This window comes from Dictyobacter sp. Z7_2 (genome assembly GCF_057551105.1).
In genome coordinates, this window is sequence record NZ_BAAJPE010000002.1 from 1,845,487 (window position 1) to 1,903,157 (window position 57,671).

The 57,671-nt window shown below is 50.2% G+C and carries 43 protein-coding genes (2 of these 43 only partly in view); 13 read left to right on the plus strand and 30 right to left on the minus strand.

Features of this window, described 5'->3' with window-relative positions:
- The 5 genes from rpoB to AC27N8_RS21305 form a co-directional block, all read right to left on the minus strand.
- Positions 1-2,108, minus strand: partial view of a DNA-directed RNA polymerase subunit beta gene (gene rpoB / locus AC27N8_RS21285; protein ID WP_487069413.1) — the 5' portion only. 1,390 nt of this gene lie to the left of the window's left edge; only the first 2,108 of its 3,498 coding nucleotides appear in the window; its start codon is at positions 2,106-2,108; the stop codon falls past the left edge of the window.
- A 665-nt stretch (positions 2,109-2,773) separates the two neighbouring features.
- Positions 2,774-3,607 carry a hypothetical protein gene (locus AC27N8_RS21290; protein ID WP_487069414.1) on the minus strand — a complete coding sequence of 278 codons (834 nt, stop codon included), beginning with the start codon at positions 3,605-3,607 and terminating at the stop codon, positions 2,774-2,776.
- Positions 3,608-3,783: 176 nt separating this feature from the next.
- On the minus strand, positions 3,784-4,758 hold the full coding sequence (gene cysK, locus AC27N8_RS21295) for a cysteine synthase A (protein ID WP_487069415.1): 975 nt from the start codon (positions 4,756-4,758) through the stop codon (positions 3,784-3,786).
- Between the two features lie 30 nt (positions 4,759-4,788).
- The gene (locus AC27N8_RS21300; protein WP_487069416.1) at positions 4,789-5,175 is read right to left on the minus strand and encodes a response regulator transcription factor; all 387 of its coding nucleotides are present in this window, start codon (positions 5,173-5,175) and stop codon (positions 4,789-4,791) included.
- Positions 5,176-5,343: 168 nt separating this feature from the next.
- On the minus strand, positions 5,344-5,784 hold the full coding sequence (locus AC27N8_RS21305) for an RrF2 family transcriptional regulator (RefSeq protein ID WP_487069417.1): 441 nt from the start codon (positions 5,782-5,784) through the stop codon (positions 5,344-5,346).
- A gap of 410 nt (positions 5,785-6,194) precedes the next feature.
- Here AC27N8_RS21305 and AC27N8_RS21310 point away from each other — a divergent pair, with 410 nt between their 5' ends.
- The 4 genes from AC27N8_RS21310 to AC27N8_RS21325 all read left to right on the plus strand — a co-directional run bounded on the left by AC27N8_RS21310 (position 6,195) and on the right by AC27N8_RS21325 (position 12,615).
- The gene (locus AC27N8_RS21310) at positions 6,195-6,956 is read left to right on the plus strand and encodes a response regulator transcription factor (RefSeq protein ID WP_487069418.1); all 762 of its coding nucleotides are present in this window, start codon (positions 6,195-6,197) and stop codon (positions 6,954-6,956) included.
- A 64-nt stretch (positions 6,957-7,020) separates the two neighbouring features.
- Complete coding sequence (locus AC27N8_RS21315) at positions 7,021-8,277, plus strand: sensor histidine kinase (RefSeq protein WP_487069419.1); 1,257 nt, start codon at positions 7,021-7,023, stop codon at positions 8,275-8,277.
- A gap of 160 nt (positions 8,278-8,437) precedes the next feature.
- Positions 8,438-10,825: a zinc-dependent alcohol dehydrogenase gene (locus tag AC27N8_RS21320; protein ID WP_487069420.1), complete on the plus strand. Its 2,388-nt coding sequence runs from the start codon at positions 8,438-8,440 to the stop codon at positions 10,823-10,825.
- A 173-nt stretch (positions 10,826-10,998) separates the two neighbouring features.
- The gene (locus tag AC27N8_RS21325) at positions 10,999-12,615 is read left to right on the plus strand and encodes a glycoside hydrolase family 3 protein (RefSeq protein ID WP_487069421.1); all 1,617 of its coding nucleotides are present in this window, start codon (positions 10,999-11,001) and stop codon (positions 12,613-12,615) included.
- 51 nt (positions 12,616-12,666) lie between these two features.
- Here the strand turns inward: AC27N8_RS21325 and AC27N8_RS21330 are convergent, their stop codons facing one another.
- The 7 genes from AC27N8_RS21330 to AC27N8_RS21360 form a co-directional block, all read right to left on the minus strand.
- Positions 12,667-13,038, minus strand: a complete 372-nt coding sequence (locus AC27N8_RS21330) for a MerR family transcriptional regulator (protein WP_487069422.1) — start codon at positions 13,036-13,038, stop codon at positions 12,667-12,669.
- A gap of 30 nt (positions 13,039-13,068) precedes the next feature.
- Positions 13,069-14,142 (minus strand): DnaJ C-terminal domain-containing protein, encoded by a 1,074-nt coding sequence (locus AC27N8_RS21335; RefSeq protein WP_487069423.1) that lies wholly within the window; start codon positions 14,140-14,142, stop codon positions 13,069-13,071.
- A 59-nt stretch (positions 14,143-14,201) separates the two neighbouring features.
- The gene (locus tag AC27N8_RS21340; protein WP_487069424.1) at positions 14,202-14,771 is read right to left on the minus strand and encodes a nucleotide exchange factor GrpE; all 570 of its coding nucleotides are present in this window, start codon (positions 14,769-14,771) and stop codon (positions 14,202-14,204) included.
- A 113-nt stretch (positions 14,772-14,884) separates the two neighbouring features.
- On the minus strand, positions 14,885-15,721 hold the full coding sequence (locus tag AC27N8_RS21345) for a segregation and condensation protein A (RefSeq protein WP_487069425.1): 837 nt from the start codon (positions 15,719-15,721) through the stop codon (positions 14,885-14,887).
- A gap of 2 nt (positions 15,722-15,723) precedes the next feature.
- Positions 15,724-16,263 carry a hypothetical protein gene (locus tag AC27N8_RS21350; protein ID WP_487069426.1) on the minus strand — a complete coding sequence of 180 codons (540 nt, stop codon included), beginning with the start codon at positions 16,261-16,263 and terminating at the stop codon, positions 15,724-15,726.
- Positions 16,264-16,272: 9 nt separating this feature from the next.
- Positions 16,273-17,001 (minus strand): site-2 protease family protein, encoded by a 729-nt coding sequence (locus AC27N8_RS21355; RefSeq protein WP_487069427.1) that lies wholly within the window; start codon positions 16,999-17,001, stop codon positions 16,273-16,275.
- A 5-nt stretch (positions 17,002-17,006) separates the two neighbouring features.
- Entirely contained in the window at positions 17,007-17,942 is a 936-nt protein-coding gene (locus AC27N8_RS21360) for an MBL fold metallo-hydrolase (protein WP_487069428.1), read from the minus strand.
- A 203-nt stretch (positions 17,943-18,145) separates the two neighbouring features.
- Between AC27N8_RS21360 and AC27N8_RS21365 the strand changes: the two genes are divergently transcribed.
- The 5 genes from AC27N8_RS21365 to AC27N8_RS21385 all read left to right on the plus strand — a co-directional run bounded on the left by AC27N8_RS21365 (position 18,146) and on the right by AC27N8_RS21385 (position 26,140).
- Complete coding sequence (locus AC27N8_RS21365) at positions 18,146-19,405, plus strand: DUF4097 family beta strand repeat-containing protein (protein ID WP_487069429.1); 1,260 nt, start codon at positions 18,146-18,148, stop codon at positions 19,403-19,405.
- Between the two features lie 320 nt (positions 19,406-19,725).
- Positions 19,726-22,920, plus strand: a complete 3,195-nt coding sequence (locus AC27N8_RS21370; protein WP_487069430.1) for an FHA domain-containing protein — start codon at positions 19,726-19,728, stop codon at positions 22,918-22,920.
- 147 nt (positions 22,921-23,067) lie between these two features.
- Positions 23,068-24,363 carry a bifunctional phosphopantothenoylcysteine decarboxylase/phosphopantothenate--cysteine ligase CoaBC gene (gene coaBC / locus AC27N8_RS21375; protein ID WP_487069431.1) on the plus strand — a complete coding sequence of 432 codons (1,296 nt, stop codon included), beginning with the start codon at positions 23,068-23,070 and terminating at the stop codon, positions 24,361-24,363.
- Between the two features lie 76 nt (positions 24,364-24,439).
- Positions 24,440-24,835, plus strand: a complete 396-nt coding sequence (locus tag AC27N8_RS21380; RefSeq protein ID WP_487069432.1) for a hypothetical protein — start codon at positions 24,440-24,442, stop codon at positions 24,833-24,835.
- A 246-nt stretch (positions 24,836-25,081) separates the two neighbouring features.
- Positions 25,082-26,140, plus strand: a complete 1,059-nt coding sequence (locus AC27N8_RS21385; protein ID WP_487069433.1) for an AIM24 family protein — start codon at positions 25,082-25,084, stop codon at positions 26,138-26,140.
- 50 nt (positions 26,141-26,190) lie between these two features.
- Here the strand turns inward: AC27N8_RS21385 and AC27N8_RS21390 are convergent, their stop codons facing one another.
- The 6 genes from AC27N8_RS21390 to AC27N8_RS21415 all read right to left on the minus strand — a co-directional run bounded on the left by AC27N8_RS21390 (position 26,191) and on the right by AC27N8_RS21415 (position 31,412).
- Positions 26,191-26,847, minus strand: a complete 657-nt coding sequence (locus AC27N8_RS21390; protein WP_487069434.1) for an MEDS domain-containing protein — start codon at positions 26,845-26,847, stop codon at positions 26,191-26,193.
- The gene (locus tag AC27N8_RS21395; protein WP_487069435.1) at positions 26,837-27,193 is read right to left on the minus strand and encodes a hypothetical protein; all 357 of its coding nucleotides are present in this window, start codon (positions 27,191-27,193) and stop codon (positions 26,837-26,839) included. The genes AC27N8_RS21390 and AC27N8_RS21395 overlap by 11 nt, the downstream gene beginning before the upstream one ends.
- Before the next feature lie 4 nt (positions 27,194-27,197).
- Positions 27,198-27,848 (minus strand): NUDIX hydrolase, encoded by a 651-nt coding sequence (locus tag AC27N8_RS21400; protein WP_487069436.1) that lies wholly within the window; start codon positions 27,846-27,848, stop codon positions 27,198-27,200.
- Between the two features lie 220 nt (positions 27,849-28,068).
- Entirely contained in the window at positions 28,069-29,079 is a 1,011-nt protein-coding gene (locus tag AC27N8_RS21405; RefSeq protein WP_487069437.1) for a uroporphyrinogen decarboxylase family protein, read from the minus strand.
- Between the two features lie 15 nt (positions 29,080-29,094).
- Positions 29,095-29,823 (minus strand): response regulator transcription factor, encoded by a 729-nt coding sequence (locus tag AC27N8_RS21410; RefSeq protein WP_487074723.1) that lies wholly within the window; start codon positions 29,821-29,823, stop codon positions 29,095-29,097.
- Positions 29,824-29,825: 2 nt separating this feature from the next.
- Positions 29,826-31,412 carry a sensor histidine kinase gene (locus AC27N8_RS21415; RefSeq protein WP_487069438.1) on the minus strand — a complete coding sequence of 529 codons (1,587 nt, stop codon included), beginning with the start codon at positions 31,410-31,412 and terminating at the stop codon, positions 29,826-29,828.
- A gap of 200 nt (positions 31,413-31,612) precedes the next feature.
- Between AC27N8_RS21415 and trmD the strand changes: the two genes are divergently transcribed.
- Both trmD and AC27N8_RS21425 read left to right on the plus strand, forming a co-directional pair.
- Positions 31,613-32,356, plus strand: coding sequence for a tRNA (guanosine(37)-N1)-methyltransferase TrmD (gene trmD / locus AC27N8_RS21420; RefSeq protein WP_487069439.1), 744 nt, complete (start codon positions 31,613-31,615; stop codon positions 32,354-32,356).
- Between the two features lie 28 nt (positions 32,357-32,384).
- On the plus strand, positions 32,385-33,242 hold the full coding sequence (locus AC27N8_RS21425) for a GNAT family N-acetyltransferase (protein WP_487069440.1): 858 nt from the start codon (positions 32,385-32,387) through the stop codon (positions 33,240-33,242).
- Between the two features lie 217 nt (positions 33,243-33,459).
- Here the strand turns inward: AC27N8_RS21425 and AC27N8_RS21430 are convergent, their stop codons facing one another.
- The 8 genes from AC27N8_RS21430 to AC27N8_RS21465 form a co-directional block, all read right to left on the minus strand.
- Positions 33,460-34,209 (minus strand): SDR family NAD(P)-dependent oxidoreductase, encoded by a 750-nt coding sequence (locus tag AC27N8_RS21430; RefSeq protein ID WP_487069441.1) that lies wholly within the window; start codon positions 34,207-34,209, stop codon positions 33,460-33,462.
- A 190-nt stretch (positions 34,210-34,399) separates the two neighbouring features.
- Entirely contained in the window at positions 34,400-34,879 is a 480-nt protein-coding gene (locus AC27N8_RS21435; RefSeq protein ID WP_487069442.1) for an Rrf2 family transcriptional regulator, read from the minus strand.
- Between the two features lie 166 nt (positions 34,880-35,045).
- The gene (locus AC27N8_RS21440) at positions 35,046-38,360 is read right to left on the minus strand and encodes a DNA translocase FtsK (RefSeq protein ID WP_487069443.1); all 3,315 of its coding nucleotides are present in this window, start codon (positions 38,358-38,360) and stop codon (positions 35,046-35,048) included.
- Positions 38,361-38,899: 539 nt separating this feature from the next.
- The gene (locus AC27N8_RS21445; protein WP_487069444.1) at positions 38,900-40,570 is read right to left on the minus strand and encodes a ribonuclease J; all 1,671 of its coding nucleotides are present in this window, start codon (positions 40,568-40,570) and stop codon (positions 38,900-38,902) included.
- A gap of 360 nt (positions 40,571-40,930) precedes the next feature.
- On the minus strand, positions 40,931-41,464 hold the full coding sequence (locus tag AC27N8_RS21450) for a hypothetical protein (RefSeq protein WP_487069445.1): 534 nt from the start codon (positions 41,462-41,464) through the stop codon (positions 40,931-40,933).
- Positions 41,465-41,517: 53 nt separating this feature from the next.
- Positions 41,518-42,891 (minus strand): CCA tRNA nucleotidyltransferase, encoded by a 1,374-nt coding sequence (locus tag AC27N8_RS21455; RefSeq protein ID WP_487069446.1) that lies wholly within the window; start codon positions 42,889-42,891, stop codon positions 41,518-41,520.
- A gap of 233 nt (positions 42,892-43,124) precedes the next feature.
- The gene (gene ppk1 / locus AC27N8_RS21460) at positions 43,125-45,293 is read right to left on the minus strand and encodes a polyphosphate kinase 1 (protein ID WP_487069447.1); all 2,169 of its coding nucleotides are present in this window, start codon (positions 45,291-45,293) and stop codon (positions 43,125-43,127) included.
- A 218-nt stretch (positions 45,294-45,511) separates the two neighbouring features.
- Positions 45,512-46,768, minus strand: coding sequence for a lactate racemase domain-containing protein (locus tag AC27N8_RS21465; RefSeq protein ID WP_487069448.1), 1,257 nt, complete (start codon positions 46,766-46,768; stop codon positions 45,512-45,514).
- 410 nt (positions 46,769-47,178) lie between these two features.
- Between AC27N8_RS21465 and AC27N8_RS21470 the strand changes: the two genes are divergently transcribed.
- Positions 47,179-48,345: a S1C family serine protease gene (locus AC27N8_RS21470; RefSeq protein ID WP_487069449.1), complete on the plus strand. Its 1,167-nt coding sequence runs from the start codon at positions 47,179-47,181 to the stop codon at positions 48,343-48,345.
- Positions 48,346-48,461: 116 nt separating this feature from the next.
- Here AC27N8_RS21470 and AC27N8_RS21475 read toward each other — a convergent pair whose 3' ends face one another.
- Both AC27N8_RS21475 and AC27N8_RS21480 read right to left on the minus strand, forming a co-directional pair.
- Complete coding sequence (locus AC27N8_RS21475; RefSeq protein ID WP_487069450.1) at positions 48,462-49,652, minus strand: FIST signal transduction protein; 1,191 nt, start codon at positions 49,650-49,652, stop codon at positions 48,462-48,464.
- A gap of 289 nt (positions 49,653-49,941) precedes the next feature.
- Positions 49,942-51,750, minus strand: a complete 1,809-nt coding sequence (locus AC27N8_RS21480; protein WP_487069451.1) for a M3 family oligoendopeptidase — start codon at positions 51,748-51,750, stop codon at positions 49,942-49,944.
- A 183-nt stretch (positions 51,751-51,933) separates the two neighbouring features.
- Here AC27N8_RS21480 and AC27N8_RS21485 point away from each other — a divergent pair, with 183 nt between their 5' ends.
- Positions 51,934-52,452: an NUDIX hydrolase gene (locus AC27N8_RS21485; protein ID WP_487069452.1), complete on the plus strand. Its 519-nt coding sequence runs from the start codon at positions 51,934-51,936 to the stop codon at positions 52,450-52,452.
- Between the two features lie 13 nt (positions 52,453-52,465).
- On the opposite strand, the gene AC27N8_RS21490 is transcribed toward AC27N8_RS21485, so the two are convergent.
- Entirely contained in the window at positions 52,466-55,498 is a 3,033-nt protein-coding gene (locus tag AC27N8_RS21490; RefSeq protein WP_487069453.1) for an FtsX-like permease family protein, read from the minus strand.
- A 39-nt stretch (positions 55,499-55,537) separates the two neighbouring features.
- Positions 55,538-57,671, minus strand: partial view of an ABC transporter permease gene (locus tag AC27N8_RS21495; protein WP_487069454.1) — the 3' portion only. Its footprint extends 926 nt past the window's final position; 2,134 of the gene's 3,060 nt are visible here — the last part of the coding sequence; its start codon lies beyond the right edge, outside the window; its stop codon occupies positions 55,538-55,540.

The following is a 57,671-nucleotide window of genomic DNA, read 5'->3' on the forward strand; positions in this document are numbered from 1 at the left end:
AATTTACGCAGTCGATGGCTATAGACTTCACCCTGCTCATCGACGACTTCAATGCGACGAGCGGTGGATGACATCACTTCACCAGATACCCGGCTGATGACGACCTGACCTGAGTCGATCGCTATCTGACGCTCAATACCTGTACCGCAAATGGGCGACTGCGGACGCAGCAGAGGCACTGCCTGTCGCTGCATATTTGCACCCATCAGAGCACGGTTCACGTCGTCATGTTCGAGGAACGGGATCAGTGCGGTCGCAACCGAAACGGTCTGTCGTGGAGAAACGTCCATATAGTCGATACTATCGGAGTTCTCCATAAAGAACACGCCTTGATAACGGGCCATCACACGATCATCCGCAAACTCGCTGTTCTCGGTTAACTTCGTATTCGCCTGCGCGATCCAGAAGTTCTCCTCATCGTCAGCGGTCTGATAATCAACCACCTCAGTGACAAAGGGCTTCACGCGTACTTCGGTCTCGCCCAGAGCCTCCGATAATTTTGCGAAGAGGGCGGCATCGATACGGACACGCTCACGAGCTGGAATCAAGACTTTTCCATTTGCATCCAGGACCTCATCGCGCTCGCGACCATAGACACCACGGAACTCACGTCCGATCAGTCCTGAATCGTTCGCTTTCAAGCGCTTGTACACTTTACGATAGGGGGTCTCAATGAAGCCATACGGATTAATCTGCGCATACGTCGCCAGGTTACCAATCAAACCAATGTTTGGACCTTCAGGCGTTTCAATTGGACAGATACGGCCATAGTGGGATTCGTGAACGTCACGGACATCAAATCCGGCGCGTTCGCGTGAGAGACCACCAGGACCCAGTGCGGAGAGACGACGCTTGTGGCCGATCTCTGCCAGCGCATTTGTCTGGTCCATAAACTGTGATAGCTGACTACCGCCAAAAAACTCTTTCATCGCCGCAACGACTGGACGAATATTGATCAAAGCATTCGGTGTCGCCTGTCCAGGCTCCTGAATACTCATACGCTCTTTGACAACGCGCTCCATACGGAGCAGACCAACGCGGAATTGTGTCTGGATCAACTCACCAACACAACGCACACGACGATTTCCCAGATGGTCAATATCATCTTTGCGTCCACGCCCATTATTCAGGGAGACCAGACGGCGCACGATATTTACCAGATCATCCTGTGTCAGGATACGTGTGCTCTGTGGGATTGATTCATCCAATTTACGATTCAGTTTGTAACGTCCCACGCTGCCCAGATCGTAACGACGTGGATTGAAGAAGAGGTTCTTCACCAATGAACGTGCATTATCCAGTGTGGCAGGATCACCAGGGCGCAACTTTTTGTAGAGTTCGAGGAGGGCCTCGTCCTCGCGTTTGACCGGATCACGATCCAGTGTGGCCTGGATGTAGCGAATGGTCTGATCGTTATCGACGCCGGCAAAAGCATCCAGGATACCCTGATCGGTCGAAAGGTCGAGCTCCTCGGTATGGAACTGATCTTTCGCCAGTGCAGAGATCGCACGCAGCAGGGTCGTCACAGGAATCTTACGTTTCCGGTCGATTTTCACCGTCAACAGATTTTTATTGCTGGTCTCAAATTCTAACCAGGCACCGCGCCCGGGAATCAGCTTCGCAGCAAACATCTTTTTACCAGTGGTCGCATCTTCATCTACTGTATAATAGACTCCAGGGGAACGCACTAGCTGACTGACGACGACGCGCTCGGCACCATTGATGATGAAAGTACCATCAGTTGTCATCAAAGGAAAATCGCCCATGAAGACATCTTTTTCAATGATTTCGCCAGTCTCTTTATTGATCAAGCGAGCTTTCACATTAAGAGGAGCAGCAAACGTGGCATCGCGGTCACGGCACTCATCCTCGGTATATTTTGGCTTGCCAAATGGTTCAGGTGGTACAATAAATTCTAGACTCAGGTTTTTGCCAGTGAAATCTTCAATCGGAGAAATCTCTTGAAAAAGCTCGCGCAAACCTTCTTGCTTAAACCACTCAAAGGAGTCAAGTTGAATCTGAATCAGGCCAGGCATAGGCCGTATGTCTGGAATTCGAGCAAAGGATACACGCTCAGGGAGCGCTACGGCCCTCGTGCTTACTGCCATACTTGGTATTCTCCTCTCACCTAATCGTCCATAGAGGAATTTGAGAGACACGAAAATTCGCACCTCTCAGTGCAACAGAAAACGGAAAAATGACTGATAAATACGTATGAAAATGTGATAATGACTGTTTTGTGAAACGGTTTATGACAAGAAAAGTAACCGCTTGCCTTTGCAATGAGCGGTTACTCCTATACCCCTATCCATATAGATTGTCTGCCAATCGCCCACACAACCGATCCCCTCCAATTTTGGAGATAACAATCCATTTACCAAGACAAAAAGCATCATTTAATTTCCGAAACAGCAAAAAACACCACATTGGAACCTCAACCCATACATTTGCTTGCTTTCTCAACTGTGCTCATGACAAAGGGCTAAAGGTTCAACCTCATGTGGTTTATGATAGTATCCTCACGTTGTTAGGGGAGTGATGTGTCGTTTCGTAATGTGTCTCGTCTCTTGGTCTCTCTCGTTACCTGTGTCATGATCAAGCCAACAACACTCCTGTTATTAGCATACACACACCGGCAAGTGATAATTATACTTTACTCACCTACATCTGTCAATACTTTTTACCAGGGAATAAAGAGACCATCAAAAAGTCATTCAATGTCTCTCCACCTGACTATTTTTGTTCTGCTTCAAGCTGCTACAACTCACGTGTGTTATGCCACACTAACCAGATATTCAGCCGCTTTCAGTGCTTGTGCAATCTCGTCACCCAGGGTTGGACTCCATGCCTGAGAAGCATCCATCCAACGCTTATGGAGTAAGGCCAACAGTTGGCGCTGATCTTCTGCCGAGAGCAGATTCAAATCCACCAACGATTCAGGGCTGCCTGGATAACTAATCGTCAACACAAAATTATCGATGCGCAGCGTTGCCTGTCCATTCAATTGATAGGTCTGTGAGGAGCCTAACTTGCGGCAGAATGAAATGCATCCTACACATCCAATAGCAATAAATGATAATGCAACGATGCTTAAGACAATGCCAGCTACACTCAAAAGCACTGCTAATCCAGTGGTTATTACCATTATAACAGGGTTGGCAATATGTGTCGTCCAACCAATCAAGATTGCCGGTACCAGGCCAATCAGAGCCGCCACAAAGCACCAGAAGGCGCTATTCATGATCCAAAATATACTTTTCATATTCTCCGGCGACAGATCACGCACTTTTACCGTGGCTGGACCTTCGAACGTCAGCATACCTGCGGTATGTCCTCCATGCAGCGCATAGAGAAAACGCACCACCAGCATACTTCCCGTTACCGCCAGAAAAGAGATAAACCATGACAGGGCCACCAGAGCATCCTGCCATTTCAAATACAGAGTAAAATCATGTGAATACGTCCGCCACAAAAGAGCACCACACACGACACCAGCAATTGCGCAAATAATCAGTCCAAGAAGAAATAGCCATCCCAAGCTTCTGATACGTGAGTATTGCAAACGCGCCAAATCGAAGCGATACGTATCTTTCACCATTTGTACCATGAAATTACCCCTGTAATCGAAGAGATCTGCTCCAAACACTGCTCAAACAACGAGCCCGCGGGTCAGATGGTTTTCATACCCAATGTTATAACGATTCAAACTATATCAAGGGTCACAAAAAGCCATCAAATTTTATCATCTTGATCTTCAAGATGATAAAAATGATCCACAGGCGATCAACGAGCGTTAGCGCGGAGATCATCAAACAGGATGGTCTGTAAGTAGCGTTCGGCCGAACTGGGGAAGATGGTCACAATGACTTTGCCGCGATTTTCTTCTTTGCGCGCCTCTTGCAATGCAGCCCAGGCTACGGCACCACTACTGATACCAATCGACAGCCCTTCATCTTTCATGATTTGAATGGCCGTCTCGACAGCGTCGCGATCGGTGACAGGGATGATCCGATCAATCAGATCCACGCGTAAAGTATCGGGGATAAAGCCCGGTCCCAGCCCCTCGATACGATGAGGTCCGGGACGCCCTCCCGAGAGCACTGCACACGATGCGGGCTCAACGGCGACGACTTCAAGCTCGGGCTTATTGGCTCGCAAGCCTTCGGCGACTCCCGTTAAGGTTCCACCAGTGCCAACACCGATCACGACGATATCGACTGTACCAGCTGTCTGCTCCCAGATTTCGAGCGCGGTGCCATCTCGATGGGCACGCGGATTGGCCTGATTAAAAAATTGTTGAGGATACCACGTATGAGGTAAGGTTGTGCGTAATTCGGTGCTCTTGTTGATCGCTCCACGCATGCCGAGAGCAGCCGGTGTTAAAACGATCTCAGCGCCAAAGCGTTGCAGGAGGAGGCGACGTTCCAGACTGATCGTGTCTGGCATCGTCAAAATACATTTATAGCCACGAGCGGCCGCGATGCAGGCGAGCGAGATACCCATATTGCCGCTGGTTGGTTCGATGATCGTGCTCCCAGGACGTAATAAGCCTTGCATTTCGGCCTCAACGACCATCTGGAGAGCCACGCGATCTTTAGAGCTCCCACCCGGATTACACATCTCGAGCTTCGCCAGAACCTTGGCGAAGACATCAGACGGCTCACCGGAAGCAGTTTCATGCACGGAAGCAAAGCGCTTCAACTCAAGAAGAGGAGTATGACCAACTAAACCAGTCACATTTGTTTCCCAATGGACCATAACTACCTGCTAGCCTTCTTTCTGCTGAATCTACCCCTCTGGTAACAAAGCACGGATGATATTTACCAGTTCCTGGATATTGAACGGTTTGCGGAGGAGAATACCAGCCTGTAGCCCCATGCGATGCAGTTCCCAATCATGGCTCCCAGTAATCACAATAATTGGTATATGCTTGGTACTACTATGCCCACGTAGATATTTGTAGAGCGATCCACCATCCAGACTGGGGAGTCCCACATCTAGAAGAACAAGGTCCGCTCCCAGAATAGGCAACTGATCTTTCGCGATTTGTCCATCGGAGAAGATTTCTAACCGCCATTGACCAAAGAATTTCAGCATATCACAGAACATATCAGTCAGGAGCGGGTCATCTTCAACGATAGCAATCAGTTTACGTTCATGCAATGCTCCAGCCACGTGCTACCACTCCCCTCTGCTTGCAGACTCACCACACATCCTTATGGGCCTCCCCCCAGCGCCTCCAGCTCATGAAGCAAAAGGGACACGACTAACATCTCCGTACCTGCATCGTGCCCCCTTCTCAACCGTAAGTAATTGCTCAGACGTCAGCACTATTACGCTCGATTAGATATAGTACATAGTCTCCTCGGTGCTACCAGTCCGATGCTTTTGGGCCAGCTCCTCGATCGTGGTCGTTGTCAGGATCTGTTGCGTCATGATGTCGATCTTTTGCCAGACATCACGCAAGGCACAACCGGGAGAAAGCTTACAAAAATCTGGATTAGGTAGACACTCCATCGGAGGAACATATCCTTCAAGGGCCTGCATCACTTGTGCCATGGTAATCTGGCTTGGCGTTTTCGCCAGCATATGCCCACCCTTCGGGCCGCGGACGCTCTTTACCAATCCCTCTTTACGTAACACCATGAGGATTTGATCGAGATATTGCTCCGGGATATGTTGACGGGTCGCAATATCAGCGCTTTCAATCGGCCCTTGCCCGTAATAAGCGGCCATATCGAGCATGGCTCGGAGACCATAGTCTCCCTTCATTGTTAACTTCATGCCAGGGACCTTTCGTTGGGGCAAAGTGACTGCATCAGGATACCTTTTTACCTAGTGTTTAGAATATATCAGTAGAGAATGCATGTCAATGGTTTAGTGCTTGAATATAGGATAAACTTGACAAACCTTGTTCACTTTCTCTGGTCACGCTCCCTTGCTCGACAGATCTGGAATGACAAACAAAGAGATCATTTCTCAAACAATCAACACAGATATCGTTTCTCATTAGTATACGATAAGTACGCTCTCCTGTTGATTAAATTCTGCTGAGAATGTGAGTAAACAGAAGTATTGGACTTGCAGGTACAGAGAGACATCTCTATAATGAAGGGTAGAAACATAGGCACTCTTGTTCTTTTACAAATGATGCCCGCTTGTGTTTAATGGTAGATCACCAGGGAGAGAAAACTATGCAGCAAGGTGCTACCTGGCAAGCAAACCAGGAGAATCAGCAACCGCAGTTGAAAGTTCTTGTCGTAGATGATGAGGATAATATCATAGAGCTTATTCGCCTTGGCCTTCGCTACGAGGGTTTCCAGGTTGAGGTAGCTTCAGATGGAGAACAGGGCATCGCACTCGCACAACGTATCGACCCGGATTTAGTGATTCTTGACGTGATGATGCCAGGCATCGATGGCCTGGAGGTTTGCCGTCGCCTCCGTAGCAATCCAACGACACGAGATGTCCCCATCCTGATGCTGACTGCGAAGGATGAGGTTGGCGACCGTATTCGAGGCTTGCAGACCGGTGCAGACGATTATTTAACCAAACCTTTTGACTTTTACGAATTGTTAGAGCGTATTAAAGCTATTTTACGCCGTCAAAGCCGCTCCAAATCCTTGCAGGGCGACGCCAATATTAACGATTCTACCCAGGTTCTACAATTTGGGGATCTGCGCATGAATACATCAACGCGCGAAGTAACCCGCAGTGGACACGCCATCGAGTTGACCGCAACAGAATACAATCTTTTACACTTATTCATGAGTCATCCACGACAAGTGCTGGACCGCCAGACGATCCTGAATCGCGTCTGGGGATATGACTTTCTCGGCGAAACTAATATTATTGAAGTATATGTCCGTTATTTACGCGAAAAAATCGAAGACTCCCCCAGTTCGCCACGCTTGATCGTTACGGTTCGAGGCGTTGGCTACGTTTTAAAGGGATAATTACGTAGGATGCTTGTTACGATCATGTGATCATCATCCATTTGTCGAGCGGAGTGTCAACATCATGTCAGAGCAGAAAGCCACAGGACTACGCTATCGGTTAGGCGCTCATTTTTATCAGGCGTATGCTGACCGCCCTCCCGTATGGCGAGGATTGTACCTGCTTGGCCCATCGAAGGCAGGAGGAACGACGCAACCTCTGGATACCCCTTCCCCTTATCCACATATCGGAGGAGGAAATCAGCGTAACGATACCCCTTCATGGCTGCGCCCTTTCTTTAGCTTACGTATCCAATTGACTTTCGCTTATGCCTTGCTACTGATCCTGATGGTCGCTTTTTCGTATCTCCTGCTGTATCAAGAGTCTTCATCGACCTACGTCATGCTCGTCGTCCTGGGACTGGTCGCGGTAGGCTCCGCGCTGGCATACCTGATGACATCATTGTTGTTACGTCCACTCTTTCGTGTCACCGACGCGGCGCAGGCGATCGCCATGGGAGATCTTGAGCAACGCGAGCGGCTCCCACTGCGTTTGCCCCCACAAGATGAGATCGATCGCCTGGCCGGCAGCCTGAATGCAATGGTGACACGCCTGGAAACCGCTGAGGAGAATCAGAGGGCTTCCCAGGATCGCTTCCATCAATTCTTCTCGGACGCCTCCCATCAGTTACGTACACCACTCACCTCGATTCGTGGCTTCACCGATCTCTTATTGCGCGGCGCGATAGATGATCCTGAAACCGCGCAACGACTGCTGAAGCGTATGAAAAATGAGTCAGAACGCATGACTTTGCTGATCAATGATCTGCTCACGCTGGCACGCCTGGACGATACGCATCCGATGAAGATGCAGTATATCGATATGATCGATCTGGCGGTCGAAAATATTGAGCAGACGAAGGCTCGCGCCAATGATGAGCGTCCGATTCGCTTACAATTGGCCGCCAGCGAGAAGCTGGGCGTACAAGCCGATCGAGAACGCATGAAACAACTACTTTTTATTCTGTTGGATAACGCACTAAAATATGGGCGTCCCGCTCCCGATGGTCAGATCACGTTGAAGCTTGATAAGCAAAAAGATCAGGTCACGCTCAGCGTCATCGATAACGGCGATGGCATCCCGGGGGACGACCTGGGGCATATCTTTGAGGCCTTCTATCGGGGTCGTCATCGCGCCTCATCAAACTCGACATCAGTCATTGGTACAGGACTCGGCCTCACTATTGCGTCTTCTATTGTAAGAGCGCATAATGGAGCAATCACTGTTGATAGTGAATCTGGTAACACAGAATTCAAGGTACTTTTGCCCAGCGCCGATTAATCAACAACATCTTCGGAGAAGAGGCGCAATAATGCTTCTTTCCTATACGCATTGACCTTCGCTGCTTTACCATGATACACTGCTGAAAGTAAAAAAAAGGGGATATGGTTGTAGGAGTAACACTTATAGCCAGCCATTCAGATAAAGGTAAGATAGCGCTATGTGGACCTCTACGATGGATCTCGACCAGAAGAAAGTACTGCTGACGCAGATCGTTGGTCGCTTTTATCAAAATATCTATTTTTCTTCTTATTCACCGCTCCAGGTGCAGAATCTGCCACGTCAATCGCTGCCAGACAACAGCTGGGTCCGTGTCCGCAATCGCCTCTCCGGCATCTGTGGTAGCGACCTCCATCTACTTTATCGTGGAGAAAACGATCCACGCATCGCCTCTGCGGCCACTCCCAACCATACACATTTCTACCCCGGGCATGAAGTCGTCGGAGAAGTTATCGAAATTGGCGACGACGTACAACGCATCCACGTCGGAGATCGTGTCGTCCTACAGTGGAAACCAAATTGCCTCACAGCAGGCGTCCAACCACTTTGCCGCGCCTGTGCCACCGGAAATTTCAACCTCTGCGATCATGGAGCGTTTGTCGCTCCGCCAGCGCTCGGAGGTGGCTGGAGCGAAGAGATGTTACTGCATGAACAACAACTCTTTCGTGTCCCCTCAGGACTCACAGACGAGCAAGCAGTAATGCTTGAGCCGGTCGCCGTAGCGGTCCACGCAGTACTGCGCCAGCTCCCACAACCAGAAGATCGCGTCCTAATCATTGGAGCTGGTACCGTCGGACTACTCACACAACAAATCATCCACGCCCTGGTGCCTCAAGCGGAGATCAGTGTCCTGGCTCGCTACGCCTTCCAGGTCGAGCAGGCCACCCGCCTGGGAGCGGCTAATATCATTTATCAGCAGGATACGTATGTGGGCGTCCAACGCGCAACGCAGTCCCGTATGTATAGCGGATTATTAGGTAATCGCACCCTGCAAGGTGGCTATGATATTATCTATGATACCGTTGGTCAAAAGAGAAGTATCTTCCACCACAATACGCTGCATCACGCGCTGCGCTGGGTGCGCACGCAAGGAACTATTGTGCTTGTCGGCTTGAGCCTACATCCCATGAATATCGATATGACCCCCTTGTGGACCCAGGAAATTAATCTACTGGGCAGTCGCGATCATGGCGTGGAATATTGGCCCGCCAACAGCAATCACCAGGCTTCAAGCTTCAAAGTAGCAGCGGAATTGATGTTGCAAGGGAGCATCTCTCCCGAACAGTTGATTACTCACCACTTCGCTGTAAATGACTATAAGCACGCGCTGCTCACCGCCACAAAAAAAGCTGACAGTCGCGCCATCAAAGTCGTCTTTGATTACTCGCTCTTACCGGCATCCGTCGTGCCCAACGTACGCGCCTCCGCACCGCGCATTCGTCGTCAATCGACGATCAACTTTGCCAATGAGTACGATGAGGGCAATCCCTATCGAGAAGAGAGTAATCCCTATCGGGAAGAGCAGCCATCTGCCTATGATGGTGGGATACAGGATGCACAAAATCCGTATTTTGCTCCGAAGACATCCTCCAGACGGAAAGAGATCCCATCTGCTCAGCCACACACAAAAGAGCTGGCTAAAGCTCCGAAGACACCGGCCATCGACGATGAGTTCGATAACGATGATACGGCATCAGCATTACCGGCCATCTCCAAACATATCACAAAAAATCCCCGCCCTTATGTATCGGGGCCACAGCCCCAGATGCCGAGTGTCCCAGACACTCAGATCCCTGCCAATCTTGAGCCACACGTATCTGGAGCCATCCCCATCACACCCCGATATGATGATGATGATTATGCAGGCGAGGATGAGGGCACAGACCACACGCAATTGATATCAAAAACGGGCCTCTTCCCACAGACGGAGACTGATCTCGATCAGGATGATCAAGCCACAACTGCTGTACCCCGTAATGCGTTTCAACCAGCCATGGATAGTAGCTGGGAGAGCGGCGCCACACGGAACAATACCAGAGCCTCTGTAAACGATGAGGAGCCTGCTACGCAGCTCTTTAAGAGGAATGACGTAACTCCTGATCTTACCCCCTCAGAAAGCGCTGTAGAAGAGCTGGCCGACCAATCCACAACTACAGAACCGGAACAAAAGGAGCTTGCAGACAATGAGCCTGAATTAACAGAATCTGCACGTTACGCCCTGGAGTCCGAGCCCGAACCAGAGCCCGAAGATCCGGTCAGCTATGCGGCAGAGCCTGATCTTGAGGAGTATTCCAACTACTCGGTCGAACCTGATCCCGAATTTAGCCATGATATGCCGGATACATTTGAGCCTGATATGGCTTACGAGGAAGAAAAACAGATGGCCGATTCTTTCGACGTTGAAAATGAAGCCTTCGATCCAGAAATACCATATGGGGATGATTCTGCAACTATCGCTTCTGTTGATACGTTTCAGAGGAAAGAAAGATCATCATCCTATGGACAGCAACGCTCCCGCAACCGCAAAAAAGGTCGAGGGGGACGTTAAGAGTAATCAAAGGGATTTGTAGGAGACGGTAAGATAAAAGAAGATTAATTTTTTGCTATCATATGTATTCAAATATTGAGCTATGTAGCCATGGATTACTTTATCGTCTCCTTTCTTTGCATCCATCATAAGGCGGATAGCCTGTGTAAAGCACAAGACATCGGAGTTAAAGTATGAGCAACCAGAAATCTCCATTTGAGCCATCAAAGAATGATACATCAAGAGATTTCGACTTTCAGCAACTGTCAGAACAACAACAGGAACCAGACGTTCCTTTTCATACCCATCACTATCTGGACGAATTTGCACCAACCGATGACAGTTTGGCGCGCATGTCAGCTATCCAACCATTCTTACATCTTCCATCGCGAGCGAAGCCAGATGAGCATGATCAGCAATCAGGATTGAAACAATTCCAGGCATACGATTCTCCCCTGCCACAAGAGCCGATTCAGGATCAACTGCTACCAGTGCTGCCCTCTCTCACGCCGAAAGACCGCAGGTCTCGACGGCGACGCAAGATCAATCCATTGCTGGTAGTGGCCTTTGCCGCCTTAGCACTCCTGATCGCCGCAGGCAGCGTCATAGAGCAACATCCCTGGGCACCGACTGCGCCTCAGCATCAGAGCAGCAACGGAACAAACGTGAGCGGATTTGTCCAGCAGCCACTCGATCCACAACAAATAGACGATCTTAGACACATAGCAGAGCGGATGAACAATCAACAGCTAGCTTATCTCGATGTCCAAAATATGAGCCTGGATGAAGAGATAGGACAGATCATGATGGTGGGTTATGAAGAAAACAGCTATTCGCCCTCACTTGATGCAATGATCCACGATCTTCATGCTGGAGCAGTCATCCTATTCCAACATCAAGTCAATACGCTGGCACAGACCAAAGCAGATACCACTAAGATGCAGCAGCGCGCAGATCTACCGTTATTGATCTCAACCGACGAAGAAGGAGGACAAGTCCAAAGACTCTCTGGCGTCTTTCCTTCTCGCCCATCGGCCTATCAGATTGGACAGACAAGCCCTCAGTTTGCCGCTCAGCAGGGAACACAGATCGCTCAGGATCTACTCTCTTTGGGTATCAATACCAACCTGGCACCCGATGTCGATGTCTCAGCCAGTAACGGCTATATTGGGAGCGAGCAACGTTCGTTTGGAGATACTCCCGACTCTGTGATGGCCTATGCCGGACCTTACGTCAAGGCGATGCAAACAGGTGGAGCGATCGCCACATTAAAACATTTCCCTGGGCTGGGAGGTGCGCCCGCAGCTACCAATCCGCACGAGGTCTTCGTCACCGTCAATCACACGCCGCAGCAGGTCGACACGATAGATCTGGCCCCATTCAAAGAGTTTATCCACGCAACCGATAAGATGGAACAGCCAGGCTTAATCATGGCAACAGACGAGCTGATGCCATCCATTGACTCAACCTATATCGCCGAGCTCTCGCCGACATTTATCACCAAAATCTTGCGCCAGCAACTTGGCTATCAAGGAGTGGCAATTACAGATGATCTAACTATGCTTGGAGTCCAGGTAAAAGGGAAACATCTGACACTGGCACAAGCCGGAGTGATGGCTTTGCAGGCGGGTGAAGATATGTTATTGGGAGTTTATAACGTTGCCGGTATGCAAGCGATGATCCAGGGCATCAAGGATGCTTTGAATAATGGAACACTCACAAAAAGCCGTCTCGATGAAGCAGCCACGCACGTTCTGACACTGAAAATGGAGCGTAACCTTATTCCAACTGCCTCCTCCACAAAGGCCTAAAAAAATCGGGCTACCATCCACCAGCAGGAGGATGGCAGCCCGATTTAGTATTCACGACAACGTACCGCGTTGTAAGCGCTCAATAATATCCTTCAAGCGACGCATCTCCGCAGCATGTTGTTCACGCAACATAACCATCTCTTGAGTTAATTCATCTTGCATCGTCTCCATACGATCTTTCATATGGAGAATAGCCTCTACACCAGCCAGGTTCACGCCAAGATCACGCATCAAGCTGCGAATATGGATCACACGCTCAATATCATAATCCGAATAGAGTCGCGGGCTATGTGCACTAGCACCTTTACGAGCAGGTGAGATCAGTCCCAAACGTTCATAATGACGCAAGGTTTGTTCGTGAACTTCAGCACGTTGAGCAGCAACGCTTATAATATACCAGGCGCCATCACCATTCTCAGACATGATTAATCCACTCTCCTTACTGATCCCCCGCTACAACTGAACCTCGACACCCCGGCTACGTGCAAGTTTCTCGAACAGCGCACGCTCTTCCGCTGAAAGATGCATGGGGAGGACCACTTTTACGTGCGCATAGAGATTTCCACTGCCTTCGCTACGTAGATGGGGCATCCCTTTGCCAGTCAAGCGGAACTGCTTATCGTTCTGAGTTTCTGGAGGAATAGAAAGCAAGAGTCTACGACCATCGGGAGTAGGCACGGTGACCTCGCCACCCAGCATAGCTTTCACAAGCTCAACTTCCACATCGACGTGCAAGTCGTCTCCTTTACGCTCAAACGTGTTATCGGGTCTCACGCTGATCACCAGGAAGAGATCTCCACGAGGGCCACCACCGATACCGGCCTGACCTTCTCCGGCGACACGAATCTTGGCTCCATTATCGACGCCAGCAGGGATCTTCACCTGAATACGCTTACTGCGTGTCACCTGACCCTGTCCGCCGCAGGTAGAGCAGGCTTTCCCAGCCACCTCACCGGTCCCGCGACAGGTAGAACAAATCTCGGGTGACTGAATGTTATAGGTCCTGGAGCCACCAACGTAAGCTTCTTGAAAAGTTACTTCAACTGGTTGCTCAATGTTATCCCCAGTACGACGACGTAAGTCCTCGCGTACACCACCGCTGCTGCTCATACCAGAGGGACGGCTACCACCGGGAGGAGGAGTACCACGACCAAAAAGTGCTTCAAAAAAATCAGAGAAGCCAGTTGCACCACTGGTATCAAAATCAAAAGGAGAACGACCAGTTGCGCCTGCGCCTGCGCCTGTACCTGCATAGTTATAGGCGCGGCGTCCTCCATTCCCAGACATATTGGGGCCAAATTGCTCTTGCCAGTTGGGACCTAACGTATCATACTTCTTACGCTTATCCGTATCGGAGAGCACTTCATAGGCTTCATTAATTTCTTTGAATTTAGCTTCAGCCTTTTTGTCGCCGGGATTTACATCAGGATGATATTTGCGCGCTAATTTACGGAATGACTTTTTAATCTCATCCGCTGTGGCGCCGCGAGCCACACCTAATATTTGATAATAATCTTTATAATCCATGTCCCAGCCCTCTTAATACATGATTGCATATGAGGCATGCTTAACGCCTCTCCTGGATATTATTTGCCGACACTGACTTTGACACGGGCAGGACGCAGCGTCTCTTCACCAAGAGTATATCCTTTGCGCAGTTCCTCCAGAATGACTCCATCAGGTTTATCGCTATCTTCAACCGCTTCAACCGCTTCGTGCAGATAAGGATCAAAGTTCTCTCCCACGGTTGCGACGGCATTGAGTCCTTCACCGCGTAAAACTTCATTCATCTGCCACTGAAGCATATGCAATGTATGCTGTAACTGTGTCTTATCCATCGTATCTTCATAGATCAGCGCACGCTCTACGTTATCAAGCACTTCGAGTAACTTATTAAAGAGCGTCTTCTTCTGATACAGCACGCGATCAGCCACCAGACGCTCCTGACGCTTGCGGAAATTGTCCCAATCTGCACGTACAGCGACGTATTTATTCCAGTTATCAGCGACCTCTTTTTTTGCCTGAGCAAGTTGAGCTTCGAGCTCTGCAACGCGCTGGTCAGTTCCAGTACTCCCTAAATTATGTGTTAGATTGGGAAACGACTGCTGCTCTATATCATCGGCTTGTTCGGCTGAATTGTCACGATTATCTTCCATCAGGTTTGTAACTCTCCTTACCTTGTTCATCTATTTTAGTGCCAGGAATATTTAGTGTTATTGTAATACCAGTATAAAACTTGAGTCAAACACTGTCAAGTTTTAAATAGGTATTAATCATCGACCATCTCTTGCCACGCTTCAGACCAGCGCTGGCCGGGAGAGAGCAGGATAGGTCCCATCGCACTTTCTTGTTCAATATTGATACGCTCCCACTTCCAGAGCTCAAGGATCGCGATAAAGGTAACCACGATGACCAGACGCGAGCTTTCCTGCTCCAGCAGGCTGGAAAGTAAGATAGAGGGTGCTTGCAACAGGCGCTGACGAATCTCGCCGATGCGCTCGCTGACGCGCACGCGAGCCACTGGCATTAATTCAGTTCCCTGATTGGATGCCAGCGCTTGCTCTTTGCGAGCCAGCACACGCTGAAAGGCTGCGGCAAGCATGGGTGCATCAACGCCAACCAGTTCAGGAGGTCGCCACTGCAGATGGGCCTCGATGCCCGCCAATAAACCTGGACGGCTATAGGTTTGTAGTCCCTGCTCCTCACGCTGTCGCAAAAGGGCAGCGATCTCCTTCGCCCATTTATATTCAAGCAGGTGCCTCTGAAGCTCATCAGCCATCGCAGCAGCGTTGTCCAGTTCATTAGAACTGTGCCCGTGGGAAGATTGAGGAAGCAGGCTTTGCGATTTGATACACAGTAGTTGAGCGGCAATGGAGACAAATGCGGCCATGCTTGCAAGTGGAAGCACCTGTTGCTGCTCCCAATGACGCAACTGCTCCAGGTATTGATCAGTAACGTCCACCAGCGAGATCGTTGTGATCTCCATCTGCCTTTTCTCGATCAAGTGGAGCAATAAATCGAGCGGACCTTCAAAGATAGGCAGATGGACTACGTAATATAGCGGCAACTCGGTTGGCGATCGAGCGGGATCAGATTGCTCCGGCATAGTCACGAAACCTCATCAATCAGATACAGTTCTGCCGCCGGACCGTGTGCTTGATGATGGGTCTGAATATAAAGAATTGCCCGTTCCGAAAGTCCTACCGTCGCCGCCAATCTTGCACCTACCTCTGCATGATACCAGGCATAGCTCAAAGCACGACGCCAGGATCTCCCTTGAAACTGATCCATCTTATCCAGCGCAATCAAACTATGCTGCAATAACGCCGGTGCAAAGCGCTTGCCCAGCACGATCGCCGGACGCGTCCAGAAAGGCACGCGCCCCTGAGCCTTCCCTACATCATGCAGAAGAGCAGCGGCTAACAGATCAGGCTCATGACATCCATGCGCCAGCAAACCTCGGCAGACACGCAAGCAATGCTGCTGATCTGCCTGAGACATCGTCTTAAACAGGGGAAGGGCAGAAACTGGCAACCAGCGCTCAACCTCCTCATAATCCTCACGCGATACGGGAGGAACCAGACCTAGTTGTTGGTATACCTGCTTCAAGCGATAGAGAACGAGAACCACCACAGCCTTTACATCCATACATTCCTGCTAGTGCAATACATTGACTCCATAGAAATAGGGGATTTGCAGATTAAAGCCCGCGACCAGCGAACCCAGATAGAGAGACAGGTCACGAATATCGGAGGCTAATTGAAAGAGAAAAAAGCCACTCAATCCTGACAACTGTCCCAGAAAAGGCAAGAAAAAGAAGATAATCAAAATGATAAAGGGACCATACGCAGCCGAGCGCGAAAACTGCACAGCTTGTCGGCTGGGCAAGAGTGTGTAGACGATCTGATATCCATCCAACGGATATAAAGGGATAATATTAAAAATAGCTAAACCGATATTCACGGCCGCAAAAACTGAGACTAACTTCATCACAAAACTGAGCGCGATATTGCTGTCAAAAAACGGAACCAGGAAACGCGTCAGTGCCGCAAATGCCAGCCCGATGAGCAGACTAAAGATCGGACCCACCAGCGCGACTAAAAGGACTCCAGCATTGGCCCCGATACGCATCTTCCACGGGTCCGGCTTGACTGGTTTTCCCCAGCCCAGGCCAGAATACGACAAAAAGGCCAGAATGACAGACATCAATGTCCCTACTGGATCAATATGAGTAGAGAGACCCAACGTTTTACGTTCAGAGGTAGTACCTGTACGATCTCCCAATAAGGAGGCCATCTGAGCATGAGCCCACTCATGCAGGGGTATGGCTAACAGGAACGAGCCTATTATCATGAGAGCTAACAACACGTCCAACTCACTTATCATTCAATTTACTCATCTTTCAAAGCTAACAGATCAATCTCCAGACCTTCATAGGCTGAGCGTGTATGGGAAAAACTCGTCCGAGCCTCCGCTTCCATCCGATCCAACTGATTGTCATCGTAGGTTGGTTCGTGATGGAACAGGACCAGCTCTTTGACACGAGCCAGTCGAGCCACTTCGATTGCCATCGCCACGGTACTATGCCCGTAGCCATGTTTTTCTCGCTCATAGTCATGCGTTGTATACTGCGCATCATGAATTAAAAGATCGGCGCCAGCCACGAAATCCAGAAAAGCCGGCTCGCAGCCATCGCGCCACTCAACATCTGTAGCATACACGACGCTACGGCCCTTATATTCTATACGATAAACAATAGCACCATTTAAAGGATGACTATGCGTAAATCTCGTTAAGACACGCGTTTCCAACGGATAAGCTCTCTTTGCCTCGGCCTCTCTGGCGTAGATGGTTGGATTCTGATCCCCGGCTTGCCAGATGACACATTGTTCGTCGGTCAGAGTATGAAAGGTGCGTTGCGATGGGAGAAGACGGACATCAACGGGAAAATACGGAGGAGACATTAAGGGGGTCATCAGTTCTTCTATGTTCTGACCCGCTAATTGAGGACCAAAAAGATGCAGGTTGACACGAGGATCAAACAGTGGAGAAAAAAAGGGAAAGCCTACAAGATGATCTCCATGCCCATGTGTGATAAAGAGAGAGGCATTCCATGGAGAAGTATGCCCGTTTGCTCGCTGCATTAAAGCAGATCCAAGGCCGATAATGCCACTACCGGCATCAAAAATGAGTGTCTGTTCACCTGCTTGAATCTCAACGCAGGACGTGTTGCCCCCATGACGAAGCGTGTGGGGACCAGGAGTAGGATAACTACCTCGTACACCCCAAAATCGGACCCGGAAATGTGATACCTCAGCATTCACCATGAAACTATTGCTCCTACGCAACCTACTTATTATAATAGATAGTTATGATAGATGGCTCATCCTATTATAGCGTTTCGTGAAAGCCTTGAAAAGGCCGCTTCATCGCTATACGTTAAAATACTTCCCATGAACCTTGCTCGCGTTACGACAAGGACGGAAATTGAAACGACTCCCATAGGCAGAAAAGCGAGGAACGCACTACAATGGGCAAAGATAGACACAATTCACATAACGACTGGCATCCCGAGGATGAAGAGCGCTCTGTTGAGCACCGCTATACGCGTGACGATGACTATGACGACTATGACGAGTACGCAGATCATCATGCTCGACCACAACGCGCCTCCCGGCGTCCTCGTCCCGACGTACCGCGACGTTCACGCTATCCCGAGGACGAGTCCGACTATCGCCGTGTCAGCACACGCCCCCGCGTGATGCGCAAGGTACAACCAACACGTAAACGCCGTGTCTGGCCTGTTTTATTGGCTGGATGTGGTATCGGCTTCGTCCTGGCGCTTGGTGCTCTGGCACTATCAGTCTACCTCGGCATTAACGCCGTCCAGAATGGCGGCCATATCACTGGCATACCCGGCATCCCAAGTAATCATCCATTCAGCCAGACCACGACACAATCAATCGCCTTGACTCAGATCTCAAACGTGCTGATTTGCGACAAGATCGGCAATGTCAGCATGAAAGTAGATCCTACTGCCACCAAGACCACCGTTGACGCCGTCACAACAGTCCAGGCTACCAACGCCACCAACGCCCAGACTATATTCAAAAAAGTATCGATCGAGGTCCAGCCGCCAAATACTATTACGCATCCGCTTAGCTGCGCGTCGCAACAAGCCACCGCCACCGCTACTACGGGCACCACACCCACCTCTACAGCGACGCCGCCCCAGACTACGGACGCAAACACGCTCACAATCAATGTCACACTCCCCCAGATCTCGGATAATCAGGTCGATTTAACCATCACAGTCCCACCAATCTCTATCCAGAGCGACCAGGCGCCACTGGTCGTCAATATCCAGGCACCCAGAGGAAACATCAACATTGCAGGTATCAGCGGCAAGATGTTGCTCCAGGGGAACACCGGCAATATCACTGTCACCAAAGCTGTCCTGACCGACGGCTCAAAGCTACAGACTAACGCCGGGGATATCACATTCAGCGGCTTTCTGTTAATGCCCACAAATAGCAGTACAGCAGCTAGCTATCTTCTCAGTAATGAAACCGGCAACATCAACGTCACGCTGCCAGCCAATACAAACATCACATTGAGCGCTTACACCAATGTAGGAACCATTAATAGCGAATTTCCCATCAAAACAAACAATCAAGGAGGAAGTATCACTTATGATGGTCCACTGAATTCATCCGCCCAAACGCCATCATCGGCAACTCTTATCCTACATTTGAGTAGTGGCAACGTTCATATACAAAAGAGCAATTAAACCTCACGTGCCAGATACCCCATGTCTGAAGGCTGGGATGCCTGTGCGATCGGAGATGATAATTGCTGTCTGCTTGCTACTGTTTGCCTGCCACAGTATAATTGCAGAGAATTAATAGATGTGTTACGTTGAAAAAGTCAAACGTATACCCAAATCAGAATCTTCATTTTTCATAGGCAGGCAGCGTTTCTGATTGTGTCCGAATACTATGCTTACTTATACGAAAGGAGGTCCGTAGCCAACTTCCAGGCACAAGGTTGTCACGCAGGCCAGCTACGTAAGACCATGATTAAGATACGTACAACAACTCATGCGGAACTGTGGCAAGCTCGGAAGCACTACGGCAGATTTTCATGGATGCGGTGAACGAGTCTACTTTATCAGGTTCATTACAGTTTTTAACTGGTCCGATGGCTGGTAAATCCTTTCGCATTACAAAACCTATTACAACAATAGGTCGCGAACCCGGCAATGACATTGTTATTTCTGATGTTTCAGTCTCACGGCACCATGCACAGGTGATGTGGAACGGGAACCTCTGGTCAATTAAAAAGGTGGCCGCGCAAAACACGATGACGTTAAACCAGCGCGAGGTGAACCAATCGCCTTTAAGTGATCGTGATACCATCGGCCTGGGTAAAAGCACCACAGCCCTCTTCCAGATTACCGATGCCAAGGCCGAAACGCCAGCGCCCGAACGGGCCTCGGTTCCAGATCTTGGTCGAGCCACGCCAGTACCACAACATCCTCCGGTTCCGAGCAATGCTGCTATTCCGGTAGCTCCCGTTGTCCCACCGACGCCGGCCGTCCAGCCAACACCGATTGTCAATCGACAGGCAACACCACCTGTATTCAACCAACAAAATGGTCCGCAAGCGCAGGTTTACGCTCCTCAACCATTCAATCCCTATATGCAAAACGATGATCCGCCCACGAGCACAGAATTCGCTCCTGAGGGCAGTTTCCAGGCGAATCCAGTAGGCATACCATCGCTGGAAGTCAGTACCAATACCGACCATGTAAAGCAAACGTATCCGCTCACCACTGATCGTCAATTTTTCGATATTGGACGCGACCCATCGAACACCATTGTCATCCAGCGCCCAACGGTCTCAAGCTTCCACGCCCAGATTATTCGTGAAAATAATCAGCTTGTCCTGATCCACCCGCATCCCAAGCGCGGCCAGACGCTCAACGGCTTGACCTTTCAGGGACAAAATTTCACCGGTCAGCAACAATTTCGCCGCGTACTGACTCGTGGCGATGTGTTCCGTATCAGTGACTCCAATGGAACGTTTGTCACGCTGGCCTACAATGACGGTAGCGGTCAGGTCCAGGATGTAGTTCCTGAATTGCCCCCAATCCAATTGGGCGCGCCAGTGATTACGCTCGGTCGTGCAGCAGACAACATAGTAGTATTGAAACATCCGCAGGTCTCAACGCACCACGCCCGTCTGGAGCAGATACCTGGCGGCTATCGCGTGATCGACCTCAACAGTACCAATCACGTCTATGTCAACACACGCCGTACCACTCATCAGGCGCTGCAAGTCGGCGACATCATTCGCATCGGGCCATTCAAGCTTACCTACACAGGGAACACTCTAACCCAGCAGGATGAAAGTAATGGCATCCGTATCGACGCGCTCAATCTGAGAAAAGAAGGTAGCAAACACGTAGTCATCCTGAACGATATCTCCATTGCCATCCCACCTCGCAAATTCGTCGCTCTGGTTGGCGGCTCGGGAGCTGGTAAATCAACGCTGATGGATGCGCTGAATGGCCTGCGACCAGCGCAACAAGGCGCGGTCCTCTACAATGGGCAGGATTACTATAAGAATCTGGCCGCCTTCAGTACACAGATGGGCTATGTGCCACAGGATGATATTATCCATCGTGAACTGACGGTTGAGCGTGCACTCTACTATGCCGCCAAGCTACGCCTGCCTGAGGACTTTACGGAGAAGCAGATCAAAGAGCGTATCGATGAAGTCCTTGAAGATGTTGAGATGAAGCATCGTCGTGGATTATTGGTCAACAAGCTTTCTGGTGGACAACGTAAGCGCGTTTCGATCGCGCTTGAACTACTCGCCAAGCCAAGCATCTTCTTCCTCGATGAGCCGACCTCAGGACTCGATCCGGGTCTGGATCGTAAGATGATGTTGCTCTTGCGCAAGCTGGCCGATAAGGGACATACGATTGTACTGGTGACGCACGCGACCAATAATATCAACGCCTGCGACTATATCTGTTTCCTCTGTCAGGGAGGAAATCTGGCCTACTTTGGCCCGCCAAACGATGCTAAAGAATATTTTGGCAAGACCGATTTCGCCGAAATCTATAGCGCCCTGGAGCCAACCGACGAGAATCCAAATATTCCAGTCGAGGCAGAACAGAAATTCAGGCAGTCACAGGACTTCATCCGCTACGTCGATAGTCCTATCCGCCAGGGACCTGCCAGCCAGATCAACATGCATGCTCCATCGGCACCGACCAAACCGCCGAAGCGTGGCAATCCCTGGAAGCAATTCTTTTTGCTCTCTATGCGCTATCTGGAGTTGATCCTCAACGACCGTGTCAACCTGGCAATTTTGATCTTGCAGGCACCGATTATTGGACTCATATTGCTCTCGCTGACCGGCAGCAATATCTTCAATACCAATCAGATCGCAACATGCTCTGTAAATACCGTCATAACAGATCCCACCTCTCCACATACCGGCGACTGTCAGGTAGTGGTGAACTTTCTAAAAACGGATCAAGGGAAATTGACCGCCGAACGACAGCATATGACGCCTGATCAGTTCCTGGAGGCGGAAATTTTACCAGGATCGGGCGCAAATGCGCAGAAGATTCTTTTTATCATGTCATTTGCCGCCATTATGTTCGGCTGTATCAATGGCGCTCGTGAGATCGTCAAAGAGTCGGCCATTTATCGGCGTGAACGCACTGTCAACCTGGGCATCATGCCATACCTATTCTCAAAGATTACGGTGCTGGGAGTCTTTAGCCTGATCCAAAGCTTTATTCTTGTGTTATTCGTCCAGCTTAAAGCCCCCTACCAGAATAGTGTCTTGCTTTCTCCTTTTATGGAGATTTATGTTACAATGGCTTTAACAGCACTGGCAGGCTTGATGACAGGTCTACTTATCTCTGCCATTGTACCCAATAATGATCGCGCCATGAGTATTGTCCCCTTGCCTCTCATTCCACAGGTTGTCTTTGCAGGGGTCATCTTCTCATTAGATAGCCCGCCCGTGCTACAGGTATTGGGAGCTTTCTTTAGTACACGCTGGTCGATGGCTGCGATGGGCACCTCCATCGGCCTCCATACAGATAAAGTTGCTTCCGATAAGTTCTCTTATGTGACGACCATTTTTGCATCCGTCAATGGCGATAACCATGCGGCGGCGGTAGGACATCTACTCCTCTGCTGGTTCGCGCTGACTCTCATGATTGTATTACAGGGATTTGCAATTGCCTGGTTCATCAAAAGAAAAGATCATCGTCAGTAAGCAGTGCACCATCATATGCGATTTGGGTAACCATTTAACATATGATGGTACTTCTTGGCACCATCCTTGCCGCTAAACATTTCGATATGCTATTGTAGCAGTGTTCAAGCTCGAATGATTCATGCGGAGAAACGAAGTAGGCTAACTATGTTACTCAATAGGCACATCATCGTAGGTATTTGTGGGGGGGTTGCGTCGTATAAGGCGATTGACCTGGTGAGTAAGCTCCAACAGGCAGGCGCTCTTGTCGATGTGATCATGACTGAGAGTGCGGAAGAATTCATTCGTCCACTCGCTTTTTCTGCCATAAGTCACCGACGCGTCTACACCAATTTGTGGGAACCCTCCGGGGAAGCCGCTGAGTTGCATATCAAGTTAGCCGAAGAGGCCGACCTGCTGGTGATTGTGCCGGCAACGGCGAACACAATCGCCAGGTTAGCCCATGGTCTGACAGATAATATGCTGACAGCGGTGGCACTCACAACCAGAGCACCTCTGGTGATTGCTCCCGCAATGCATGCTCAGATGTATACTCATCCCGCCACGCAGGCCAATCTGACTGTGCTACGCGACCGTGGAGCGTTTATCATTGAGCCAGAAGTCGGTCGCCTGGCTTCGGGAGAGGTCGGCATCGGTCGCCTGCCCGAAACCGCCACCTTGCTTGGAGCCATTCAAAAGGTTTTGGGTCAACACGGAGATCTTGCCGGTCGCCGTATTGTCATCACAGCAGGTGGGACACATGAATCAATCGACCCAGTACGATACATTGGGAACCGCTCATCAGGAAAAATGGGCTATAACCTTGCCATGGATGCTAGAGATCGCGGCGCGCACGTTATATTAGTATCGGGACCCGTGACACTCCCCGCACCCTTTGGTGTGGAGACTCATCTGGTAGAAACCGCGATACAGATGCGCGACGCCGTATACAGCTTTATTACTGATGCTGATGCTCTGATTATGAGTGCCGCAGTGGCGGATTTCCGCCCCGAACAAGCGATGGCACAAAAAATAAAGAAAACGGCCGGCAATGAAGTCACGGGGCAATATGAGAAGAGCGAGTTTATACTGCATCTGGTACATAACCCGGATATTCTTGGTGAACTTGCGACAGAATTCGATGGTCATGGTCATGCCAGCGGGGGAAGCAATGGCAGGCCGTTACCTGATGTGAAAAAACGCTTAATACGTGTCGGCTTCGCAGCCGAGACCGAACATCTGGCTGAGTATGCCCGGCAAAAATTACGCCAGAAACAACTGGATATGCTTATCGCCAACGATGTCTCGCGCATCGATAGCGGTTTCGGAACCGATACGAATAAGGTGCTAATCTTTCATGCGGATGGCGCAATGGAAGACCTGCCAGTAATGCCCAAAACCGGCGTTGCAGCGGCAATTTTAGATCGTGTTGTGCCGCTGCTAAGCCTACGGTCAGGCACATAAGTAGGGAGGACGTGGCGCTTTGATGGGTGAATTTGTTCTAGATTTAATGGGTACGGAAAGTACGCAGGAGGAATCCATGATGGATCGTGCTGCTAGCGCTGGTTTTGAAGGCATCGCGCAGATGCTGCTCGAACAAAAAAAGTTAATGGACGCTTTAGAGGTTGAGAATCGTGAGCTGCGTAGACAGCTCGCCGATCTCCGCCGTGGTATTGGTATTGCGATTGTAATTGAAGGCAAGACGATTCAGCTCGCTAATGATTCTGGATCTGGCAGCCAACCCATTCCATCCCAGGCATCGCTGCAAAGCTTGCAAGGGATGCAAAATACTCCGCCACCTACCTCTGGTAATGGCACCTATGGCAATAATAATGGTCGTTCTACCAATGGTCAATCGCAGGTGAATTTGAACGGCGATAAGCGTGATAATAATACAAATACTCGCAGCCCGCTGGCTGATAGCTTTGTCTTATAAATAATTGCTGAGACGCCTGATGCGCTTTTTTTACACCGATAATGAGAGTTGGGATCGACATCCTGTTCACGAACGGGCTCCCGACTCTCATTTCGTCTCTCTCCCCCTTGTAACTTCCCCAAAACACTGCTATTATCAAACAAATATAGCCGACTCTGGTACATATGTCATGGGCTCGATTGACGAACAGGCGTCGACCTGACATTTCTCCAGTCCCTGATCTTGATCTTTCAAAGGAGGATTTCAATGATCTGTCCTCGTTGCCACAATCCAGTAGCCGACGGTGTGAAATTTTGTGGTTCTTGTGGTGCCCCTGTGAATGCAGGAGCCCCGGTACAAGGGGGAAGCGCTCCCTCTAATCGCTATGGTACGCCACCGCCTCCACAGCAGTCCGGTGCATATGGAGCGCCACCGCCTCCACAGCAATCCGGTGCATATGGAGCTTCATCTCAGGGCAATTACGCTCCACCGAACCAATTTGAAGAATATTCGAATAGCATGTTCGGCAATGCGGTTCCCAAAGCTGAACTTCACAATCCTAAAGGACCACTCCATATTGCAGATATGACCATCTCAATCGATGGTGAGCTGGTACCAGTTGTCGATATTATGCTTGGCAACCAGTTATCCATCTATTTCGAGCATCACATCTTGTTGTGGAAACATCCAGGAGTACAGATTGGCTTCAAATCGTTCAGAGGCATGGCCAAGCGCTTCTTCTCTGGTTTGCAAGTCTTCATCAGCGAAGCGCAGGGACCTGGTAATATCTCCTTCTCACGCGACTCTGTCGGGCAGATCGTAGCCTTACGTCTCCAGCAGGGGCAGACAGTTGAGATTCGAGAGCATCAGTTTCTGGTCGCCACCAGCAACGTTGATTACAATTTCACCTTTGTCCAGGGGGCAACGAATATCCTCTTCAGCCGGACAGGCCTGTTCATCGACCAATTTACAGCAGTCAACGGTGAAGGCATGGTCCTCTTACATGGCTACGGCAACGTCTTCGAAAAAGTGCTCGGCCCGGGCGAAGCGCTCGACGTCGAACCAGGTGCCTGGCTCTGGAAAGATCCATCCGTACAGATGCAAACGACAACCGTTTCTAGCTCTCAGCGTGGTGGGGGCATCCTTGGAGCCATCGGAGGACTGATGGCGGGAGCTTCATTTACACTGAACCGCTTCATTGGTCCAGGACGCATCGGCTTGCAATCGATGACCTATCATCCACCTACCGCTGAAGGAGCCACACAGGCTGGCGGACAAAGCAATCTTGGTGGAATCGGGAATATCGCTAACTTCTTTGATAATTAAGATCAAACCAGGTCGGACGCTCGCATCCGACCTGGTTCAGGCTGCAATACTCAGGCAGAAGTGGTATTGTGATTGGCCTTGTCTTTGCTGATACGCAAGATCTTAAGCATATATTGCTCTGAGTTGAGGTAGTAAGGATTGCGTTTGATGTATTTACCTACTACCGAGATTGGATGAAGCTTCAACATTTCTACAACCAGACTGGGAATCAATTTACTATGGTCGTAGTGCATCAGCGCAATAATTGGTGCATTCTGGAACGTAAAGACAGCATCTGAAGCTGCCTCATACTTCAGAATCTGCTCAGGCGTCGCGATATCCTTCGCCAGCCAGTTCATATCGATAGAGATGCGTACCGCCCGCCAGCCTTCCCGTAACGCTTGCGCGATGAAGGTCTGATGCGAAGAGAGCAAGAAATACGGATCAAAGCGCTTTCCATTCGCCAGAAAGGGATCACGTTCTTCATAGAGAACTAATTGTCCTGAGGCAATCAGCTCGTCTACATCTATCTGCAGCTTCAGTAATTCGTCACGCAGCTCTTTGACCTGAGGCGGGGCAGCCGCAAACAGGCACTTCTCGTGCAACGAGAGCCCGACACGCAACAGATGAGCCGTGACTCCCGGAATCTCGGTCACCTTACTGTAAAGCTGGCAGATATGCGAGCCGGGTGGGATACGCTCTGATTTACCTTCAACACTAAGATCCATACCTACCTCCGCTGGGTTTGCTAATCCTTGCAGAATTTTTGGCCCTTTGTCGTTGTAAAAAACGGGCCGATCGGTTGATCGTAAAGATCACTACACAGGCCATCAAACCAAATAGCACAACTCCAACGACAAAGATGAGGAGGAGTAGTAAAGCAATTTTCTGCAAGGATGCGTTATTGCTGAATAATGCCACAACTGGCAGCGTGCAAACCAAAAGGACTACCGGAAACACGGTGGCCCAGGTGACAATAAGCCTCGCCCCTTGAGCACGCGTCAATACCTCCTCACCAGTATAGGGGAAGATCAGACGACGTGCCAGTTTGAAGCGAGGTTGATGCTCTTGCATACAGCTACTTTTGCCCTTCCTGTTGTCGATATTGCAACCAGCGCTGTAGCATTTCTTCTGCCTGATATAAGATGTTGACTTCGTTCTGATAGGTCAGATGGCGACAGGCTTCATGATAGGGGAACCATTGTACAAGATCGTATTCGTGATCATGCAAAGTAGTGTCACCGCCGACCGCTTCGAGTAAGAAATGCCGTACCTGTTTACGATAACGCACTTGCTCACGTACAAATGCATACGAGATGCTTCCAATATAAGCAATCAATTGTACCTGCAAGCCTGTTTCTTCCTGTGCCTCTCGTAGTGCGACCTGCTCAATAGTCTCGCCTGGCTGAGGTGTTCCCTTGGGCAAGGCCCAGATGCCAGCATAGCTCCGTCCCACCAGCACCACCTCTATCGATACCATCTGATCGAATTCGTGGTGAGCTACATCTGTATTGTTCTGGCCTATCAAGAAGTCTCGGTCAGGAGAGCAAACTGGAGCAAGGCGGAATACAACGCCACCCGCTGAATAGGCCCGCATTGTTTTATATCGGTCCATTACTCGCGATGTACCCTCTCTCATTCCACCAAAGTGCGGCACGCGCTCGCGCGTTGCTCCACAAAAAGTCGAGGACGTATGCATCGTAAACGTATTCACACGTTCCACTCTCATCTGCACTCTCCCCACACCCCAGCGCGATGCACGGTCATCTCTGCTATTCGTTAGATATTACTATACAACATTTCTCCGCCTCTTTGTTATAGAAACGGCTGCTCATTAGCCAGGATGGGGGATTCTTTATCAGGATCAACCAACCACAAAACACACACATCCATTGAGCAAAGGCGCGGCTACAAATGATGTGGAAGTATAGCCAATGCACCAGAGAGTGTCAAGATATAGCACGGCGAATCGCCTCAAGATTCTTGGTTGGCGTTTGAGGAGAGATGGCACAACCAGGAGCTAATAGGAGTCCCTGCTGGTCGGTCTGCTCGAGCACATGGCCAATCTCATCCTGCACCTGAGCTACCGAGCCCTTAAGCAAGGTCTGACGTTCATTGATTCCGCCCATCACAGCCTTTCCTGTCCGTAGATGTCCGTCGCGTAGATCGGGATTGCCTTCCATGTCTTGAGACCAGCTGATGGCATGGACAGGATAGGAAGCCAATAGATCAAAGTAGATATGCGATCCACAATTGTGCAGGATATTGAATTTGCTGCGGCTCTTGATCGCATCCATGATCTCAAGATCATACTGCTCACCGAACTCCCGATACTGATCCTGTGTCAGAGCGCCCGAGCTGGCCCAACCGTTGGTTGCGTAAAAGATACCGCTAGCCCCTTGTTCCAGACACGCGATCGCGTAAGCAACCAGCGTTTCAGTGATCACGCGCAAAGCTGTATGCAAGGCGCGACGATCTTCGCGCATCGTCAGCAGGATAGGTTCGCTCTTGTCGCCTGCCAGATAGCCAGCGACCGCCAGGGGGCAGAAGATGGTCTGCACAAAATAGGCATCATAACCAACTTCATGATTGATCAATTGCAGGGCACGCAGTTGCTCGCCCAGGGCTCCTTGATCGGCTTCTAGAGGCCGAATGCGCTTCCAATCGGAAGCACTTCTGATGGGAGTGTACTCGCAGGTGGGCGGCTGATATTTTTTGCCCGAAGGGCGATATCTGGCCTTCCATTCCTCGGCCAGATAGCTGACACGTGGATTGACCTTCACATAATCCCAATCGTAGCGATTATAATTCTCGGCGGTCGCCTCTGCAAAGGCGCGTACATCCCATTCCCGCTCATAGTCATGTCCCCAGACACTGACGGGAACACGGTCCGCCTTTTCACCACGCAGGACAGCGTCCACGCGTTCCTTTTTGTTCATCGCGATTTTCTCTTTATTCATCGAGCTCCTCCTCAACTATTTGTGGGCATCATCAAGGGCCTTAAAACGATATCCGACTCCGCGCTCGGTCAGGATATATTGTGGATGCGAGGGATCCTTTTCAAGCTTCTGACGTAGATATGTAATATAGAGACGTAAATAATGTGACTCATCGCGATACTCACGTCCCCAGACCTTTGAGAGCAGTGTCTCGTGGGTTAAAAGGCGTCCAGCGTTGCTGACGAGATGATATAACAGACGGTACTCTGTTGGACGTAATACGACCTTCTGACCACGCACGATCACTTCGCGCCGCGCAAAATCGATGGTTAAATCGGCATCCACCACAATCTCGGTTTTACGCGAAGGAGGAGCCATCAAGGAACGGCGCAAGAGGGCGCGGATGCGCGAAAGCAACTCACGGGGACTGAAGGGCTTGGCAATATAATCGTCGGCACCAAGATCGAGGCCATGAATGCGATCCTGCTCATTCTGGCGCACCGTTAACATAATCACCGGAACCGTCGATACTTCGCGGATAGCTTTAAGCGTCTCAAAGCCATCCATCTCCGGCATCATCACATCCAACACGACCAGATCTGGCAGATTGTCGCGTAACTCATCGAGCGCTTCGATGCCATTGCCAGCTTCGAGCACACGATAATGTTCTAACTCCAGGTTCATGCGGACGAAATCACGGATACGTGCCTCATCATCCACAACCAGTATTGTCATATCACGTTGATCAAATGCTTCCTGTTCCATCATCAAAAAACCACCATCGGTAACGACGCTTTCTCCTCGCGCGGTAAACTAAACGAAAATGTTGATCCCTGACGTAACGTGCTCTCCACCCAGATGCGTCCACCATGAGCTTCGATAATCGCCTTACAGATGTAGAGTCCCAGACCTGCCCCCGGATTGGCCTGCGAGAGCGGATCTCCGACACGATGAAAGCGATCAAAGATCTGTTCCTGCTCCCGTAAAGCAATCCCCATGCCAGCATCGCTCACGCTGACAATCACCTCCTCACCGGTCACATAGCACGAGACGGTCAACTCCTGCTGGCGTGGCGAATATTTCACCGCGTTATCCAACAGGTTCTGAAGCACCTCCTCGATGCGCTCTCGATCGGCGATCACCATCGGTAAATGGGGAGGAATTGAGAACGCCACTTCGACATCTGGACTCTTCGCCTGCAAGCGACGAACCATCCGCCGAATCAACTGCTCCAGATCCAGGCTGGCCACATCCATCAACAAACCATGGGCTTGAATACGCGATGCATATAATAAATTCACTACCAGTTTATTTAAACGATCCGCTTCATCCTCAATCGCCAGCAGGCGCGAACGGATAGTCCCCGCGTCAAAGTTCGCATCTGTCCGTGCCAGCGTCGAGGCGTAGCCTTTGATGATCGCGATTGGCGTCTGTAATTCATGCGAGATCACTGAGATAAAAGTCGAACGTTGCTCTTCCTGCTGACGTTCACGGGTCAGATCATGAATGTTCAGAATGCCATTCATTGGCTCCCCGTGCACCGAGCGCACGCAGGAGGCAGTGACGGAGACCGCAAACTGCGACCCATCGCGAGCACAAATGAACATCTCGCGATTCACAACCTCCTCACCGGCAAACGCCTGCAAGATCACCGAGTCCTGTAAACCCAGATCATTGCCCTGACGATCCCTGGGACGCAAGACCTTGAAATAGAACTGACCCAGTACTTCGCTCTCCCGCCAGCCAGTCAGATGCTGCATCGCGGGATTGAAATCGATAATGCGCAACGCATTGTCAACCGTCAGAATACCTTCGGTGCTGTGCTGAAAAATAGCTGCCAGACGACCCTGCTCTTTGACCAGGGCTTGAGAGCGTAAAGCAAAACGTAGGCTGGTTGCGAGTTGAGTCACAAAAAGTTGGAGTGCATTATAAGCTTCATCATCACTATCGGGACGTTCAAAACAAGAACGGAGCGTGGCCAGTCGCAAGAAATGGATCATCCCTAACGGCCCAACCTCGTCATACAAAGCCAACGAGCAACATTCAACGCCGCGCTCCTGCACCACATCCAGAGCCAGACCAAATTGCTGAGCCAACTCAAGTGTCAGCGTCTCCTTAACCAGAGGATGAAGCGAGTTGGGCTGCATTCCTTCTTGCACATATGAGAGGAGCAGTGGCAAGACCGACTTGTTCAGATGATAAAATGTATATTCAGTACTACTTTGTGGATCAAACGCTTCGTTGGAAACCACAAAGACTCCAGATTCACCACGCAGCAACTGTATCGCACTCCCTACCAGGACAGTCATTTGATCATGAGCATCCTCACCTTGCTGCGACTGGGACCAAGACATAAAAGACTCCGCAGTGGATGGTAACAGATCTTTTCGACGACGTGTCTACGTAACCAACATATCCTCAAAAAATCAGGACGGCAAGTGGTTGTCAGTAGACGAGGTACTCATGCGAAAAGTGTAAGTTTTCAAAGCAATAGACTTGCCAGCAAGAGGCAACGGTGTTATTGTAACACATATACGTAAAGGTGAGTAGACGCATGCATTTTGACATTTTCACGCTCTTTCCGGCAATGTTCCAGGGCCCATTCACTGAGAGTATTCTCAAGCGAGCTCAGGATCGCGACCTGCTACACATTGACCTGCACAACATCCGTGATGCCACCACCGATAAGCATCACGTTGTGGATGATTATACCTATGGAGGTGGTGCAGGCATGGTCATGAAGCCCGATCCTATTTTTGCAGCCATTGAAGCGGTTCATCAGGGAGGACCCATCATCTATCTGACACCCCAGGGCCGTCTGTTTAATCAGAAGATCGCGCATGAGTTGGCCCTCGAGCCACGCATCACGCTGCTCTGCGGACACTATGAGGGGATCGATGAACGCATCAATCAGCATCTCGTGACAGATGAAATCTCGATCGGCGATTACGTCCTCACCGGAGGCGAACTGGCGGCCATTATCCTGGTCGACGCAGTCAGCCGACTGGTGCCTGGTGTCCTGACCGAAGGCTCAGCCACCGAAGAATCGCACAGCAACAACCTGCTGGAATATCCTCAATACACGCGCCCGCCCGAATTCAGAGGCTGGAGCGTGCCTGAAGTATTGCTCTCAGGACATCACGCCAACATCGTACGCTGGCGGCGTAAAGAAGCAATCAGAAAAACGCGGCAACGCCGCCCCGATCTCTTCGCCAGACTCGACCTCAGCAGCAAGCAGGACAAAAAAATTCTCCGAGAATTAGATGAAGAAGAGGAGATGAATCATCCTCAGGAATAAACTCTAAAAACAGAGAGGAGAGAAAATCATGCTCGTTACCCGCTACTCCACCGCCGACGAATTTCTGGCTCAGACACAGGATGTACTCCTAAAGAAAGAAGTAAACAATAGCCTGATACTCGGCATCTGCATGGGGATCAAAAACCGACCAGAGCAATTCCCAATGGCGCCTTTTCTCGCCACAGTAGCCGACAAGCAGGGACTTATCATCGCCGCCTGCATGACACCGCCAAATTTTCTCATCCTCTACAGCCATCGTCCCCAGGAGCATCAGGCAGCCCTGCAAGCACTGATAGGACATATCCAAGCGCACAACATCTCCCTACCAGGCTGCGTCGGACCAGCGCAAGTCTCAGAGGATTTTGCTCGCCTCTGGCAAGCGACATCCAGGCAAACATATAACACCTCAACACGTGAAAGAGCCTTTGGACTAACACAGGTCACTCCACCCAAAGAAGCTCCGGGAAAGCTTCGCCTGGCCACCACCAATGACTATGCCACCGTGCTTTCATGGCACCAGGCCCTTGTAAAAGAGGCGAACCTCAGAAATCTTGCGAACCAGGAAAGGCTCATCTCCCGAAAGATCAATAATCAAGAGATGTTCGTATGGGAAGATACATCCAAGCGCATCGTCTCAATGGCAGCGAAGATACGTCCCATCATCAACGTCATCAGCATCGGAGCCGTCTACACACCACCACAGGAACGCGGCAAAGGCTACGCCTCAAACTGTGTCGCCGCACTGAGTCAGCATCTGCTCGACAGCGGCTGGAAGATTTGTAGCCTGTTTACCGACCTCTCCAATCCCACCTCGAACAGCATCTACCAGAAACTGGGCTACCAACCTCTGGAGGACTTCTATGAGATCGTTTTTGAGCCCGCATGATGCAGTGCGTGGCTCAATCCATTGCCGCACGCACACAATATCATACAGGGCTCCCTCGATGCCTGTCTTCCCAACACGGAGAGAATCTCTCTCCCAAACTGGTACAATACCTCTACAATTGTCGCTTCACCCACCTCAATGAGGGAGCCATGCAACTCCTAAATTCACAACTAGCAGGACTGCCTGGAAACATGATGGCGTTCGCGCTTGAGAACACTTAGACCTGTGCTAGGCCTCCATCGACGAACAGTTCGATTCCGTTGACGAAACTGCTATCATCCGAGGCAAGGAACACGACAGCTTTGGCAATTTCGTCAGGATCGGCCATGCGTCCCAATGGAACAGAATTTGCAAAGTACTCAAAGATCCGCTGCCGCTCTTCCTCAGTTTTTACCAGAGCACTACTTCCTGGTGTGACGGTTGGACCAGGGCTTACTGCATTCACACGGATATTGCGGCCCTTAAGATCAAGCGTCCAGGAACGTGCAAAGGAGCGAATGGCCGCGTTGCTCGCGGCATACACACTCATGGCGGGTTCCACTTTGCTCGTGGTCGTCGATGCCGTTAAAATGATCGAGCTCCCTGCGCGCAAGAACGGAAGCGCCTTTTGCACCGTGAAGAGCAGTCCTTTGACATTGACATCGAAGGTTTTGTCAAAGCTAGCTTCGGAAATCTCCCCCAAGGGAGCCATATCTCCAAGACCAGCGTTGGCAAAGACGATATCGATGTGATCATGCTGCTGTTGCACGGTAGTATACAGACGATCAAGGTCTGCAAGGTTTGAAACATCTCCTTGCACCCCAATAACGTTTTTACCAATCTGCTGGACAGCAGCATCCAGTTCTGGCTGGCGGCGACCAGTAATATAGACCAAGGCACCTTCCGCAACGAAACGTTTCGCCGTAGCAAGTCCTATTCCGCTATTGCCACCTGTGATGACGGCAACTTTTCCTTCTAGCTTGGTCATGATGTTTTCTCCTTCTTAATTGTTTTTCCGATATCAAAGTACGGCAACAGAGAGTCTGCTGTCCCCAGATGCACCGAGATGCAAAAGGATAGTCTTTCTCTCTCTGTGACCACTGTAACTCTACCAGTTACAGTGGTCAGCAAAAAAAGAGAGGCAACTCCTTGCCCCAGGAAGCACGAGCTTCAAGTAGCTACCTATCCTCCCCGTGCAAACAGGTGTTGACTCCTTTTGAAGCCGCCTGGGATGAAGGGGTACACGTCTCATCTAACACATCAGCTATGCTCACCTGGGCAAACTGTTGCATCATCGCAGCCTCTGCATCGCTATAGAAGCGTTTCAGTGCTGGTTGAATACCTCTTCCGATAAGGCAACCCTGATTGGGAAGTGTATGATGCAATTCGAAGATCGGGCCTTGCTCGACAGCTTGATAGACTTCCAGCAAAGAGATCTTCTCAGGAGGTCGTGCGAGCGTCCACCCGGCGCTCGTTCCATGTTGAACGTTGACAAGATGGGCTTTGTGAAGCTTTCCCAGAATCCGTCGAATAAAGACGGGATTCGTGTTGACACTCTCGGCAATCTGATCGGAGGTCACGATCTCTACACGTTGTAATGCCAGAGCCATCCAAGTAACGATATGTAGTGCCACGGTGAAATGCGTATTTGCGCTCATAGATTCTACCCTTCTCCTGTAACCAGTATAGTTACAGGAGAGTGAATTTGTCAAGCAGATATGTTCATGTTGATAATCATCACGGGTTCATCCTCACGTGCAGTACAGACAAGCCGGAAGAGCACGAAGCAGTTGAGTTGTACGCAAGCGTACAACTCAACAATTTTTATTGGTCGTCGCTATCGTCGATGGGGGCTCGTGAGCCGGCATTCTGGCCTCGGGATGCCTGATAGCGAGAAGCTTGATTGCGTAAGAAGTCGTTGCGAGCCTGTTCTTCATCCATAATATCGTCGGCAACATCTGACATACTGGTGCTGTCGCCGCCGTGATTGACGTTATCATAGACTTCACGAGCACGTCCACCATCGACTGATTGTCCGATGATGCCGCGCTCCTCGAGCAGATCGATCAAGCGAGCGGCTCGCGAGTAGCCAACTTTCAGTCGACGCTGCAAGAGCGAGATCGATGCTCGACCTTGTTCGCGTACGACATCTTCAGCACGATCGAGTAGATCGTCCTCCAGCTCAAACTCGTCGGCGTGCTCGACTTTGAGCTCCCAACCGGGCTCGACCTGCGGATTGATCTCTGAAGATGGCACTCCCAAAGAGCGTGCATGCTCGATAACTTGTTGCTGCCAATATTCGGCCAGACGTTGGGCTTCATCATCCGTCAAGAACGAGCCCTGAATGCGCTCAGGGCGTCCGGCGTCTGCTGGCAGGTATAACATATCTCCACGTCCTAGCAGGCGCTCAGCGCCGCCCATATCGATGATGGTACGGGAGTCGACAGCGGAGCTGACCATGAACGAGATACGCGTTGGGATGTTCGCTTTGATCAGACCCGTAATGACGTCGACCGATGGACGCTGCGTGGCTACAATCAGATGGATACCTGTCGCACGAGCCAGCTGAGCCAGGCGACAGATCATACCTTCAACTTCATCTGGAGCAGCCATCATCAGATCGGCCAACTCATCGATGATGATCACAATCGCGGGCAGGTTCACCAGCGTAGTATCGCCTTGAGCCAGTTTCTGGGCACGCAGCTTGCGATAGCCATCCAGATTGCGCACGCCCAATTGCGAGAACAGACGATAGCGACGCTCCATTTCAGAGATGCCGTTCTTAAGGAGCGAGACGACTTTCTCGACTTCAACCACGACGGGCGAGAGCAGATGGGGAATGCCATTATACATGTTCAGCTCGACCATTTTCGGGTCGACCATCAAGAGACGAACATCATCCGGCGTCGACTGCATAAGGATACTGGCGATGATCGTGTTGATCATCACACTTTTACCGGCACCTGTCGCACCCGCAATCAGCAAGTGAGGCATTTTGGCCAGATCGCCCACGCGCACCACTCCAGCCACGTCTTTACCCAGACCAATTGTGAGTTTGGATTTGACTTTCGCGGTCTGAAACTCTTTACTCTCCAGAACTTCGCGCAGCGTTACCAGTCGACTATTCTTATTAGGAATCTCGACGCCAACATAGGGGCGTCCAGGAACTGGAGCCTCCATACGAATGGTCTTGGCCTCCATGACCAGGGCCAGATCATTCTGGAGCGCCATAATACGACTGACGCGTGTTCGGGTCTCATATACAATCTGTCCAGCAGAATCGCGAGCTGGGATCGACTTGCCAGTCTTCTCATCCAGAATCATCTGTGGACGTCCGGTCGGACGAATACCGAAACGGATAATCGTCGGTCCAATGCTGATATCCTCTTCACGCACCTCAGCCTCAACGCGAAAGCTGCGCAATGTATCCTGAATCAGTTTAGCGAGAGCAGCAGTATCCTCGTTATACAACTGAAGCTTTGTGCTATCGGGAGCCTGAAGCACTTCCATGCCTGGGAGCTGCCAGCTAGATTGGATATGCGGCATATTAGCGATGGCTGCCGCCTGTGCTGCCCTCCCGGCGATTGCTGGAACCGGTGCTGGTGTGGCAACATTCTCTAGCCGCCTGATCTTTCTCACCGGCTTGGCAGGCGGCGGCGTGGAAGCACGAGATACAATTGGTGCTTCCCCTCCACGAGGAGATGGGCCATTATTGATTAAATCATCTTGATCAATGACAGTTTTATCACTATATTTATCATTAAAGGTCAGTGGTTGTTGTAGAGCACCACGCGTCGCGCCGGTATGATCAGTGATATCCAAAGGCTGTGGATCTCTGGTCCCTCGTGGGACCGCACTAATCTGCTGCTTATGTAGATTGATATCGTTCAACGGATCTTCATCGTCGAAGTAGATATCATCTTCTGCATAGTCCTCCTGAGGATACGCCTCCGACTCAATCGCGATGGTCTTATCGCTATAATCATCGTAACTATGGAAGCCATCATCAAAGTAGATCTCTTCATCGACCATCGCTTCGGGCTCGGGAGCCTGTAACGCAGCGCGTGAGCGTCCCGCTGCTGGCAACTGTGGCTGCGGCTTCTTCTTCTCCGCGCCTCCACGCCCACGGCGAGAAGGAGTCACAGGCACATCCATGTCTGGCTCATCCAGATCCCCAAAATCCTCGCTATCATCGAGGGCGACACGGCCCGCGCTATAGCGACTGAATTGTGGACGCTGACCTAAAAAGCGTGCATGTGTCTCATCGGGAGCATCTTCCTCATCATATTCGGGAGGAGCATCTCCCATCAGGCGTTCAATAAAATGATAGACCATAAGTACATGAGCGAACGTAATACGAAAAGTAAAAATGGTAATAACTAGAATAAGACCTATAACTAAGACATGTCCTACAGCGGGCGGCCAGCCCGAGAATGGCATGGCTAAAAGATCTGCCAGTACTCCAACCGTGAGAGGTCCCATAATCAAACGACTCTCAAGGAGCAAAAGCAAACACAAGACCACCAGACCTAACACCATCGATGAACGCACGATACTTTGCTGACGGATACTCTCATACAAGCGCAGACCAGCATAGGCGACAAAGCCAGCACCCAGCACGTAAGCTGCCCAGCCTAAGAATGTCAGGAAAAATGTACCAATATTGCTCCAGATCGGTGCCGCATGCAAAACTGTTACAGAGCCAAATAAAAACAAAGATAATACAAGTAATAATGAATTAGAAATCCGTTGCTGCTGATTTGGAGACAAACTATTCCATTTATCCAGTATGCGCTGAGGAATCGAGGTACCCCTGGCATGATTGGTCACTGGAGGAGTTCTCACGGGGCGCTGTGAACGAGGGGTCGCATTGTTTCCTCTCGAAGAACTGCCTCTCCCGGAACTTGCACTGGAACCCTGACGACTACGCGATCCCGACGCTGGTTTTGGGGATGCCATACCACCGCTACGCGAGCCCTGTCTGGGCGCAGATGACTTGGAGCGCTGTTCGACCCGTTGTGAACTGATTGATCCCTGTCCCCCAACAGCCCGGCTAGCACGCGAATATCCACGGTCGAGGCTTGGGACAACCCTATCGCCTTTACGCCTCATTTCCGAATTGCGGTCGCTGCCTGCCATGTTGCTGGTTCCCTCCTTTTCTAAGAGTCAGACAAGAGTATGATAGCGCAGATATTCCATAGAAGCAATAGTAAGCAGGTTAAACATTGAGAAACAGAACAATGCAAAATCTATCTATGGTATATAATTCCGTCGCCATTCATCTAAGAAAGTAATGTGTCAACAAGAGAACCTGCATAAAATGTAGTCTCCCTTCTAATATACGTACGAGAGTGTGTCATTCGATGGGTATATTATTCTAGCATATCTTTAAACCACAAATAAAGCACCTCCAACCTTTGTCTTAGGACTGTTATCTGTTACCAATTCGCGCACCATGCAAACAAGTAGCGGCGGTAAGCTTTGACGCCTCGTGCAAGGATTCATCCTGGCTGATTGGACCACGGCGGGATGAGCGTTGATTGAGCACTGCGTGTATAAAAAAGGATGCCCTGCGAAGGACATCCTTTGTGCTCGGTTTTATGTGGCCTGGGAATATGTATTGATCTGCGGACAGATCAATTCTTCGTGTGGTAGAAAAAGCTTGCATAAGCTTGTGCCTATACCTCTACTACCATTGGCAAGATCATCGGGCGACGACGAGTTTGTTCGTAGAGGAACTCGCCGAGCGCATGTTTAATCTTGTCCTTGATAAATGACCAATCGGAGCCGCCACGATCATGCTTCTCAACATGCTCTAACGTCTCAAGCACGCGCTGGCGGGCTTTTTCGAGCAGTTCTTCAGCGTCGCGCATATAAACGAAACCGCGTGAAACGATATCGGGTCCCGCTACCGCCTCGCCGGTCTCTTTGTCGATGGTCAGAACTACCATCAGAATGCCATCTTGCGATAGGACTTTTCGGTCACGTAACACGATCTGACCGACGTCGCCAACGCTTAAGCCATCCACAAAGACGTTTCCGTTGGAGACGTGATCAACCAGTTTGATCGAATCTTCGGTCACATCGATGATATCGCCATCCTCTGCAACGATAATGTTCTGCTCAGGTATGGCTAACGAGTAAGCCAATTTGGCGTGCTGGATCAACTGTCGGTATTCACCATGGACAGGAATAAAGAAGCGAGGACGCAGCAAGCTGAGCATCAACTTGAGTTCTTCCTGTGCGCCATGTCCGGAGACGTGGACGTTTGAGATTCCCTGGTAAAACACTTCTGCACCCTGGCGGAATAAGCTATTGATGGTACGATGCACCATTTTCTCGTTCCCTGGCACCGGGGTTGCCGACAATATCACCGTATCATTGGGCTGAATGCGGATCTGACGATGGTCCTGGTTGGCGATACGCGTCAGAGCAGAGGTTGGCTCGCCCTGACTCCCCGTACACATGATTACCACCTGATCCGGTCTGAACTTGTTGATATCCTCGGGACGAATCGCCATTCCCTTGGGCATATTCAGATAGCCCAGCTCGATTGCCATCTGCACGTTGTTTTGCATGCTACGGCCGACAAAGGCCATAAAACGATCGTAGCGGGCGGCGGTATCAATGACCTGCTGTACGCGTGAGATCAGTGAAGCAAAGGTCGCAATCAAGATGCGGCCCGGCGCGTTCGCGAAGATCTTATCGAACGAGTCGTTGATGACACGCTCCGATGGCGTATATCCGGGCGACTCAACGCGTGTGCTATCACCCATCATGACAAGAACACCATCGTTGCCGATTTTACCCAGCAATCCCAGATCGGCTGGCTTGCCATCAACGGGGGTGTAGTCAAACTTATAGTCACCAGTATGCACCACAGTACCAATAGGGGTGCGGAGCACAATTCCTACCGAATCTGGTATACTATGGTTGACGCGAAAGAAGCCTGCTGAGCAGGAGCCAAGCGGCACTTCATCTCCCGGAGCAATCGTTGTCAACGATACCTTATCAAGCAAGCGATGCTCTTTGAGTTTCACATTGATTAAGCCATGCGTGAGACGCGTTGCGTAAATGGGAGGAAAATCAAGCATCGGCAGAATATAAGGAAGGGCACCAACATGGTCTTCATGGCCGTGTGTGATAAGAATCGCGCGAATACGTTGCTTCTTATCCATCAGGTAGCTTGTGTCTGGAATAACCAGATCGACCCCAAACATCTCTTCATCTGGGAACATCACGCCTACATCAATAATGATGATATCATCGCCATACTCTACCACCATCATATTTTTGCCAACTTCTCCCAGGCCACCGAGCGGGACAAGTCGAACTTTTTCTTTTGTCAAAGTATAAAGAACCTCCGAACTACATCAATACAGATGTAGCTATAACTAAACAACAATGTTATATATATATTTATCTCCACTCCCGCCTCTACCACAGGAGTAAAAGCCAAATTCAAGCGATAATACGCTATTTAAAGTGTATCATACAATGACCTGAGCCTACAAGCCTCTGCCAGGTAGCAGCAAGCGTGCAGCACTCTCTTTTTCTTATTACGTATGACGACACTGTTTCTTCTACCTAAGCTTGCTTAGATTATTTCATGTTCATGAATAATTTGCAACCTTTATTACGAAGCAATATTCTCTCTCTACAGCTAAAAATCTTCCTGCCGCTCACAACGCAAAAACTCATGCTCTGATTTAATGTAAAATGCCGTTGGCACGTAGGATGGCAAAGGCGGCAATCACCAGGATCACAAGCACTGCCACAGCGGCAATCATATAGTAGACGCGCCGCGTACTGGTGTCGATTTTTCCACCCGGCAGAGACTTCTTAATCTGAGCGAGTTGCTGCTCACGGCGTTCTTTTAAGCGCTCCATACGTTTTTTGCGCTGGCCCTGTGCAGATTGCGCACGGTTTTGATCATCTTCGTAGCCCATGCGATTCATACGACGGCGCATATCACGATTGTAGCTATCATATTGCTGCTGCTGCGGGTTGCCAGCTTCAGAGATTACCTTGGGCTGCGTTGATTTGGCTCCTGGCAGAGCCGTCCCCCCAAAGGAACTGCGAGCCCGCTTGCTGCTGCCCCGATGCTGATGTCCTTTCTGCGCTGGGGCAGAAGAGGAAGAAGGCGTTGCGCCATTCACCAGTTGTGCCGTATTCTTCTGAGCAGCGGGAGTCTTTGAGCCCTCTGGCACTCGCGCTGTTCCCGTTGTCTTCTCTTTTGCCATGATAACATCCTCTTTCTTCTCTTCGTTTGGATACGTCAGTTCATGCGCTAAGGCTAATCCTGTGTGTGATCACTCATCAATGTTCTGGCGATACTGATCGCTTGCTCTTTATCGTTGGGAGAGAGTAAGCCATCGATAACTAAGCCGAGTAAGTGATCCTTTAACGGACGTAACCACGGGCCAGGGCCACGCTCAAATAACTCCATCAGCTCGTTGCCATCTAAAGGACTCTTCAACGGGACGCGTTCAGCCTCTTCTCTCAGATGCTGACAACGCTCACCCAGTTCCTGCACGCGTGCCGCTGCCCGATTGACCTTGTCAACGCGGTAGCTGGTAATATCGGCGCGGGAGAGATCCAGCAGATCGGGAAGCGTATCGCCGCTATCCAGCATCAAACGGCGCACAGCCCCATCGGTCCAATCCGAGGTATATGCATTCGCCCGCATATGCAGCTTCACAACTTGTGAGACGTTTTGAATAAACTCACGATCAAAATGCAAGCGCTTCAAAATATCTCGTGCCATATACGCACCGACATCCTCATGCCCAAAGAAATGAATCTTGTTATCCTCCACACTCTGGGTACGCGGCTTCGCAATATCATGCAGGAGAGCGCCCCAGCGTGCCAACTGACGTGGCGACGAGCGTTCGACCACGCGTAGCACATGAGCATAGACATCCTTCGTGGCTTTGAGGGTAGGAGTACGCATACTCACACCACGCAGCTCCATCACCTCAGGAATAATCCATTCCATCAATCCCAGCTCGACCAGGAGATCAATACCCTTGGCTGGATGGGGAGAGAGTAACAGCTTGTTCATTTCGTCACGGATACGCTCACGGCTGATTTTCTGGAGTTTGTGCGCCTGACGCACAATCGCAGAGCGTGTCTGGGTCTCAATTTCAAAGTCGAGCTGCGCGGCAAAACGGATCGCACGTAGTAAACGCAACGGATCTTCATCAAAGCGCTTATCGGGCTCATCGCCCACGGCGCGTAAGATATGATTTTCAAGATCCTGCCGACCATGAAACAGATCAATGATCCGTTCATCTAAAGGATCGCAAGCAAGCGCGTTGATCGTAAAATCGCGACGAGCTAAATCATCTTCCAGGCTATCGCCAAAACACACTTCCGGCTTGCGCGACTCGGGATCATAGCGCTCTGAGCGAAACGTCGTGATTTCAATAATGCTGTTGTCATAGTGGAGACGCACGGTACCAAACCGCTCTCCAACCAGGACAACGGCAGTGGGATGCGTCGGTGCAACAAGGCGTTTAATCTCTTCGGGGCGAGCATCCGTTGCCATATCCCCATCGTTTGCCTCTCCTCGTTGGAGCAATGCATCGCGCACCGTCCCACCAACCATATAAAGTTGTTTCTGCTGGGCATGAAAAGCTTCGGCCAGCATCATGATAATATCAAGCATCTAAAATCTATGTACCCGTTTCGTTGGTAACTGCAAGTACTCGCTTCAGCAACAAGGCATCCTACAGTTGCTAAGCAGGCATGGTAGTCATTCCATCTCACATTTTATTAATGGAGCTATTGTATCATGTTCAGATAGCTTCTTTAAAGTAGGTCCTCATGCCAAATCAGAGCTTTCACCTACGCTTTTGGCGCCACACAGAAGACATAATCAAATTATACTGAAATTTCATCTTACGAACTAGAGGGAATCGCGCTCATCGTCTGATTTGTCTGCTTGCCTTCTTCGTTCAGTTCAAATAATGGATGCTGGAGAAACCATTTCTGGCTATCGAAGAAAGCTTTGCCAGCTTCAGGCTGAACTTCAACATAGGTACCATCGGCACACAGTTCATGCGCATTGGCGTTATCGGCCCAGATCTCATCGAGCATCTGTGATACGATGGCCTTTTTCATACTCACCGATTCAATCGGGAAAAGGACTTCGACACGGTTATCGAGATTGCGCTGCATCATATCGGCGCTCCCCAGATAGATCTCCGGGTTGCCACCATTGCCAAAATAATAAATCCGGCTATGTTCGAGAAAACGTCCCACCAGGCTCCGTACATGGATCGTTTCGCTGACTCCAACGACGCCCGGACGTAGACTACAGACGCCTCGGATAATCAGTTCGATAGCGACCCCAGCCTGCGAGGCTCGATAGAGTGCATTAATCACTTCCGGATCAACCAGAGCATTCATTTTGAAGACGATGTGCCCATTTCCCAGGTCTCTATGCAACTCTATCTCGCGTTCAATACGCTCAACGATACCCCGTCGCAAGCTTACAGGGGCCACTAACAGTTTGCGATACTCCCCTTGTCGTGAATAGCCTGTTAAGGAGTTAAATAATGAAGTGACGTCCATGCCAATATCTTGTCGGCAGGTAAACATGCCCAGGTCTTCATAGATTTTAGCCGTCGAGGCATTATAGTTACCTGTGCCCAGATGAATATAACGGCTCAAACCATCCTCTTCTTTGCGCACAACCATCGCAACTTTTGCATGTGTCTTCAAGCCGACCAGCCCATAGACGACATGCACTCCTGAGCGTTCTAGTTCGCGTGCCCATCCGATATTATTCTCTTCATCAAAGCGCGCCTTCAGCTCGACAAGGACGGCCACCTGCTTGCCATTTTCGACGGCATGCAGGAGCGCTTTGACGACAGGCGAGTTTGATCCGACGCGATAAAGCGTCTGCTTGATCGCCAATACCTGCGGATCTTCAGCCGCGCTGCGAATAAAATCGACGATCGGATTGAAACTATCGTAGGGATGATGGAGCAGGATGTCGTGCTTCTGGATCGCATCAAAGATGTTTTCACTCTTGCGAATAATCGGTGGCACGCGTGGAGTAAAGGGAGTATCTTTAAGATCCGGGCGGGTGACATGCATCAACTCCATCAGATCGCCCATTCCTAACGGCCCATCGATGACGGTCAGATCATCTTCCGTCACCTCCAAATTGTCGAGGAGCAGAGTACGAATACGTTGCGGCATAGAGGGATTGACAGCCAGATCTACCACGACCCCGAAGCGTCGCTCTTTAACCTCTTGCTCAATATATTCTAAGAGATCGCGAGCCTCATCCTCCTGCAACTCGATATCTGCATCACGCAGCACGCGAAAGGGATAAGACTCCCAGATAGCAAATCCAGGAAAAAGCATTTGCAGATTGGCCGCGATCACCTGCTCAAGCCAGACAAAAACAAGCTCTTCTGGCTCATCATCGCCCGCCGGTTTAGTGGAAGGGATCGGCAGGAGACGTGGCAGCGCTGGCGGCACTTTGATACGTGCAAAGAAATCTTCATGCGTCTCATCGGAAGAATCGATGACGACCGCCAGATTTAAACTGCGACTGGAGATATGGGGGAAGGGATGTCCTGTATCAACAGCAAGTGGAGTAAGCACGGGAAAGATTTCAGATTCGAAATAGTGGCGCATAGTTTCGCGTTGCGAGGCGTGGAGCTGTTCATAATCAAGAACATGAATATTTTCACGCGCCAATAAAGGGAGTAATTCTTCACGCCAGTAGCGACGTACTTCCTGAATCAAAGGGGCCAGAGATTCTCGTAAAGCGGCAAATTGCTGTTCGGCTGTGCGCCCATCAGGACTGCGTGGTGCCGTGCGTGAGTCAATCTGATCTTTGAGGCCTGCCAGGCGGATCATAATAAACTCGTCCAGATTGGTCTCAAAAATCGAGATAAATTTGACGCGTTCCAGCAATGGATGGCGATCATCTTTCGCTTCCAGAAAGACACGACGATTAAACTCCAGCCAGCTCAATTCGCGATTGATGTACAGATCTGATCTCTCCATGAATGAGGTCGCTGCTTTGTCCACTATGATATCTTGTTCCATACGATAAATCCCCGCTCTATAGCGCCTGTCCCGGTAATATTTTACTATCCCTATTAAAAAACGTAGCAACCAAGCTTCCTACTCTACTGTATTGTAACTGATCTTATCGTAACGTTTCAGAGACGATCTTGTTGTGATAGCACAAATCTTCCCCAAACATGTGATGCATATGAAAGATTATACACATACTCAGCATGCGAAGAGGGCAGGAATCATGCTCAAAGAGCACGCCTGAAGAGCACTTCGCCAGCGTGTGGCACCAGCAAAATCCCTTCGTCAGTGCGATTCTCCCAGGTATGGGGATCAATGGTACGATAATCGAGATATCCTAAATTGATGCGACGACAGCGCTCTTCAGGAATACTCGTAGCCAGTGTGACACGAATACGTGGTGCTTCAATGCCAGTGGCAAGATCATACGTGCCGGAGCCTTTCACATGTGTGCTATGAGCCAGAATACCGCCTGGGACCGTTTTAAAACGGTCCCACTGCTTCAAGAAGTAGTCGCGCACATGATAGCCAATCTGATCGATCAACTGTCCATGCGTATATGAGACTTCCGTGATATGCGGCGCATAGATAATCACCTCTCCGCCATCAGCCACAGCCGGCTCTGTCTTATACATGGCCTTGGCAGCAGTCCATAGATCATCATACTGCTCTGAAGCCATCGAGAGCACGCGTGTAAAGGGCCTGGGCACATAGACGATATTCAGTTGGCCCGACAGATCCGCCGCTCGATCAAAGGCATCCAGATAGCTACCGGTATAAAGGCCATACAAATCCTGTCCTTGCATCACCAGTGCAAGACAGAGTAAGGGCACAGTAACAAACTCAGCGGCCCGATGAATCACCCGCCGCACATGCGTATCCTTCACACCAATCGTCGCCATGCTGGTCATGCGTGCTCCGAGCCAGTGAGAAAAGTTGATAATATCGGCACCAGCGATACCCGGAAACAAATATTTTGCTCCACCAGAAAAGCCAGCGACCTCATGTGGAAAGACAGGACCGCAGATGATCAGTTGATCATACTCAAAGATCAAGCGGTTCAGTGTCACAGGAACCTCATCGTCCAGCGTCCCATCGGTGAGCCGTCTGGCTTCCTCGGAAGAGATCACACCAATAGTCTTTAACGCCGCAGGATCTTCCCACTGATGATTAAAAATCTGTACATGAGCATATTGCTCTGCTCGCTCGTCGGCAGAGACGCCAACCAGCTCGTCAATAGCTGCATCCGACATCGGCTGATGGGTCCCCAGAGCGATCAAGTAATCCAGTTGAGCCACATGCGGCCCAAGTTGCTCGTAGAGGAGACGAAACATCATAGGAAGTGGAGCCGTACGTGTACCATCCGGGATAATGACCAGAACGCGCTTACCATCCAGCTGCATCGCACTAAAAGTATCCGTAAGTATGTGCTGGACATCTGAAACGGTTAAGGTCTGATTTTTAGAACCATACCCATAAGTCATACTTAAATAGCCTTACACTACTTAACGATAAAGCCTACCGTAGTCGTTATTGTATCACGACAAACAAAACAAATGGGGGTTGAAGAGCAGGGTATCAGTATCCGTTTGACTACCGATGCGGCACAAAGGTATCAAAAAAAGGCCATCTAGGCTACAATATAAAGAATATGCAAGGTCGGTTTCTTACACTCATTTTACATTTATGTGGTTTTTTCTTGATCATTGTAGGCTATCTTATGAATATAGAGCGAGACGAAAGTCAGACTATCATTGATAAGATATAATGTTACGAAGCATCCATATAGTTTAAAGAATAAAGTGTGCAGCTTTTGGGACGTATCACATGCTAGTATGCATTGGAGCATATCAATACATAGAAATGAGCTGTGAGACATCAGGAGGGAACAACCATGTTTCAGGATGAAAATGAAAATTTTACCCCATATAGAAAAGAGTACGATGCATCGGTACCTACCCAGGATGCAGGAACATATACGACCCCAAGCCAGGCGACGGTACGCAATCCCGAGCAGAACAATTATCCAACGGCCCAGAATTCTGGACGCTATCCAGTAGCAAGCCAGCCTGATTACACTCCCTGGGGAAATGGGAACTACCGCGTGCCAGCCCAACAAAACTATGTCTCACCATCTTCACCTCCCACGTATAACAGTTATCCAGCGGCTGGACCGCAAGGCACTCCGCCTTTAACATATGGAAACTATCCCAGTCAGACACAACAGGGCTACGTGCCTCAGCCACCCAGGAAGCAGCGTGGCATGCGTACTGGAGCCATCCTGGGCTTAACCCTGGCCATCATCCTCATATTCGGCATTGGCATCTATGCTGGCTGGCAATATGGAGGAGGTATCAAAATGATAGGCACGAACACGACAAATTCGTCCTCGTCCACAAAAATCACAACCATTCCGGACACCTCAACGATCCAGGGACAGCAAGAGGCGGCCATCGCCTTGATTGAACCCAGCGTGGTCCAGCTCGATGTCACGACGTCTCAGGGCAGCGCCATTGGTTCAGGAGTGATCATTGATAAAAATGGGGATATTATTACCAACAACCACGTTGTCAGTGGCGGACAGTCAATCAAGGTGGTTTTGAGCAATGGTAAGACCGAAACCGGTCAACTGGTCGGAACGTCAGCCGCCAATGACCTGGCCATTGTTCGTATCCAACCATTTACCAACATGTCAGTCGCAACCATTGGCGACTCCTCAAAGCTGGTTGTCGGCCAGGAAGTCCTGGCGGTAGGAAATCCGCTTGGGATCACACAGACAGCCACCCGAGGCATTGTCAGCGCCCTCAACCGTAGCGTCCAGGAATCGTCAGGCAATGGTTCCAATCAAAACGGCGCCACCATTAACGGCGCGATTCAGACCGATGCCCCAATCAATCCAGGTAATAGTGGTGGAGCATTGATCAATCTGCAAGGACAATTGGTCGGCATCCCAACCCTGACAGCCATAAATACCGAAACGAATACCAATGCGAACGGTATAGGTTTTGCCATCCCATCCAGCACCGTCAAGACTGTCATCGCACAGATCCTCAATCAGTAAATTGGCATACATGAGTAGATACGGTATACGAGAAACTGGAAAGTTCCCTCTGTCAGGAACCAGGTCTGTACACATGCAGATCTGGTTCTTTTTATGGGCATGCAGAGAGCAATCACTCACTCGGCCTTCTTGACAAGCAGGCCCAGGCTAGCCGTAAAGCTATGTAAAAAAGCATGATCTCCGACCGGACCAATCTCTCCATTGCAAAAGAGACCGGTCAAGGGCATCTGGCCTAACTCGCGAGCAATCACACTCGCATCGTGATCAGGCACGCCGAACATACCAATCCCGCGACCATTACAGGTGCAGAGGATACCTGCAATTGGCTGACTCGCCCCCAGATCCAGCTTTGCCCGCGCCAACTTCTCATGTAGATCGAGTTCTGCGGAGGCAGCGTCGCGCAAATGAAATTGGACTGTCTGACCGACACGCATCTGTGCCCCTGTCGCCAGCGCCCCGGTCCGACGATCCACGCCAAACAGCTGACGGATCAAAAAGCTGCCGCGCTCATAGCTATCCTGATACTCATTGGCGGCCAACCCAATCATAAGATTGCGCTGAGCTCCACGCTGTACATCAGGGCTAAGCGTTTTCAGCGTCTCCACCAGCATCTGGTGCGCCGAGCGATTAGAGATACCATCGAGCAGACCATTATCCAGCACCTTTGTCACCGTCCACGTCTCTCCAATGGGATCACATCCCTGCGAGACCAGCGGATACACCGTATAGGGACCACCAAAAGCCAATCCGACGGCGCCATCCTCAAAGACCTCATTATTTAAAAAGACGTAGGTATAGCGATCTTCGAGGTCGCCTGAAGCAAGGCCGCCGATCATGGGGATACCGCTATACGCCCGGGAGAGAGTCGCAATCAAGCCCTCGCAATCCAGTTGAAAAGGATCGGCAAAAACAAACCAGGCATTGACATCCTCGGGCTTCAAACCTAGTTGCGTGTGCCATTGCTCATCTTGCCTCGTAGTTTCGATCATCTCCTGTGTGATGCGTACCGGATGCACCTGGGCACCCGGCAAAGAAAGTGCCAGTAAGGAGACAGCTGGTAGATCCTCCAGCTCTTGATCTGTGCCCACGATCCCCTGCGCCGAGCATCCAATCACAATAGGGCTCCCGGTCTCCTGACACACGACACGCAACATATCTTCATAATATGGAGCAAATTCTATATTCGCGAATAAGAAAACCACATCCGCAGTGACATCCTTAATCTGCTCAAGAGCCTGCTCAAGGGCTTGTTCCCACTCTTCATCTATCACTATCGCACTGAGTGCGGTTGGTTTGCGTTCATCCATGGCTACTCCTCTGTCGGTCCACAGAGCAACTCCAATGCAAAGAGAGAGGTGATAAGAAAAAGGCACCCTCGCATAAGAAGGTGCCTTTTCACGAAATCAATTTGCTTAAATATTCACAAGCCACACTTCTAGAGCATTATGAGCAGCCAGAAAGCTCATGAAATATTCGTATCTTTGCACCCCGACATGTATTCCGATTTCTTGATAAAATCGCAACCTTACAGGTAAGATTCTATCAAGAGCAAGTCCGATTATATGTAGTATCGCATACCATGTGATTGAGACGCAATCAATGTTCAGATTTGGTCAGCTTGCAAAATGTATCGATGTCCTTACGGACAATATCCAGGCTGGACGTCCAGAACTCTTCTGCATGCAGATCGATACCAAAGTGGGCCGCCAACGTTGCAGCATCCGCCAGGCCTGCTGACGAGAGTAGATCATCGTAACCCTGCCTGAATTTTTCCGGGTCCTGCTGATAACGCGCATAGAGGCCAAGTCCAAAGAGGAGCCCAAACATATAGGGATAGTTGTAGAACGAGAGCGTGGTGCTATAATAGTGTCCTTTGACAGCCCACATGTAGGGATGCAATGCTTGTTCGTCTAATCCATCACCATAGGTATCGCGCTGAGATTGCAGCATCAACGCGTTCAACTCGTCGATCGAGAGTTCACGCTGTCGGCGTCGCTCGAAGACCTGTTGCTCAAACAGGAAACGGCTCGTAATATCCACCACTACCTGGCAGGAGCCCTGAATAGAGGTCTCTAACAGAGACATAAGCTCTTCGCTCTCAGCATGCTCTTGCACGGCATGATTAATAATCGTTTCACAAAAGATGCTGGCGGTCTCAGCCAGTGTCATCGGCAAGTTGCGCTGCAAGGGCGTGCGTTGGGACAGATTGATGTTGTGATAGCCATGTCCCAATTCGTGAGCCAGCGTCGTGGCGCCATCAAAATTTGGCTTATAGTTGGCGAGGATACGCGACTCATCTTTGCGCAACCACGTACAATAGGCCCCATCGCGCTTGCCTGGCCGTGGTTCGGCATCGATCCAATGCTCTCTAAAGGCACGAGCAGCATAGTTTGACAGGCGAGGAGAGTAAGTGCCAAATTGCTTTACGATAAACTGCTCCGCCTCATCAAACGTCCAGACGCGTTCCGACGCTCCAAGAGGAGCAAAGATATCATACCAGGCCAGTTTGGGAACACCAAGCACATGAGCCTTGGCATGCAGATAACGGCGAAAGTCTGGGAAGGACTTTTTTGCCGCGCTCAACATAGCTTCCAACGTCTGCCGATCAATATTATTAGCAAAGAGAGACTCATCCAGAGCTGACTCCCAATGACGACGGCGCGATAAGGTGTTGACTTCTCCTTTAATGCTGTTGAGAGCAGCAGCCAGAGGAACAGCGACAGTCTTCCAGGATAGCAATTCAGCCTCGTAGGCGCGTCGTCGCTCTTCCCGATCAGGGCTGCCAGCCTGATTACGCACAACACTCATGGGCACCTGTTGGAGTTGTCCATCTAATTCCAGAGCCACAGTCAATTGTGAGGTGACATTTCCATGCAACTTGTCCCAGGCCGAGCCAGCACTGATATTCAGCTCAGCGGCCAGATTCTCCTCAGCCGGAGACATCATATGGGAGGCCGCTTCTTTATCGCGTCGCAAGATATACGCATGCTCCGCAGCAAGAGGTGAAGAGGCAATTAGATACTCTACATCGAGCGAGCCAATCCAGGCGGTCAGCCGCCTATCCAATTGCTCCTGCTCCACCAGATACTTTTCAAGCTCACTTAAGCGAGCCTGAGCAGGCTCGTCACGCGAATCGGTGTTCACAAAGCAGCTAATGTAGGTAACCAGAGTTTCTATGATCTCCAGCACAGCGTTATAGCGCTCGATCACCGTCTCAAAGATCTGCACCAGTTGCTCATCGGAGGGCACAGAAGTTTGTTGCTCGATATGATGCGTATCAAAGAGCTCAGCCAGAGCCTTGATTTCGCGTATGGCACCAGTAAATCCCTGTTCAAACTCAGGCGAGTCCAGGCCGGGATAGATTACACTCATGTCCCAATGAGGTAGGGAAGGGGTTGTAGTCACCAGTCTTTCTCCTTTATTCTATCTAAATAGAGTTAATCCTTAGCATTGTAGCATGCGATTACATCTCATGAAAAACGGCGAAACCAGAAACTGTGCCTTTTGGCCTTCCTCAATCGTAAAGAAAGTTACATATTTTTACGGTCAACTGATCTACTGTCCCACAAAATGGAAAGGTACTCTACAATGGCAACAGACGATACTACACGCACGATGATCACGTTCAACAGAGGAAACCGGGAATTTACGTATCGTGTTGCGGGCGTTGCAATCTCTCAGGGGCGGGTTCTCTGCCAAAGGGCTGCACGGGACCCCAACCATATCTTCTGGTTTTTGCCGGGTGGACGTGCAGAGTTGGGCGAAACCTCGCAGGAAACGCTCCGGCGCGAGATTCAGGAGGAACTGGGTGAGGAAGCTCGGATCGGACGCTTACTCTATTTCGCAGAAAATTTTTTCACTGACCCTGAAAAGAGCATTGAACGCCATGAAATAGGGCTTTATTTTGAGCTGATATTTTCAGAGACATCTTATCTGTACCAGGAACCTGGACCATTCATACGACCTGAGGAGGAGAGCATGCCCATGATTTTTGACTGGCTCCCCATCTCAGATCTCACGACAAATTTACAGCTACAACCTCACTTTTTATGTCAGGCCCTCCAGAAGCTGCCTGAGCAGACACAACATATTATCCAGGCTAAATAAGCAATACCTATCCTCAATCATCATTCAAGCGGAGCGTCATCGCCATCGATGGCCTCGCAACGACGCGTATCATCATACCCAATGCCAGAACGCAGATAGCGATCAACAAGGCTAATCCAATGATGAGCAGCGCCGGAATGATGATTTGTATAGGAGGGATACTCTGAGAGAAGAAAAAGACATCGTTCGACGCTGGCTGCCCCGCTAAACTGGTAAAGAGCAAGGATGGTACCACCATCCAGGAAAGAAATCCTCCGAAAAGCACACCGAGAATAATCGAGGTCGCGTAGACAATTACCTGCTCCCAGGCCAGCGTCTGAGCAATCGTGAGCGGGGCCGCTCCCAAAGCCCGTAACAGGGCAAAATTGGTCAAACGATCTCGTGCGCTCAGCCATGAGGAGACAAGGTTTCCAATCAGGATGAGCAAAAGAGCCACACCTGGTCCCAACAGCAAAACACCCAGGACTTGCAGGTAGAGCGGTTCCTGATGCAGGCTATCGATTAATTGTCGGCGATCAAGCACCTGTGTAGTTTTTGCCGCCAGTGTGGCACGGATCGTTTTTAACGCAGCAGCATCATCGGTTGTGCGCAACCAGACCGTATCAAGCTGAAATGGAATTGGACTGCTCTTCGCATAGACTCTTTGATACGCTGCCGCATAGCTTTTCACATCGACCAGGATACCATCAGGTGTGTCCTGAGTAGGGATCTGCTGCACAATCGCCAGCACCTGGAAGTAGAACGTCTGGGAGGAAACGCTCGTATCTGAGAGAGAGAATTTAGCACCAGGACCCAGATGATAGGTGTTGGCCATCGTGGCATCAATAATCGCTGGCTGCTGCTGCTGGTCAAGAGGATTACTGCGGTCGGTGACCAGTTGCTGCATCAAGCTTGTCAGCGCTTGAGGCGAATTATGCAACGGCCAATCAGCGGTTTGTGCATAGGTTGTAGCATCCACAGCCAGGAGTTTGATCGGTTCCTGCTGATCACCAAGCAATAATGTTGTATGACTACCAGCGGAAGCGGCCAGCACGCCGGGCAGATGCCCATACTGCGTCAGGGTGGCGGAGAGATTGTTGATACCAGTTTTCGCCGACAACGCAGCACTGAAGTCGGCTCCCACAGTATGGGTTGCCACATCTTGAGCTCTTTGAAGCTGGGATGCATAAAAAATCAAGGCAAACATCGAAAAGGCGGTTGCCAGGGAGAGCAACATGGTCATGCGCACCGATTGCCGTGGAGCGCGTGCTAATTGCGCCAGGGAGACCATCGAGGCCGCGCCACTACTACTCCTCGTCGTGAGCCAGGAACCAAAGCGCAGCAGCGTAGGAAAAAATCGCAAGAAAAGCAAGACACCCGCCAGGATAGTAAAAACAGTACGTGCCAGAACAAGAGGAGAGAGCAACAACAAACGTAATCTGGCATCCAGCACATTTGTGCTCAGCAGATAGAACGAAATCAGATAACCCAGGATGGTAATCACCACGGCTATAACATCAAAATTCCAGCGCAGCCAGAGCGGACGCTGGGTGGAGCGACTAGCCTCCCAGCGCATCGCCAGCACATCCATGGCGGTCGTGCGATTGATGGCAATCACCAGAATAAGCAGCATCAGCAAAGCCATCGCGACCACATACCAAATCACCGACAGCATCACCTGTCTACCATGGCGTAATACGATGTCGATCGCGACCTGATCCTGCGTTGAGAGCAAGAGTAAGGACATCCAGCGAGCGACCCCGAGAGAAAGCAAGGGACCAATAAGCAAAGCGAGCAAAACTAAAATGCATCCCTGCAACAGCAACGCGCTAAATACCTGCCAGCGACTGGCTCCACGACTACGCAAAATAGCGATCGCGCCAGCCTGTCGCTCGACCAGTAGATCGGTCATCAAAGAAACGAAATAGAGAAGCAGGCAAAATATCACGAGTATCAGGCCGAACGCAGGGATCTGGGATACTGAGATCTCATCCTGATAGCTCTGCAAAGCGCTAACTGGCACTATCGTCTGAATAGTAGCTAACCCATATTTTTGCGTTAAGGCAGGATTTGACGCACTATCTCCCTGAAACGTTTGCAGGCCCTTGATGAGCGTATCAAGATCAGTGCTCGCAATGGTAGCGGTATTCAAAGAGTAAAACCATGCTGCATGCAAGGAGGGAACCAGGGTAACATCACGACTATCATCGCTACCCGTGCCAGCAGAGGCTTGACCCGGTTCGTATTGCGACGGAATAAACTGTGATACGGTAGAAATAAGTGCGTTGTTTGAAGTCAGGGCATAATAGGTAAAGGCGCTTGTGACCTGCTCAGGATTTTGCTTGACCGGATTAAATAGAGTATGGTGCCAGTAAAGATTGCTGGCGGTCGGTGCCTGGATAATACCAACTATTTTCAAGCTGAGAAAGCCATTTTTTATGAGTTGCTCATTCTGCACAATATCTATCTCGGTCTTGATCGTCGAGTTCACTACCAGATGCAGTCTACTGGCCGTCTGCGGAGTTATAGCGACTTCAATAATGGTATTGGGATCACTATGGCTTTGACTCCTATTTTGAGGCAACCGTCCCTGCACGACACGCAGATGTGGTGCAGCTTGTAGCGTATCCGTGCCATTCAAGACAATATCATCGATAATGGGCTGATTGTTGCTGTCCTTTAAGGTAACAGCACCTGGCTGCTTGGATAGAATGGATAGCAGATCCGTTGACGCTGAAAAGCGCGTTTGTGTGTTATCTAAATAAGGAGATAATCGGGCGTCGGTAAGCGCCCTGATGGTCGTATCAGCCAGCTGCAAGCGCTCAAGAAAAGGTCGATCCACGCTGGCATTCACGCTGATGCTGGCATGATCGGGATATGTTTGCAAGTCTGTATGCAATCCAGCAGTGACCGTAATTTGCGCATAGATAAGCGCCGAACAGACAAAGATCACGGCCGCTAAGACACCAAGTTCCACAATACAGAGCATCCACCTGGTACGGCGCAATTGCCAGAGGGCTAAGGTAAATACGGAAGGCGCGACAATCTTTCGCCTCGAACGCGACATATTAAAGAGTCCTTTCTCCTGAGCGCAAACATATTTTTATCAATCTTCATTGAGGCGTAAGAGAGCAGCCATCGATGGTTTTGACACAATCCGGATCATCATTCCCAGCACCAGCACACAGATAACAACCAGTATCAGCAAACCAATGCCTACCAGAATGGGAACAGCCAATTGGACGGGCGGAATATTCTGCAGCAGATAAAAATCCTCAGTCGTCATGAAGCGTCCAAAAGCGCTGGTAAAGATTAACGAGGGAACCGCAGTGAGAGACAGAAACGTTCCAAAGATCACCCCCATCAGAAGGGCAAGCAGATAGATGATCGCTTGCTCCCAGGCCAGCGTGCGAGCAATATGCCCGGGAGTCGCACCTAATGCACGCAAGAGAGCAAAGTTCAAGAGGCGTTCACGCGCATACATCCAGGCGGAGACAAAGCTTCCGAGCAGCACAAGCAAGAGGGCCACAAATGGTCCGACAAAGAGAAGTCCCATGATCTGTAAATATAACGGTTCCTGACTCAAATTTGCAGCCACTTGATAGCGGTCCATGACCGATGTCAAAAACGAATCGCTACTATTCAACACCGAACGAATTTGTCCCAGAACAATCGGATTGTCGCTCGTCCGCAACCAGACTTGATTGAGAGTGACTGGTCTATCTCCTACGGTATTAATCACGCGATCATAAACCCGCTGATAGGCATGGATATCAACCATCATCCCTCCTGGTGTGCTCTCCATCGGGATGTTATCCACGCGAGCAATGACCTTGCAGTAGATAGAGCTATCAATGCCACTATTATTGATCTTCAAAGCGAAAATGGAGCCAATCTTAAGATGATCAGCTTCCCAGAGAGGCTCATCAACAATCGCTGGCACCACTTCTTGTCCTCCGACCTGCTCGCCGCTCTTGACTAATTCCTGCATCAGAACGGGCAGAGACTGCGCCTGATCCTTGCTTGGAGAAAGAGCTGTGCCAGCGTAGGTCGTTGGATCGACTGCGAGAAAATTGACTGGTAGCTCTTGATCAGAAAGCAACATATTGCTGCTATATCCTATCGACACACTCTTGACTCCCGCAATCTGACGATAGGCTTTTAGCTGCTCATCCATCGTATCAATATCAGGAGAATTAATGATGGTACCAGTAAAATCAGCCCCGACGACCTGGATAGCCAGATCCTGTGCGCGCTGCATCTGGGTCGCGGAGAAGACTAAGGCAAAGAGCGCGAAGGCAGTTGTCAGTGAGAGTAACAGGGCAAGACGCAACGATTGTCGCGGTGAACGAGAGAGTTGTGCCAGCGCCACCATAACTGGCGCTCCCTGGCTTCTCTGTATGGCCCACCAGGAGCCTCCTCTCAAAAGGAAAGGCACCAGACGTAGGAAGATTAAGATAGCAACGCCAATCGTCAGGCAAGCGCGTAGCAGTATCAGCGGCGAGAATAAGAGCGCGTACAATTGCGCATTGAGCACTCCTGCGCTCGTGAGATAAAGTGAAACGCCGTATCCGATGCTCATAACCACTATCACGACATAATCAAGATGAAGGCGCTGCCAGAGAGGTTTACGTGTCATCCGTCCAGTCTCATGTCTCAGCGTCAGCACATTGCTACTCACAGCATGATTCATAGCAATAATCAGTACTAGCAGCACCACCAGAGACGTAAGCAGAGCGTAACCACTCACAGAAAGAATAGCTTGCCATGTATCGTGTAAAACGGTAGTAATCGCAGTATCCTCAGACGGCGTCAACCATAACCGGGCCAATCCAGCTGACGCGAGAAGAGCCAGCAGCGGTCCCAACAGTAAAGCAATCAGGCAGATGGCCATCCCCTGCAACACAAGAGAACCAAAGATCTGCCCACGGCTGGCCCCTCGACTGTTGATCAGAGCCAATGCCGCCGCCTGACGCTCCACGAGCAGAGTAGTCATCAAGGCCACAAAATAGACAAGCAGGCTAAAAATGACTATCACCAGACCATAGGCGCTGGTCTGTGAGACCTGTAACTGGCTCTGATAGTTCGTCAGCGCATCAATTGGAAGAACCATATGCATATTAGCAAGTCCATAAGCCAGTACATCAAAGGCCGAGGGAACCGGCTGAGATTGTAGCGCTTGCAGCGTTGAGAGCAAGGATGTAATCTGATGATTCGAAATACGGCTGGCATCAAACATG

Bases quoted from the DNA above. Each gene is read 5' to 3' on its own strand.
- trmD (WP_487069439.1), top strand. From the start codon at position 31,613: ATGCATTTTGACATTTTCACGCTCTTTCCGGCAATGTTCCAGGGCCCA.
- AC27N8_RS21485 (WP_487069452.1), top strand. From the start codon at position 51,934: ATGGCAACAGACGATACTACACGCACGATGATCACGTTCAACAGAGGA.
- AC27N8_RS21305 (WP_487069417.1), bottom strand. From the start codon at position 5,784: ATGAAGTTAACAATGAAGGGAGACTATGGTCTCCGAGCCATGCTCGAT.
- AC27N8_RS21490 (WP_487069453.1), bottom strand. From the start codon at position 55,498: ATGTCGCGTTCGAGGCGAAAGATTGTCGCGCCTTCCGTATTTACCTTA.
- AC27N8_RS21440 (WP_487069443.1), bottom strand. From the start codon at position 38,360: ATGGCAGGCAGCGACCGCAATTCGGAAATGAGGCGTAAAGGCGATAGG.
- AC27N8_RS21335 (WP_487069423.1), bottom strand. From the start codon at position 14,142: ATGGATTATAAAGATTATTATCAAATATTAGGTGTGGCTCGCGGCGCC.
- AC27N8_RS21365 (WP_487069429.1), top strand. From the start codon at position 18,146: ATGGGCAAAGATAGACACAATTCACATAACGACTGGCATCCCGAGGAT.
- AC27N8_RS21465 (WP_487069448.1), bottom strand. From the start codon at position 46,768: ATGACTTATGGGTATGGTTCTAAAAATCAGACCTTAACCGTTTCAGAT.
- AC27N8_RS21380 (WP_487069432.1), top strand. From the start codon at position 24,440: ATGATGGATCGTGCTGCTAGCGCTGGTTTTGAAGGCATCGCGCAGATG.
- AC27N8_RS21290 (WP_487069414.1), bottom strand. From the start codon at position 3,607: ATGGTACAAATGGTGAAAGATACGTATCGCTTCGATTTGGCGCGTTTG.
- AC27N8_RS21395 (WP_487069435.1), bottom strand. From the start codon at position 27,193: ATGCAAGAGCATCAACCTCGCTTCAAACTGGCACGTCGTCTGATCTTC.
- AC27N8_RS21320 (WP_487069420.1), top strand. From the start codon at position 8,438: ATGTGGACCTCTACGATGGATCTCGACCAGAAGAAAGTACTGCTGACG.
- ppk1 (WP_487069447.1), bottom strand. From the start codon at position 45,293: ATGGAACAAGATATCATAGTGGACAAAGCAGCGACCTCATTCATGGAG.
- coaBC (WP_487069431.1), top strand. From the start codon at position 23,068: ATGTTACTCAATAGGCACATCATCGTAGGTATTTGTGGGGGGGTTGCG.
- AC27N8_RS21435 (WP_487069442.1), bottom strand. From the start codon at position 34,879: ATGAGCGCAAATACGCATTTCACCGTGGCACTACATATCGTTACTTGG.
- AC27N8_RS21425 (WP_487069440.1), top strand. From the start codon at position 32,385: ATGCTCGTTACCCGCTACTCCACCGCCGACGAATTTCTGGCTCAGACA.
- AC27N8_RS21355 (WP_487069427.1), bottom strand. From the start codon at position 17,001: ATGATAAGTGAGTTGGACGTGTTGTTAGCTCTCATGATAATAGGCTCG.
- AC27N8_RS21455 (WP_487069446.1), bottom strand. From the start codon at position 42,891: ATGCTTGATATTATCATGATGCTGGCCGAAGCTTTTCATGCCCAGCAG.
- AC27N8_RS21390 (WP_487069434.1), bottom strand. From the start codon at position 26,847: ATGGATCTTAGTGTTGAAGGTAAATCAGAGCGTATCCCACCCGGCTCG.
- AC27N8_RS21405 (WP_487069437.1), bottom strand. From the start codon at position 29,079: ATGAATAAAGAGAAAATCGCGATGAACAAAAAGGAACGCGTGGACGCT.
- AC27N8_RS21475 (WP_487069450.1), bottom strand. From the start codon at position 49,652: ATGGATGAACGCAAACCAACCGCACTCAGTGCGATAGTGATAGATGAA.
- AC27N8_RS21400 (WP_487069436.1), bottom strand. From the start codon at position 27,848: ATGAGAGTGGAACGTGTGAATACGTTTACGATGCATACGTCCTCGACT.
- AC27N8_RS21415 (WP_487069438.1), bottom strand. From the start codon at position 31,412: ATGTCTTGGTCCCAGTCGCAGCAAGGTGAGGATGCTCATGATCAAATG.
- AC27N8_RS21360 (WP_487069428.1), bottom strand. From the start codon at position 17,942: ATGGTGAATGCTGAGGTATCACATTTCCGGGTCCGATTTTGGGGTGTA.
- AC27N8_RS21450 (WP_487069445.1), bottom strand. From the start codon at position 41,464: ATGGCAAAAGAGAAGACAACGGGAACAGCGCGAGTGCCAGAGGGCTCA.
- AC27N8_RS21340 (WP_487069424.1), bottom strand. From the start codon at position 14,771: ATGGAAGATAATCGTGACAATTCAGCCGAACAAGCCGATGATATAGAG.
- AC27N8_RS21350 (WP_487069426.1), bottom strand. From the start codon at position 16,263: ATGGATGTAAAGGCTGTGGTGGTTCTCGTTCTCTATCGCTTGAAGCAG.
- AC27N8_RS21430 (WP_487069441.1), bottom strand. From the start codon at position 34,209: ATGACCAAGCTAGAAGGAAAAGTTGCCGTCATCACAGGTGGCAATAGC.
- AC27N8_RS21385 (WP_487069433.1), top strand. From the start codon at position 25,082: ATGATCTGTCCTCGTTGCCACAATCCAGTAGCCGACGGTGTGAAATTT.
- AC27N8_RS21330 (WP_487069422.1), bottom strand. From the start codon at position 13,038: ATGTCTGAGAATGGTGATGGCGCCTGGTATATTATAAGCGTTGCTGCT.
- AC27N8_RS21470 (WP_487069449.1), top strand. From the start codon at position 47,179: ATGTTTCAGGATGAAAATGAAAATTTTACCCCATATAGAAAAGAGTAC.
- AC27N8_RS21315 (WP_487069419.1), top strand. From the start codon at position 7,021: ATGTCAGAGCAGAAAGCCACAGGACTACGCTATCGGTTAGGCGCTCAT.
- AC27N8_RS21310 (WP_487069418.1), top strand. From the start codon at position 6,195: ATGCAGCAAGGTGCTACCTGGCAAGCAAACCAGGAGAATCAGCAACCG.
- AC27N8_RS21410 (WP_487074723.1), bottom strand. From the start codon at position 29,823: ATGGAACAGGAAGCATTTGATCAACGTGATATGACAATACTGGTTGTG.
- cysK (WP_487069415.1), bottom strand. From the start codon at position 4,758: ATGGTCCATTGGGAAACAAATGTGACTGGTTTAGTTGGTCATACTCCT.
- AC27N8_RS21345 (WP_487069425.1), bottom strand. From the start codon at position 15,721: ATGCCGGAGCAATCTGATCCCGCTCGATCGCCAACCGAGTTGCCGCTA.
- AC27N8_RS21325 (WP_487069421.1), top strand. From the start codon at position 10,999: ATGAGCAACCAGAAATCTCCATTTGAGCCATCAAAGAATGATACATCA.